This is a genomic window from Candidatus Eremiobacteraceae bacterium, assembly GCA_035710745.1.
Lineage (GTDB): Bacteria > Vulcanimicrobiota > Vulcanimicrobiia > Eremiobacterales > Eremiobacteraceae > JANWLL01.
This window is the reverse complement of the sequence record DASTCX010000013.1, coordinates 115344-173014: the sequence shown is the minus strand read 5'-3', so window position 1 is coordinate 173014 and position 57671 is coordinate 115344. Positions and strand designations below refer to the sequence as shown.

The following is a 57671-nucleotide window of genomic DNA, read 5'->3' as shown; positions in this document are numbered from 1 at the left end:
CGTGCTCCACGATTGCGACTACGGTTACGGCGAACACGAACACGCCGCGTGGGCGGCCCTCGCGCTATCGATGGACAGCGGTGCACGCTTCGGCGATCCGCCGCCGGAGAAGTTCGTCGACGGATTTTTGCAGTCGATCGTACTTCACGAATCGGGTCACGATCTCGGCCTGCGCCACAACTTCGCCGCCTCGACCGTCTACACGCATGGGCAGCTGCACTCGGCGAGCTTCACAGCGGCGCATGGGCTCACGGGGTCGGTCATGGATTACACGCCCGTGAACCTGTCGCCGCATGGGCAGCCGCAAGGTCTGTACTTCCAGACCGTCCTCGGACCGTGGGATTACTTCAACATCAAGTACGGCTACGGACAGTTGTCCGGCAAGTCGCCTGAGGACGACAAGGCGGCGCTTTCTTCGCTTGCATCGCAGGCGACGAGGTCGGACCTCGTATTCGGCACCGACGAGGATGACGAATGGTTCGACGGCTTCGCGTCAGACCCACGTGTCGAGCAATTCGATCTGTCGAGCGATCCGCTCGCCTACGTCTCGGACGAATTCATGATCGATCATCGGTTGCTCTCGATCATGCCGGCGCGGCTGCCGCTCAAAGGCCATAGTTATGCGGATGTGCGCCGCGGCTTCATCATCTCGCTCGCCAACACGTTTTCGGCGGCGTATCTGGCGACGCACTATATCGCCGGCGAATATTTCTCGCGCGCGCACCGCGGCGATCCAGGCAGCCCCGTGCCGTTCACGCCCGTATCGCGTCCGGTGGAACAGCACGCGTTCTCGCTGCTCGCCACGAACGTATTCGACGACGACGCGCTCCGCTTTTCGCCGGATCTTCTGAACCGGCTCGGCGACTCGCGCTTCAATCACTGGGAAAGCGATCCGAACGCAGGGCTGCGGCTCGACTTCCCCGTCGAGGAGTTCGTCGAGAACAACCAGATCTTCTTACTCGATCAGATGTGGCAGCCCACGGTCCTCGAACGCCTCGACTCGCTCGACGCGCGATCGCCGAGGCCGGGAGCGACGATGCGGCTCGCGGATCTCTTCGACTGGTGCGATTCGGCGATCTGGGGCGATCTGTCGGCTCGGGGCGTGACCACCGTGCCTGAGGTCCATCGGGTGCTGCAGCTGCGTTATGCCGATCTGCTCGCCCACGTCATGCTCAGGCCGGATCCGGGCACGCCGCTCGACGCGAGCGGCCTGGCGCGCCATCACCTCGCAGAGCTGGAGACGCGACTCGATGCCGCACTCGCCCGTGGCGGCTACGACGAGGCGACGACAGCGAACTTCGAGCAGGCGCGAGCGATCGTCAGCCGGGCGCTCTCGGCCTCGACAGTCTTGCCTGCGATGTAACCGCTGAATCCGTTAGATGTGGTATGCCGAGCGCAGCTCGGCGCGCGCCCACTCATCCGAGCTTCGCTCGGAATACCACATTCTAAGGCAAAGCAGGGATTTGGTTTAGGTCTCATATATTGAGGCTGAAAATGCGCAGCGCGGTCATCGGCGGCGGTCCGGCGGGGCTCTATTTCGCGCTCCTGATGAAGCGTGCGGATCCATCGCACGTCGTCGACGTCTTCGAGCGCAACCGGCCCGACGACACGTTCGGCTGGGGCGTCGTCTTCTCGGATCAAACGCTTGGCAATCTCGCCGTCGCCGATCCGAAGACCCATCAGCGCATCGTCGACGACTTCATCCATTGGGATGACATCGACATACACTTCCGCGGGCAGGTGCTGCGCTCCGGTGGCCACGGGTTCAGCGGCATCGCGCGCAAGAAGCTCCTCAACATCCTCCAAGAACGCGCTCGAGAGGTCGGCGTCGGGCTCCATTTCCAATCCGAGATCGACGGCGACGAGAGCCTCGCGGGGTCGTACGACGTCGTCATCATCGCCGACGGCGCGAACAGCGTCATCCGGCGGCAGCATGCCGCCGACTTCCAGACGCAGCTCGACGAGCGGCGCTGCCGGTACGTCTGGCTCGGCACCCGCCACCTGTTCGACGCCTTCACATTCGTCTTCGAAGAGACGCCGGCCGGTTGGTTCCAAGTGCACGCATACCGCTTTGACAAAGACACGAGCACGGTCATCGTCGAGTGCCGCGAGGAGACGTGGAAGAAAGCAGGCCTCGAAGGCAGGACCGCCGCCGAAACGGTCGCGTTTTGCGAAGAACTGTTCGGGCGCTACATCGGCGGCGCCAAGCTTCTTAGCAACGCCTCGCACCTGTCATCACCGTGGATCAAGTTCATCCGCGTCAGCAACGGGACTTGGCGGCGCGGCAATACTGTGCTCCTTGGCGACTCCGCCCATACCGCGCATTTCTCCATCGGTTCGGGCACGAAGCTCGCGATGGAAGACGCGATCGTCCTTGCCCGTGCGCTCAACGAGGCGCCCTCGGTCGAGCGAGCTTTCGAGATCTACGAGGACGAGCGCCGCACCGAAGTCCTCAAGCTTCAGAGCGCGGCGCGCAACAGCATGGAATGGTTCGAGCACGTCTCCCGATACACGACGCTCGATCCGACGCAGTTCGCATACAGTCTGCTCACGCGCAGCCAGCGCTTCGGCCACGAGAATCTCCGCCTGCGCGACGCCGATTTCGTGCGCGGCGTCGAAGCGCGGATCGCGAACGTCTCCTCGAACGGCGTGCCAAAGCGCGAGACGAAGAGCAAGCCCGCGCCGCCGATGTTCACCCCGTTCAAGCTGCGCGAGCTCGAGCTCCGCAACCGCGTCGTCGTCTCGCCGATGGCCATGTATAGCGCGATCGACGGTACTCCCGGCGATTTCTACCTCGTCCATCTCGGCGCGCGCGCGCAAGGCGGCGCGGGGCTCGTCTTCACCGAGATGACGAACGTCGCCGACGACGCGCGCATATCGCCCGGCTGTGCCGGCATGTATAAGGAAGAGCACGTCGACGCGTGGACGCGCATCGTCGAATTCGTCCACGGCTACACGCCCGCGAAGATCGCGCTGCAGCTCGGTCACGCAGGACCGAAAGGATCGACTCAACTCGGCTGGGAGGAGGGCGACGAGCCTCTCGAGTCTGGCAACTGGCCGCTCATCGCGCCCTCGGCGATGCGCTCCGGGCCGAACAATCAGTTGCCGAAAGAGATGACGCGCGCCGACATGGATGCCGTGTGCGGCCAGTTCGTCCGTGCGACCGAGATGGGCGAGGCGTGCGGCTTCGACATGCTCGAGCTGCATTGCGCGCACGGCTATCTTTTCTCAAGCTTCATCACGCCGCTCTCGAATCACCGCACCGACGAATACGGCGGATCGCTCGAAAACCGCATGCGCTATCCGCTCGAGGTCTTCCGCGCCATGCGCGCGGCGTGGCCGAAGCATAAGCCGATGTCCGTCCGCATCTCGGCGACCGATTGGGTGCCCGGCGGCATCGCACCGGAAGATTCGGTCGAGGTCGCGCGCATGTTCAAAGCGGCCGGCGCTGACCTCGTCGACGTATCGGCCGGCCAGACGTCGCGGCTCGCGCAACCGGTCTACGGCCGCATGTTCCAGACGCCGTTCTCCGACCGCATCCGCAACGAGGTCGGCATCGCGACGATGGCGGTCGGGAACATCTTCGAGCCCGACCACGTCAACAGCATCATCGCCGCCGGACGCGCCGACTTGTGCGCGCTTGCGCGCCCGCATCTGGCCGATCCCTATTGGACGCTCCACGCGGCGGCGGCGCTCGGCTACGCCGACCAGCAGTGGCCCGTGCAGTATCTCCAAGGCAAATCGCAGCTCGAGCGCAACCTTTCGCGAGCCGCCGCGCCGGTCGGGCCGATCTGATGCAGCGCATGGAGTCGCTCGATCACGAATCGCGAGCTCGGCGCGACGACCATCAGGCGCTGCGCCTCTGGTTGCGCATCCTGTCGTGCTCGAATCTCATCGAGCAGCAGGTCCGGCGAGGTTTGCGCAGGGAGTTCCACACGACGCTGCCCCGATTCGATTTCATGGCGCAGCTCGAACGCAATCCGGCGGGGCTGAAGATGGGCGAGATCTCCGAACGCATGATGGTGACCGGCGGCAACGTCACGGGGATCGCGGACGAGCTCGAGGCCGCGGGCCTCGTCGCGCGGCATGCGGTTCGGGGCGATCGCCGGGCATTCACGGTGAGGCTGACCAGCGCCGGCAAACGCGCCTTCGCCGAGATGGCGCGCGCGCACGAGCGTTGGATCATCTCGCTTTTTTCCGGCTTGTCGAAACGCGAGCAGTCGCAACTGTTCGAACCGCTCGCGAAGCTGAAGCGCCACGCTGCGTCGCGCAACGGGGAGCGCACCGGATGAGCCTGCATCAGGAACACGCCGGGCAATTCACTTGGTCGATCGACGGTGCGGTCGAGACGATCACGCTCGACCGGCCCGAGCGGAAGAACGCGCTCACGTTCGAGGGCTACCACGCGCTAATCCAAGCGTTCCGTTCGCTCGCAAATCTGAAAGACAAGATCAAAGCCGTTGTGCTCACCGGCGCCAGCGGCAATTTTTGCTCGGGCGGCGACGTCCACGAGATCATCGGTCCGCTGACGAAGTCGACGCCGGACGAACTGCTCCGTTTCACGCAGATGACGGGCGAACTCGTCAAGGCGATGCGCGCGTGCCCGCAGCCGATCGTCGCGGCGATCGACGGCGCGTGTGCGGGCGCCGGCGCTATCCTGGCGATGGCGTCGGACCTGCGGTTTGGCACAGCGCGAAGCAAGGTGGCGTTCCTCTTCGTCCGAGTCGGCCTTGCTGGTGCCGACATGGGCGCGTGCAGCATCCTTCCGCGCATCATCGGCGCCGGCCGGGCGGCGGAGCTGCTGTTCACAGGCCGCTCGATGCCCGGCGACGAGGCGCTCGCGTGGGGATTCTACAATCGCGTCAGCGAGCCCGAGGCCGTGCTCGCCGAAGCGACCCAGTGCGCGCGCGATCTTGCCGCGGGGCCGACCCTCGCGCACGCTGTCACGAAGAAGATGATCCACCGCGAATGGTCGATGGGTATCGACGACGCGATCGATGAGGAGGCGCGCGAACAGGCGCTGCTCATGGAGACGAACGATTTCCGTCGAGCCTTCGAAGCGTTCTCCGCCAAGCGCGCCGTGCGCTTCGAGGGCGACTGATGGCGGCTGCCGATCGCTTCGAGTGGCCGTGGCTCGACCAGCCGCACCGCGAGCTGGCGAACGGCGTCGAGTCATGGGCGGCGAAAACCCTCGTCGACGGCACAGAGCCGGACGACATCGACGCTGCCGTCCGGCGGCTCGTACAAGCTCTCGCCTCAGGCGGGTGGCTTCGCTACTGCGTCCCCGCGTCGCACGGCGGCGTCTCGCCGGCGGTGGATTGCCGATCGCTTTGCATCATCCGCGAGACGCTTGCCTACCGCGACGCACTCGCGGACTTCGCGTTCGCGCTCGAGGGCCTCGGGAGCTGCTCGATCGCGCTGCGCGGCACGGCGGAGCAAAAGGATCGATATCTGCCGCGCGTCGTCGACGGCAGCGCGGTCGCGGCCTTCGCGCTCTCCGAGCCGGATGCCGGATCCGACGTGGCCGCCTTGACGACCACCGCTCGTCGCGACGGCGACGACTACGTCCTCGACGGCGTCAAGACGTGGACGTCGAACGGCGGCGCGGCCGATTTTTACGTCCTCTTCGCGCGCGTCGGCGAGCAGTCCGGAAGCAAGGGCATTACGGCGTTCATCGTCGACCGCGGCACGGCGGGCCTTGAAACCGAAGCTCGGATCCAGGTCATGGCGCCTCATCCGCTCGCGACGATGCGACTGCGCGGTTGCCGGATCTCCGCAAAGGCCAGGATCGCCGCCGAAGGGGACGGTTTCAAAGTGGCGATGGAGACGCTCGATCTTTTCCGACCGTCCGTCGCTGCGGCGGCGCTCGGTTTCGCGCGTCGCGCACACGATGAAGCGGTGATGCGCGCACGCAGCCGTCGCATGTTCGGACAGACCCTCGCCGACTTCCAGCTGACGCAGGCGGCGATCGGCGACATGGCCGCGCTCGTCGATGCAAGCGCGCTGCTCGTCTACCGGGCGGCGTGGCTTCGCGATACGACGCAGCGCCGCGTGACAAAAGAGGCTGCCATCGCGAAGATGTTCGCCACCGAGGCGGCACAGAAGGTCATCGACCGCGCGGTGCAGATCCACGGCGGGCTCGGCGTCGTGCGGGGCAACGTCGTGGAACGTCTCTATCGCGACATCCGCGCGCTTCGCATCTACGAAGGCGCCACCGAAGTGCAGCAGCTGATCGTCGGCCGCCACGAGTTGTCGGACGACGGCCAGGCGGCCGGTCGATGACGCAGTCGGCGCACATCGACACGTTCGCGCGCGACAATTTGCCGCCGCGTTCGCAATGGCCGGAGATGCGCTTCGATTTGCCGGAACTGCAATACCCCGAACGGCTCAACTGCGGTGTGGAACTGCTCGACGTCAACGTGCGCGCCAAGCACGGCGGCCGACCCGCGATCGTCACGCCGAAGGAAAGTCTGACCTACGCCGAGCTGCTCGAGCGAACCGATCGCATCGCACACGTCATCGTCGACGAGCTCGGCTGCGTGCCCGGCTCGCGCGTGCTGTTGCGCGGTCCCAACGATGCGACGATGGTCGCCGCGTGGCTCGCCGTCATGAAAGCGGGCTGCATCGCCGTGACGACGATGCCCCTGCTGCGCGTCAAAGAGCTCACCGACGTCGTCGGCAAGGCGCGCGTCCGCGCAGCGATCTGCCAAGCGGGCCTTGCAGCCGACCTCGAAACGACGAAGGAGCGCTGCTCGGATCTCGAGCGGATCGTCTACTACGGTGACAGCGGGCCAACGGGGAACTCCCTCGAAGCGGCGATGCTTGCGAAACCGGCATCCTTCCTGGCCGTCGACACGGCAGCCGACGACGTCTGCATGATCGCGTTCACGTCGGGTACGACGGGCGTGCCGAAGGGCACGATGCATTTCCATCGCGATGTCCTCGCCGTGTGCGACACATTTTCGCAGCACGTCTTGCGCCCGGATGCAAGCGACGTATTCTGCGGCACGCCGCCGCTCGCGTTCACGTACGGGCTCGGGGGCGCGCTCCTTTTCCCGCTGCGCGCGGGCGCCGCAGCGCTGCAGCTGGAGAAGACGTCGCCCGAGCTGCTGCTCGACGCGATCGCGCGCTACAAGGCGACGGTGTGCTTCACCGCGCCGACGATGTATCGGGCGTTGACGCCGCTCGTCGGCAACGCCGACATCGCGAGCCTCAAGAAATGTGTCTCCGCGGGCGAGGCGCTGCCGAGCGCGACCCGCGCGGCCTGGAAAGATGCGACGGGCATCGATATCATCGACGGCATCGGCTCGACGGAGATGCTCCACATCTTCATCGGCGCTTCGGGCGACGAGATCCGCGCGGGATCGACCGGCAAAGCCGTGCCCGGATACACCGCGTGCGTGCTCGACGACGACGGCAAGCGCGCGAAACCCGGCGTCGTCGGCCGGCTCGCCGTCAAAGGTCCGACCGGGTGCCGCTACCTCGCGGACGAACGGCAAAAGACGTACGTCGTCGGCGGCTGGAATCTCACCGGTGACGCGTATTCGATGGACGAGGACGGTTATTTCTGGTATCAGGCGCGCACCGACGACATGATCGTCTCGGCGGGCAACAACATCGCCGGTCCGGAAGTCGAGTTCGCTCTGCTCGCGCATGCCGCCGTCCTCGAGTGCGCGGTCGTCGGCATCCCCGACGATCAGCGGGGAATGATCGTCAAGGCGTACGTCGTGCTGCGCGAGAGTTCGCAGGCAAGCCCCTCGATGGTGAAAGAACTGCAAGATCACGTCAAGGCGACGATCGCGCCGTACAAGTATCCGCGCGCGATGGAATTCGTCAGCGCGCTGCCGCGGACAGCGACCGGGAAGCTGCAGCGTTTCAAGCTGCGCGAGGAGACAGCCAGTAGATGAAGGTCGTCGAACCCGCCGGCTGGCCTCGAGGAGCCGGTTACTCACATGGCGTGACCGCGTCGGGTACGCTCCTCTTCGTCAGCGGTCAGATAGGCTGGGATGATAAGCTGCGCCTCGCCGGCGACGACCTGCCGCGCCAGACGAAGGCGGCGCTGTCAAACGTCGTCTCGATCGTCGCCGCGGCGGGCGGTAAACCCGATGACATCGTGCGCTTGACGTGGTACGTCGTCGACAAGCGCGAGTACATCGCAAAGCGCGGAGCGATCGGGGAGGCGTATCGCGCCGTCATGGGTCGGCACTTCCCGTCGATGTCGGTCGTCGAGGTGTCGGGTCTCGTCGAAGACGGCGCGCTCGTCGAGATCGAGGCGACAGCGGTGCTGCCGGCATGAGCGTCTTCAGATGGGATGACCCGCTCTTCCTCGATTCGCAGCTAAGCGACGCGGAGAAGATGGTCCGCGATGCGGCGCGCGACTATTGCCAGGAGAAGCTCATGCCGCGCGTGCTCGAAGCGAACCGCCGCGAGCGCTTCGACCGCGAGATCCTCGACGAGATGGGCGCGCTTGGTTTTCTCGGCTCGACGATCGACGGGTATGGCTGCGCGGGCGTCAACAACGTCAGTTATGGTCTGATCGCGCGCGAGGTCGAACGCGTCGACAGCGGCTATCGTTCGGCGATGAGCGTGCAGTCGAGTCTCGTCATGCACCCGATCCACGCGTACGGCACCGAGGAGCAGCGCGAGCGCTACCTGCCGAGGCTCGGCAAGGGCGAGATCGTCGGCTGCTTCGGCCTTACCGAACCCGATCACGGATCGGATCCCGGAAGCATGGTCACACGCGCGCGCCGCTCGAACGGCGACTTCCGCCTGAGCGGCGCGAAGACGTGGATCACGAATTCGCCGATCGCCGATCTCTTCGTCGTGTGGGCGAAGGATGAGGACGACGTCATCCGTGGCTTTCTCATCGAGCGCGGCGCCAAAGGCTTGTCGGCGCCGCCCATCGAGGGGAAATTCGCGCTTCGGGCGTCGAGCACCGGCGAGATCATCATGGACGACGTGCGCGTGCCGCGCGAGAACCTGCTGCCCGGCGTCGAAGGGCTCGCGGGTCCTTTCGGCTGCCTCAACAAAGCGCGCTATGGGATCGCGTGGGGCGCGCTCGGCTCGGCGGAGTTCTGCTGGCTGGCTGCGCGCCGCTACACGCTTGAGCGCTCACAGTTCGGCCGACCGCTCGCTGCGAACCAGCTCATACAATTGAAGCTTGCGAACATGCAGACCGAGATCGCGCTCGGCCTACAAGGCGCGCTCCGGGTCGGACGGCTCATGGACGAGCACGCCGCGACGCCGGAGATGGTGTCGCTCGTGAAGCGCAACTCGTGCGGCAAAGCGCTCGATGTCGCGCGTATGTCACGCGACATGCACGGCGGCAACGGCATCAGCGATGAATTCCACGTGATCCGCCACGTCATGAACCTCGAAGCGGTCAACACGTACGAGGGCACGCACGACATCCACGCGCTCATCCTCGGTCGCGCGCAGACAGGTATCCAAGCGTTTTCGTGAACGGCGTAAAATAGGACCACTCGCCCGCGGGATGTCTTCTTTTCGTTTGCGAAATCTGGATCCGTGCTCGATCGCATACGACTAGCCATGCTCGTGGCGGCTATGATGGTGGCGGCGATCGCGCCCGCACAGGCGGGCGCGTCGAACCTGACGACTCCCGGTCGCGGCGTCGACGTCGGGCTCTCGCATATCAAACACGTCGTCATCATCATGATGGAGAACCGCTCGTTCGACACGTTCTTCGGCACGTATCCGGGCGCCCATGGCATTCCGTTCAAGAACGGCAAGCCGTCGATCTGCGTGCCCGATCCGAAGACGGGCATGTGCATCTATCCGTATCACGACACGTTGCTCAAAAATTACGGCGCCGGTCACGGCGAGGCGGATTTCCTCGTCGATCGCGACAACGGCAAGATGGACGGATTCATCAAGGACGCCGAGATGGACCGTCGCAACCCGAACCCCGACGAAGTGATGGGTTACCACACGGCCGCTGAGCTGCCGATCTACTGGGGCTTCGCCCAGAACTACGTGCTCCAAGACCAGATGTATTCGGCGACGAGCTCGTGGAGCGCCATCGCTCACCTCTATATGGTGTCGGGTTGGTCCGCGCGCTGCACGGTGCCGAACGACCCGATGACGTGCTCGACGATCCTCAACGTCAGCTATAACCAGACGCCGGAGTTCCCGTGGACGGACATCACGTGGCTGCTCCACGCCGCGAACGTCTCCTGGGGCTACTACGTCTACCCCGATAAGGGCACCGAGCAGATGGCCTTCGAGGATCCGTCGGAAGGCTCGGTCCCGTTCCAGACGTACAGCATCGGCAGCGATTGGAATCCGCTGCCCGACTTCGACGACGTCAAGGAAGACAACCAGCTGTCGAACATCCAGCCGGGCGTCAATTTCGAGAGCGCCGCGCAACGCGGCGCGTTGCCGGCCGTCTCGTGGGTCGTTCCGAATTTCAGGAACAGCGACCATCCGTCGACGCCGGTCAACTTCGGTCAGCAATTCGTCCAGAAGCTCGTCGATGACGTCCAGAACGGTCCCGATTGGAGCACGACCGCGATCTTCGTGAGTTGGGACGACTGGGGCGGGTTCTTCGATCAGGTGAATCCGCCGAACGTCGACGCGGGCGGTTATGGATTTCGCGTGCCGGGTCTGCTCATCAGCCCGTGGTCGAAGCACGGATATATCGACCATCAAGAGCTGAGCTTCGACGCGTATCTGAAGTTCATCGAGGACGTCTTCTTGAGTTCGTCGCGGATCGATCCGAACACGGACGGTCGGCCGGATTCGCGGCCTGATGTCCGCGAAGACTACCCGGGTCTCGGCGATCTGACGAGCGAGTTCGATTTCACGCAGCCGCCGCCGATTCGGCGACCCTTCCAATACCAACATTGAGCGATCGGCCTTCGCGTGGCTGATCTACGCGAGGGCATCGCGATCGGTATCGACGCCGGCGGCACGAAGACGCTCGGCGTCCTTGTGGACGCGGGTGGTCGGGAGCTTGCGCGGGCTCGTGCGCCGGGCGCCAACCCGTGGAGCGCCGGCCGAGACGCAGCGCGTCAAGCGGTAGCCTCCGTCGTCGAGCCTTTGCTCGAAGGAAGCTCCGTTCGCGCAGTTTGCCTTGGCAGTGCGGGGATCGGGAACCCCGATTCGCGCGCCGCGGCAGAAGAGGACCTACGTGCGATGCTTCCAGCCGGCGTCGCCGTCGCCGTATGCATCGATGCGGTCGCAGCGCTGGGTGTGGTTGCTGACGTGCGTCCGGCGATGGTGGTGATAGCCGGCACGGGGAGCATGGTGTACGGCGAACGCGGTGACGGATCTCCCGTGCGCCTCGGCGGGCACGGCGCGCTCATCGGTGATCCGGGCAGCGGCACCGTGCTCGGCTTGGCTGCGCTAAGACACACGGCGCGAGCGCTCGATAGAGATGCGCCGCGCGGCGCGCTGTCCGATGCGATCGCCGTGCGCTTAGGCGTACGTCGATCGAACGAGATTCTCGAAAAGATCGGCTGGCCGGCGTTCGACGTCGCGCTTGTCGCATCGCTCGCACCACTCTTGGCGCAGGCGGCCCAGCTCGGCGACGAAGCAGCCGGTCGCATCATCGCCTCGGAGGCAGAAGCTCTGGCAGCGGACGCGCGCTACGTCGCGACACTCGTCCGGACCGACGCGCCACTTGTGACATTGCTCGTCGGTTCCATCCTCGGCGCGTTTTCGCCGATACGCGACGGCGTCGAACGGGCGGTGCGCGAAACCGGTCCGATCGCGCTGCACGAAAACGTCGAACCGGCTTTGGGTGCAGCCCGACTCGCTCTCGCCATGCTCTAGCACGCAACCGATCCATTACGACAAACGCGACCGATTCATCACGAAAAAAGGGGAGCGGTCGAGATTTATCTCGACCGCCGCGGCCGATCCATCGCGAAAAAGAAAAAGGGAGCGGTCGAGATTTATCTCGACCGCCGCGGCCTTGCAACTGCGAGGTCGTCTCCGGTCGAGCTAAAGCTCGACCGCTACAGATTGTGGTTGGCTAGCAGCCGTAGCCTTTACAGCCGCCGCCGCCGCTCGATTGCGGAGCCGGTGTCGCCTCGGGACCCGGAGTAGCGCCGACTTGGACGACGATGCCGTCTTGCATGCCATCCGCGAAGTGGATACCGCAGATGATGAACAGATTGCCCGTTGTGTTCGTCACCATGAAGGGTCCGATCGTTCCACCGGCAGCGATCGGTCCGCTCAGAAAGCCGGGGCCGAAGGTACCGCCGTTATCGTCCGTCGCCGTGCTTTGCGGACCCGGAGTCGGATACGCGCTAAACACGTTCACCGTGTGCGCGGTCGTGTCGTTGTTCGTGATCGTGATCATCTCGCCGGGGGAGAAGCCCATGACCTGTGCGTGCGCCTGCTGTGTGAAGCCGGTGACGACATTGAACGGAGCACCCATGTTGATCGAGCCGTTGCCGCCGCCGAAGAAATTGACGTGGATGACCGGCCCAGGCGAAGGCGATGGATTGGGCGGCGGCGGGGGAGGCGGATTGTACGCCGATCCACCGCCGTAACCGCCACCGCCACAACCTTGTATGACGACCGCGGCCAGCGCTGCGAGCGTAAATCCCGTGGCGAGCTGGCGTGTAAGAGCCGTGATTTTCATATAGCCTCCCTCCGACGTCGGAACTCGAACGCCGAGCGCCGACTATGAAAGGATACCTATACCGACTGAAATCCGGCTGAAGCCTTGATCAGTCGCTTTTATGAAAATCCGGCCCGTTCTCGCCCGAGCTGATTCCCGCTCAGATACGGCTCGCTGGATCGACGGCGACACCGTAGGGCACGTTTCCGTTGAGGCCCGCGTCGTATTTCTTCTCGAGCGTCGCCCCGGAGCAAGGCCCGTACGCGTCTTCTTCGATGAAGCTGCCCGTGTTCGTCTTGTAGATGTCGCCTCCGGAGCGGTCGAAGGCTAGGTACATCTCCTCGCCATTCACCGGATCTGTGCCGCACGGAGAGAAGCTCGGCGTGAAGTACTGCGTGCCGGCCAACACGCTTTGGACCGCGAGGTTTCCCGCGTTGTCAAACGCAACGCCTTCCATGCCGGCCGCTCCCGGGTTCGAGACGACTGTCGTACCGTGTCCTCGTGCGTGGACGAACTCATCGCAGAAACCGCCATTAGCGTTGTTGTAGCAAGCGATGAGTTCGCGGTGCTCGTCGATCGCGATGCCTGAGACGGTACCGAAATTCGGATCCGTGATGACGCGCGTGATCGTCGTGCTGCCGGGCGCATACACGGATATGCTGCCCGACGAGCTGTTGGTGTCTTGCAGGTTCGCGACATAGACGGTGCCGCTAGGGTCGACCTTGACGTCGACGGGCAGATGCCCGCTATCATCGAGCGTCCGGAGCACCATCGTCGAGCCTTTCGCGTAGACCGGCACGTTCTGCGCTCCGAAGTTCGCGACGTAGACGTTGCCGGCCGTGTCGACACCGACGCCGCTTGGAAACGACAAGCCGGTCAGCGTACCGGCGACTCGATTCATGCCGTGGACGTACCAGACGCATGCGTTTGCTGTGAACTCGCACGCGTAGATGAGCGTCTGCGCCGTGGCCGGCCGGATCGTCGTCGCATTTGGGGGCGGCTGGACGAGAGGCGTGCTTTGAACAGTCGAGTTCGCGGAACAACCGGCGAAAACCGAGATCGCGGTCGACGCGGCGGCCGCTGCGAGAATACGTTCGATGCGCATGACTACGACCTCCAACGGAGAGCGCCGCATCGCTAGGCAGCGCGGCGGTCGATGAATGGTGGATGACGCGCATTCAAAACGGCGAGCGAGCCGTCCTTGAGCCGCGGGGCTCAATTCTGCTCATTTCGACCGCTGGCCGGAGCGCTGCGCCGGTCATCAAGACGTCATCAGCCACTAACGCGCCTCTAATCATGTCGGTGCGCTCCGAGGGTATCATGCTGAAAACGGGGCGGAACTTACCGAACCGGCATGAGGGTAACGGGCATGCTTCGCAAGGTCGCCTCGTTCGCAGCGATATCCGCCTGCGTCGTGCTGAGTGCTTGCGGCGGCGGAGGCGGTTCGATGGCGCCGCTCCCAGTGTCGACGCCCGCCACGCAAACGCCGATCAAACACGTCATCATCATCGTCCAAGAGAACCGCACGGTCGACGATCTCTTCAACGGCTTTCCCGGTGCGGACACGGTGACGAGCGGTAAGACGTCGACCGGAAAAATCGTGCCGCTCCAGTCCATACCGCTCGAAGCGCCGTACGATCTCGATCATAGCCATGCCGGAATAGATGGCGTCCCTGGCGGTTTTGTCGTGGAATATGACGGTGGAAAGATGGACGGCTTTGACAAGGAGCCGGTCCATCCGGCAACCGGATCGACGGCACCGCCTTTCCCCGCATACGGATACGTGCCGCAGTCGGAGACGAAGCCGTACTTCCAACTCGCCGAGCAGTTCACGTTCGCAGACCACATGTTCCAGAGCAACGAAGGACCGAGCTTTCCGGCGCACCAGTACATCATCTCCGGCACGTCTGCGCCGTCGGTGGGCACGGATCTGCTTGCGGCCGAAAACGTCGCCTATCTGGACGGCGTCCGCAAAGAGAACTCAGGATGTGACTCACCGCCCGGAAGCACGGTCGCGCTGATCAACACGAAGGGCGACGAAAATCAGACCATATTCCCGTGTTTCGACCACCCGACGCTGCCGGATCTCCTCGATGGGAAGGGCGTTTCGTGGCGATACTTCACGCCGGAGCCGTTCTTCTTATGGACGGGTCCGGAGGCGATACGCCATATCCGATTCGGGTCCGATTGGTCGAAAGTGTCGGTGCCTGAGACGAACATCTTCAACGCGATCTCCCGCGGAACGCTTCCCGCCGTATCGTGGGTGGTGCCGACGGGCGCGAATTCCGATCACCCATTATCGCAGTCGAACACAGGACCGTCGTGGGTGGGCGATGTCGTCAACGCAGTCGGCTCGAGCCGATACTGGAACAGCACCGTGGTCTTCGTGACCTGGGATGACTGGGGCGGGTGGTACGACCATGTCGCGCCGACGATCTACAACAGTTACGAGTTAGGGTTTCGCGTGCCGCTCATCGTCATCTCGCCGTACGCGAAGGCGGGCTACGTCTCGAAGGTGCCGCACGAATTCGGCAGCCTCTTGCGCTTCATCGAAGGCAACTGGAGTCTCGGCTCGCTTGGCTATACCGACGCGCGCGCCGATGACCTATCCGACTGTTTTGATTTCAACCAAACGCCGCTCCCGTACAAACCGGTGACGACGCTCTACTCAAAAGCGCAGATCATGAATAGTTGGCGGGCGGAGCCCCCGGACAACGACTAAGCTTCTCGTCGAGCGCGTGCGTCAGATCTTATGAGCCACCGAACACGCCGATCGTGGCCTGTCGAAGATGACGGCGATCCCGCATGCCGATGTGAACATCTTCCGGTTGTCGTGACCGACGCCGGGGACGAACGCGTAATCCTGCGCCGTGCCGGCGGGATGGCGTCGCTTCAGATACGCGGCGTACGCCTTGCCGCGAGCGAAACGATGCGGTCCTTGGGATTCGCCGGCGCACGACGTGTCGAGATCCCACTCGCGCGGATTTGTATCGGCGGTCCCGAGCAGGTAGGTGATGTCGCGCGCGATATAACGCTGTTCGTACGCAGCTGAGGAGGCATCGACGTAGGGCGGAGCGTCGATGAAGCCGTAGCGCCAATGATCGAAATCGGCGCAGCCCTTGTGCGCGTACGGGCGCTGCCCGCCGAAGTAGAGGTATGAGGACGGGTTTGAGACGATGAGATGGACGCGCACGCCGCTGTTCGCGATGAGGCTCGGACCATTACCGACAACAGCGTAGCGCTGAACGATCTGGCCTCCGGCGGAATGACCGACGACGACGATCGACGTGAGCTTGGGGAATCGCGTCCGATCGGCGAGCCGCTCGAGCATCGCGTCGAAGACCGAGTAGGTGCTGATCGGCCCAATCGTCGCTCCAGCGAAGTGTCGTCGCCGGGACGTCGTGACCTTTGAGGTCGACCGCTTCGACGAATTGCGGCGCGATGAGGAGCGTGTCGTCCGCATGCGCCGCGCGCAGCGTGAGCTCACCGGTTGCGAAGTACGTATCCGCGTTGCGCAGGACGCCGTGGACGATGATCATTGCGCGAGTCGCGGTCCGCGAGCCGTCGAGCGATCCGTTGCCGAAATAGCGCGCGATTCCAGCGCCCTCGGACGTCGACACGAGAAATGAACGATTCGCAAGCACTCCGGACGTGAGCCCGGGCGGCTCCGTCTCTTTCGGAGCCGGCGCGGGTGCCGCCGCAGACGCGATCGACCTGGAGACTATTATGAGCGGACAAAGGAAGAGCATTTTGATCATCGTCCGTGCTTTGCCGTATCGCTCTGCTGCTCCCCGGGGGAGGCTCGTCCGCGCCGCGAAGGTCGGGCATCGTGAGGTGACATTCAACTATGGCGGAAAGGGCTTCGAAAACCGTTGACGACTACATCGCGGGTTTTCCGGCGGACGTGCGGCGCAGGCTGAAGCAGATGCGCGCGACGATCCGCAAAGCCGCGCCTAGCGCGACCGAGACCATTAGCTATAGCATCCCGGCGTTCAAGATGAACCGCATGCTCGTCTGGTACGCCGCGTTCTCGAACCACATCGGGTTCTATCCTGGCGCCGGCGGCGTCGCGCACTTCAAGGACGAGCTATCGAGCTACAGATTTGCAAAGGGCTCGATCCAGTTCCCATTCGACAAACCGTTGCCGCTCGCGCTCGTGACGAGGATCGTCAAGTTCCGCGTGCGCGCTTGTCGATGAGGATGCCGACACCCATGAGGATCAGCGCGTTGAGCGCCAGCGGAACGCAGTAGACGATCCAAACGTTCGCGGCATGGATCCAGTCGATCCACGGAAGCAGCAGCATCCCTGGGGCGAGCAGCCCGTTAAAAGTGTTGAGGCAGTCTGGGTCCTGACACGGTTCTGAAAGCGCGTTCAGCGCGTAAAGCGACGTCGCAGCGAACAATACGAGATAAATAGCTGGGAGGCGCAACGCCCAGCCGACGCGCCGGCGTCCACGACGCTTCATGGTCCCATTGTTCGATTGCTCTAGAGTATTGGGCCTTTCAGCGCGTTCGTCACGCACACGACAGGAGCGGTACGTCGCCGTCCGAACACGAGCGCACTTATCAATGCGATTTCGCCTGACACGGAGGGGGAACGATGCGTAGGCTAACCTCTTTGGCACTGCTCTTGACGGCGGCGTCGGCCGCTGTGATCGCGATGACGGCCGCTGCATCCGCTGCGCCGTACGCAGCGATCGTCGCACCGCCGCGTAGCGCCGGCCTCACCGATCTCGGGAGAGTCGGGGCGGCGCAACCGATCACGCTCTCGGTCGTCATGCGCTTCAGGAATGACGCCCAGCTCGATCAATTCGTCGACGCGGTCAGCGACCCGTCATCGCCGTTCTTCCGCCATTTCTTGACGAGCGCGCAGTTCCGCGCCGCGTTCGCGCCAAGCGCTCAGGCCGAGCGACAGGTCACCGGTCTGCTCACGCGCGCTGGATTTTCCGTGAGCGCGTCGCCCGACGGCACCATCCTCCACGCGCGTGCATCCGCGGCGGTCGTCGAGCGGTATTTCAACACGCGAATCGACGCCGTTCGACAAGCCGGTGCAAGCGGCATCCGTTACGCGAACGTCACGCCGGCGTATGTGCCGGGGGCGCTGGGCGGAGCCGTCCGCGACGTCATCGGTTTCGATGACTTGCACGGTCCGACGACCGATCACATACTCGCCAAGAGCGACGGCTTGCCCGACAAGCTCGGGCCCCCGCTTAAAGGCCCGCGTGGCGGCTACGGTCCATTCGCGATCGCGCAAGCGTACAATTATCCCGTTCAGCATGGCTTCGGCGGTCACGGCCAAGCGGTCGCGATCGCGATCGACTACGATAGTTCGGACAACGATCTCAACGCGTTCACCGCGTATTTCAACATCCAGCGCAAGGGCAAGGTCGTGCACGTCCCAGTCGATGGCGGCCAGCCGTACGACCCGAACAACAGCGTCGAATCCACGCTCGACACCGAGACCGTCGGCGCCATGGATCCTGGGGCCGACATGTACGTGTACAACTTCGGCGCGGCGTTCACGTGGACAGAGATCACGGACGCGTACGCGAAGGCCGTGTCCGACGATCTCGCAGAGGTCGTGAGCTCGAGCTTCGGTCTTTGCGAGGACGACGTCGCACAAAGCGTCATCGACACGATCACGACGATCACGAAAGAAGGCGCTGCCGAAGGTATCAGCTTCGTCGCCAGCACCGGCGACTTCGGCCGCGGCGGTAAGTGCGCGGATGGAACCGGCCAGGATGTCCCTGCCGTCACGCGTTACTTCACGTCGGTCGGCGGCGTCGATCCTTCGATCGATGCGAATGGCAATCTCATCAGCCAGCATGAGGATTCGGGCTCTGGCGGCGGCCCATCAGACATCTTCCCGATCCCGCACTATCAAGTCGGCCTGGCCGGCGTATTCTCGACGACGACGCGGAACATCCCCGACGTGTCCGGTCCATATTTCCCGGACGCGTTCTACCTCAATGGGAATTGGGGAGTCATCGGAGGGACGTCATGGGCAGCGCCGGCGACGGCGGCGTTTCTCGGGCAGGTAGACCAAGTCGAAGGCAGTCGCGTCGGCTTCGCCAACCCGTCGCTCTACAGAACCTTCAAGCTGCACGGCTACCTGATATACACGGACGTCGTGAGCGGCAACAACGGCATACCTTGTCTGACGGGCTATGACGATTGTTCTGGGATCGGGTCGATCTTAGGTCTGCAACTCGCGCGGAGGATCTGATCCGTCCTGAGTAGGACACGGTCACGATAAAGGAGGGCGAGCAGTGCTCGCCCTCCGGGGTTTATCGGCCTAGCCCTCGTGCTCGGCCTTGACGCCCTTCGGCGGTATCCGATGCCAGTGGAATAAGAACCGGTAGTCGGGATGAGCCACATCGAACATCGACGTGAATTGTGGCCCGAATCGCGGCGACGCGAGTCCGCCCACTGGTGTGTACATCGCCTGGTTGAAAAGCCCGCCGACCGGCCGTTTGGCGATCGCGACGACGCTATACGGCGTCGAGTTGACGAACGCCGTCGTGATGTAGTCACCGACCATGTACCCGATGTCGCTGTTCGCGAGCCACGAAAGTTGCATCGGACCGGCGAGCGTCGTCGGACTGCTCCACGACATACCGCCATTCGTGGATGACACGAAACCGACGCCGAGCTGGCAGGTCGAAAACGAACAATTGGCGTTCGGGAAGAAGTAGAAGGTGACCGCGATGTTCGCCGACGATCCGAACGTCGTCGGCTGCACGCCGAAACCGGGGTCGAGGTGATCGACGCTGCTCGACGTCGGATCGATCGCGACGCGCGACACCGCCGACCAGTTCACGCCGTCGGCCGAACTCGCATAGACGATGTCGTTCGAGGAGCAGTTCGTCCTGAAGCGGCAATCCGACCAGGCGACGTAGATCTTCCCCGATGCATCCATCGAGGTCGACGGCAGCGGGTTCGAGCGGATGCCGCCCGGGTCGCCGTTCCAGAATATCTCCGCGACGTTGACGGCGCCGGTCCAGCTCATACCGCCGTTCGTCGACTCGAAGGCGATGATGCCGGGCCCGCCCCAAGCCGGAACGATCACAGTTCCGTTCGGCTGCACGAGCGGTTCGCCGCCGAGTCCCCCGTCGCCGTTCGCCGTGGTTTTCGCAGGGCTCCACGTCGCGCCACCATCGGTCGACGTGCTCATCATGATCAAGTCGCCGCCGGCGGGCTCATCCCACTCGACGTAGCAGTGGCCGAAGAACGGGCTCGTCGAGGTATTATCGCACGTGATCCAGTCCTTGTCCGCCGACTGCGTGCGCGGTGCGATGCCGACTGGACGGCGCCAGTGCAAGGCATCCGTCGATCGGCTGATGAGGACCGCCGGCGAGGACTGCAGCGTGTTGCTTAGCGGCAGCGATGCGATCATCCAAACGCCGTGCGCGGCATCGTAGACGACCGACGGATCGCTGACGCCGTCGTACTTGTTGTTCGGATTCTGCCCTTTCGTGATTCCCGGCAGTACGCCGTGTTGCCACGTCGACCCGGCGTTGAGCGACGTCGCCCAACCGATATCTTCGCTGCCGACCCCTTGCGTACCGACGCGGCCGACTTGGAAAGCGCTTATGATCGTGTTGCCGTACGCGTAGGTCTGCGGCTCGACCTCGGTCTTATGCTGAAATCCTGATGTCGTGAAATGGTCAGTGCTCACCCTGACGAGCGCAGGCTGGGCGGAAGCGACGGCCCCCGCTGCACACCACGTCGCGAGAGCGAGCAAGGTGACGACGATATGACGATGCACGAATGCGATCTCCTCAAGGGCGGCCCTGTTGATTTGCGGCTACGGACGAGCGACCGGCAATCCCTTTACCGCCGTCATATACGGAGATCGAGCGTAACGCTCGCGTTCGGTTTTACGTTTACAAGCTAGGACGAATTCAGGATTCATGTAGGGAGATGATTCAAACGACAATGAGACGCACTATCGCGATCCTGGCGTGCGCAGCGGCTCTCTCGGGCACCGCTCTCGCCATCGCCCCCTCGGCATCTTTCGCGTCAGCTACGACGCAGACGCACAGCTACAACACCGTGATGACGCAGACGCTACCGCTGCCTTCTGCCGGTGCCATCGTCGGCAAGATGACGTTGAGCGTGTCCGACGACGGCACGATCAGCGGCTCGTACATACCTGCCGACGCTGGACCGCCGGTCGAAGTGACGGGTGGAACCCGCGGAAGTGAGCTGTGGCTCGATATCGGGTCTACCGGCTCGCTGCGGGTCTACGGTACGATGAATGACGACGGCACGATCGCCGGAACCGCAACGCAATACCCGCGCATCGGCGGCGACTACTCAGGGATGCCACCCGCGTTCAGCTTCGTCGCAAAACCGTCAAGCTGATTCGCATACCCACACAGAAAGAAGGCGGCGAAGCAGATCGGCTTTCGCCGCCCTTCTATTATCACGGATTGTAGATGATCTCCCAGAGATGACCGTCCAAGTCGCGAAAATAGCCTGAGTAAATACCCCAGGGGCGTTCGTGAGCAGGGTCGACGATGGTCGCGCCGGCGTTCTTCGCCTGTTCGAGAACAGCGTCGACTGATTTTCGGCTATCCACGAGTTGACCGATGCTGAATTCGCCCGTTTTCGCGGGCCCCCGAGGAATATTGGCATCTTTCGCCAGCTCCGCGCGAGGATAGAGGGCGAGAGTGAGGCTAGCCATTTTGAACATGACGACGGCGCCCGCCGCTTGCTTAGCGTCACCGATGAATTCCTCACCGACAATGCCGGGCGACTTGAAACCTAGGTCGCGGTAGAAGCGCAATGCGCGTTCGAGATCGGAAACCGCTAACGTTATGATGTTGATACGGGGCTTCATGCAATAGTCTTACCCAAGCTGCCTTGCTTTCGCACTCGCACCACGACCATGACGTTCGCCATCAATGGGGAGACCGGAAGGTTTGTGCAAGCGACGCGAAGCGGAACTGTCGTCATCACGTGCGGGCCGGGAACACGGGCACCTATACCGTTCAATGGTCAGGCACCATCACGTTCTGAGCGCCCGCACGTTGGCGACCAGCTCAAGCTATACGCGTGGCGCGCTCGCCGCGCCCGGAAGCGGCACCGGATCGGATTATTCGATCCACGAGCTTAGGTTGTGATGGAGCAGTTGGGTTCAGGTGAATGACCGCCGCGAGCTCCAACCCTGCAAATATATCGGTGTCAAAACCATTCCCAAAGCACGCCGTTGAGGCGTGATTCGGCGTAACAAACGTCTTTCACAGGTCGGAAAGTACACGCCCGGGCGCTTCCGCACGAACGAACCGCTGATGTCTGCCGGATGAAATTAACCCCTACCGCCCGAGCGAATCCCCATACTTGCCGTTATAAATAGCCGATACCCATAGGAGGGAGAACGTTCAGCCGGCAGCTTCGGAAGGAGTCATCGGGCATTTCGCATGTCGCTCAAACTTGGCCATAAGGTATTCCTCCTCACGGCGATTCCGCTCGTATTTCTCCTTGGCGCGATCGGGCTCATTGCCTTCGCTCAGCGCAACACCGCCTCCGCCGTCGCTTTGGCAGACCACTCGCGTCTTGTACTCGCGCAAACCTCCGCATTGATGCAGACGATGCTGGACGCAGAAGACAATAAGCGCGGCTACGTCATCACCGGTTCGAGCCAATATTCCTCGCGTTGCAAAGCGGATATGTCAGCCGTACCCCAAGAGTTCGGTTCGCTTGAGAAGATGGTCTCCGACAATCCGGGCCAAGAGCGAGCCGCTCACAGCCTCGACGCGGTCGCTACAACGCGTCTTGCCCTCATGCGAAGTACACTAGCTCTGGCCGAGTCCGGGCGGCTTGGCAGGTCCGCGGCGCTCGCGCGCTTCGAGACCGAGTCGGCGCCTATGAATGCGTTCCGTAGGCAGATGATCGCTTTCATCAACGAAGAGACGCGCCTGCAAGCAATCCGCAACGATGCACTGCACCACTCGTTTGATGTCCTCAACATCCTGCTCGTCACCAGCGCGGTTTCAGCGTTAGCATTAACGCTGTTGCTCATCGCCGTTTTCAGTCGAGGGACAGTCCGCCGTATTTCTGTGTTGGGCGACAAAGCGGAGCGATTTGCGCAAGGGAACGCGCTCGGCGATCCGGCGCCGCCGGGAATCGACGACGAGATCGCTCGCGCCGATCGCGCCTTCCACGCGATGGCGGATGTCGTGGCCCAGCGTCAGGGAATCTTGACACGCTACCAGCTGCTTGCCGAACACGCGCGTGACATCATCTTGTTTGTGCGCCGCCGTGACGCTCACATCATCGAAGCGAACGGCGCAGCGGTGCAAGCATATGGATATAGCCGTGCGGAGCTGCTGCAGATGACGGCCGCCGACTTGCGCGTGCCCGAAGAGCGGCAGACGCTAGCAAAACACCTTGAAAGCTCGGACCACGGCCCGATCTTCTTCGAAAGCACGCATCTCCGCAAGGATGGAAGCAGTTTTCCCGTCGAGGTCACGGGCCAGGGTGGGCATATCGACGGTGAGCGAGTCTTGCTAAGCATCGTCCGCGACGTCAGCGATCGAAAAAAAGTCGAGGCCGAGCGGGATCGCGTTTTCAACATGTCGATCGACATGATGTGCGTCGCTAATTTCGACGGATATTTCGTGCGGTTGAATCCAGCCTGGGAGAGAACCCTGGGGTTCACGCGCGACGAGCTGATGTCGGTTCCCTCGTTCGAGTACATGCACCCCGGCGACCGCGATGCCTCGGCCGCCGCACTCCATGTGCTGACCGAGGGGCTCGCCGTCGAGGGCTTTGAGAACCGTTACCGCCGTAAGGACGGCGAATATCGGTGGTTTGCGTGGAGTGCCATTCCGGCGCTGGACGACGGGCTGATCTACGCCGTTGCGCGCGACGTCACCGAGCGCCGGGAAAAAGACGCGGAACTCGAGCGTTCGCGCGATCGGGCGAACGAAGCGTCGCGCATTAAGTCCGAGTTTTTGGCGAACATGAGCCATGAGATCCGCACTCCGATGAACGGTATCATCGCCACGATCGGCCTATTGAGCTCGATGGCGCTTACGCAAGAACAAAGCGAATACGTCGACATCATCAAGGAATCCGGCGAAGCGCTGTTGGCGATAATCAATCAGATATTGGATCTGTCGAAACTCGAGGCTGGAAAAGTCTTGCTGGACGAGGTCGAGTTCTCGCCGCTAAAGATGGTTGAGAGCGTGTCGATGCTTTTCGCGTCGGCCGCCCGGCAAAAGGGCCTTTCGATTCAAGGTTACGTGGATCCGGACGTGCCTTCGGCGCTGCGCGGAGACGCTGGGCAACTGCGTCAAGTGCTCATCAACCTGACGGGAAACGCGGTCAAGTTCACCGACAGCGGCGGAATCGTGCTGAGGGTGGATCAGCAATCATCGAGCGTCGCCGGCGTGGTACTCCGCATCGCCGTCAGCGATACGGGGATTGGTCTCACGGGCGAAGCTCTCGAGCGCCTCTTCGAGCCCTTCACTCAAGCGGATAGCTCGACGACGAGGCGCTACGGCGGTTCGGGGTTAGGTCTGTCGATCTCGAAGCGCATCGTGGAACTGTTTGGAGGTGAGATCGGCGTCGAGCGCAACCAGGACCGCGGCACGACTTTCTGGTTTACTATCCCTTTGCGGCGGTGCTCGGCGGAACGCTCAAAGCTCGCCGCTCCGTTTTTCGCCGGAGTTCGCGTGCTCGTTGTGGACCCGGACACGGTCTCGCGCGACGTCCTCCATCAATACCTCTTCAACTGGGGCATGCGCAACGGAGTGACGGCGTCGACGATTCGAGAAGCGCTCACGTTGTTGCGCAGCGCGGCCGCTGCAGGCGATCCGTACGATCTCGCGTTTATCGATGGCGGCCTCGTACGGGGCGACGAGCTCATCCAAGGGATTGCCGACGACAGGCGCCTCGCGGCGACGAAACTGATATTACTCAACCCCATCGCGGTGACGTCCTCGCAGGAATCGCCGAGGCCCGCCGGGTTTTCATATTTTCTGTCGCGGCCGATTCGCCAGTCGTACCTCTTTGACTGCATCGCCGCGGCCCTCCATCGTTCTGCGGACGGGCCGGAACCCGTTTCCGAGAAACCACCGCCTGCGGCAGCGGTCGGCGACTCTCCGGCGGCCAACGGGCGCGTGCGCAAAATTCTTGTCGCGGAAGACAATGAAATCAATCGACGAGTTGCGTCCGCGCAGTTCAAACGACTAGGCGTTGACGCGGACTTCGTACGCAACGGGCGGGAGGCTGTGGATGCCGTCGCCGCCGGTGGGTACGATGTTATTTTTATGGACTGCCAGATGCCCGAGATGGACGGCTTCGAGGCGACGCGCGAGATCAGGAAAGCGGAGCTACAAAGCGGCGCTCATATCCCGATCATAGCTATGACGGCAAACGCGATGGAGGGCGATCGCGAGACCTGCGTCGCCCGGGGAATGGATGACTACCTTTCCAAGCCGGTCGACTTCGACGGTCTTCGGGCCACGCTCGACCGTTGGGTAACAGGCGACGCTCATCCGTCAGCAGGCGGCGGTGATGTGCTCAAGCAGTCGGGCGCCGGCAGGATGTCGCCTCCGATGGACCTCTCGCGGCTGCGTCAGTTCTTCGGCGACGACGACGCGGCGCTGGACGAGCTGTTGCGCGTAACCGTCGAAAATACCGGCAGCATCTTAGCTCGGCTGCAGCGCGCTCTCGACGCGCATGATGCGGAGAGTGCGAGGCACGCTGCCCACGAGCTCAAAGGCTTTGCCGCCAACGTCGGTGCCGAGACGGTGGCGACGCTCGCGGCACAGGTCGAAAGCCGCATTACGACGATGAGTTGGGACAAAGCGCAAGTCGAGTCTACCGAGTTGAGCGTCGCGATCGATCATATGGTGGACTTCGCCATCAAGAACATCAACGCTGCTGCTAATCGAGGTGAGCGACCATAAACGTCCTTATCGTCGACGATAGTCAGCCGAACCTGATAATCTACAAGGGCATCGTCCGCAACCTTGGCGGATCGACGGCGGTATGTTTTTCGGTGTCCGCGGAAGCGCTCACCTGGTGCAAGACCAACGACCCGGACGTCGTGGTCGTCGACTACAACATGCCTTCACCCGACGGCCTCGAGTTCATCCGAACATTCCGCCTGTTGCCAAGGAAGAGCGAAACGCCTATTTTGATGATCACAGCGGAGACGGATAAGCATCTGCGTTACAAAGCGTTGGAAACCGGTGCCAGCGATTTTTTGACCAAGCCGGTCGACGTCATCGAATTCACAGCACGTGCTCGCAATATGCTCGAGCTGCGGCGCAGCCGCAAAGAGCTCGAGGATCGAGCTAGTTGGCTCGCAGTCGAGGTCGAGAAAGCGACGGCGCAGATCGTCGCCCGTGAGCGAGAAACGATATGGCGGCTCGCGCGCGTCGCGGAATTTCGCGACACGGGAACCGGAATGCACGTCGTCCGGATGGCGCAATACTGCAAGGCCATCGGCCGCGCCTTAGGTATGACCGAAGACGAGCGCGAAATCTTGTTGATGGCCGCGCCGATGCACGACATCGGCAAGATCGCGATTCCAGATTCTATCTTGCTAAAGCCGGGCAAACTCACGGACGTCGAGTTCGCGACAATGAAGCAACATACGGTGATCGGGTTCGAGATCCTCAAAAATAGCTCGTCGCATCTGCTTCGGACCGCGGCAGAGATCGCGATCAGTCACCACGAGCGTTTTGACGGCAGCGGGTATCCGCACGGCAAGAAAGGAGACGCGATTCCGCTCGAAGGGCGGATCTGCGCGCTCAGCGACGTGTTCGACGCATTGACGTCCGTTCGGCCGTATAAGCAGGCATGGGCCGTTGATGCGGCAGTGGCGGAGGTCGAGAGGGGCATCGGCTCCCAGTTCGACCCGAAGGTCGTCGCGGCGTTTGTCTCGGTTCTGCCCGAGGTCGACCAGCTCAGGCGCGAGTATTCGGACGAAGCGCAGCGTGCACGCACGGCCGGCATCGGTACGCTGGTCCAGGGTCGCCATACTGGCTAGAGAACGCGACCCGCGCATTAGAGGCCGCTCGAGCTCTCCCCCCGCTTGATGCGTTGCTCACGGCGCCGGCGCTCGCTTTCGCCACCACGTATCATCGCATAGACGAGCAGCGCGACAATCGCAAGAAATAGCGCCCCCGCGAGGACCTTCTCCGCCGAGTCGAATCTGCGAGAAGCAAGAATCAGGCTCATCGCGTAGGACTCGAGAATAACGACGAACGCAAGGACGACCGAAAAGAAGATGCGCATTACGACCTCACCTTGCCCGCGTCCCAGAAACGCTTGCGGTCACTTCTCCATCGTCACTGGTCAAACCCACTCTGGAGGAGCTTGTCGAAAAAAGAGCTGCCTAGCGCCGGCACGATCAGGCGCCGAGAGCTGCAAGACAGACGCCTAGCAGCGCGAAAGAGGCGCCTCCTCTGCTTGCGCCGGTGCACGGGCACGCCGGCGACAAAGCGCTCGAGGTCATTCGGAATCTAGTATTCGCGATGCCTGACCATTTGTCGTCCAAGAGACTGAATAGATCTGATCGAAGTCGATGAAGCGCGGCCATTGGCAGCGCCCACGTGATCTCGTGGACGGCCGTCGTAAAATGGGGACACAGTCGATGATTCGGTTTAGATGCTCGACCTCGATGCCGAGTCGGTTATCCGAATAGCTCATCAGTCCAAAAGGGTACACCTTGGGTACACAGCGCACCCTTGGACCGTCGTGGGATTGATCGCGAGAAATGGGGAAGCCGTTACGGAATCAGGGTTGCGATGTGGAGGATATCGGTCTCGAACCGATGACCTCTTGCATGCCATGCAAGCGCTCTACCAGCTGAGCTAATCCCCCACCGCCGTCGTTGTTCAATACGTGTCAGCGCCTCTCTTGCGGGTGATCCGTAGCGGAAGAGCTCGTTCGCGCTGAGATCAAGACCTCTGGCGAGTAAACATGAGATCTGCGTCGGGCGCGAGCGGCATTTTCGACGCGACTGGATGCTGTACTAGAGGTCCAAAAGAGCCTGCCGCTCGCTTATTCTTAGGACCAGGACGAAAGTCTTCGAGCACGCGGCGGGCTCTTTTGATATAATGAGCCGCGAGTGAACCCTATCCGGCCCTATGAGCCGGTGGGCGTTCTACATACCACTTTGCCAGGGGTCGGATAAATGCTGTTCACCGTCGCGCTTTTCTTGTCGGCCGTTCTCCATAACCCGTTCCCGGCGCATGCGGCGCCGATGCCCGTTCGGCTCGGGCGCCTCGATCAGATGTCGAGGCAGCTCGTCGTTCGAGGCCTGCGGCCAGGTCAGCGCTACGAGATATTAGCGAACGGCCAGCTATTCGGTGCCGGCACCGCCCGGTCGGCCGTCGAGGCTATCAGGCTTCGCTCTCCCTTCAAGCCCGGTACGCTCATCACTGTGGTAAGTGCCGGTCCCCGTGGCAGCGTCATCCGCACAACGGGGACTGTGCAGAACGACTATCTCCAGTACCACTACGACCTCGCGCACACGGGGTGGAACCAAAACGAGGTCACACTCAATCAGTCGAACGTCAACGCGACGACGTTCGGCCATATCTTCAGTCTGCCGGTCGACGGCTTCGTGCTCGCGCAACCGCTCTACATGTCGCAAGCGACGGTGGCCGGCTCGACCCACAACGTCGTCATCGTCGCGACCGAAAACGACTCGATGTACGCCTTCGACACGGACACTGGTCAGCAACTCTGGCAGCAGAACTACGCGAATCCCTCGGCGGGAGCCAACCCGATCCCGTATCAAGCAGTCAGGGCGGTGGACATCGCACCCACCGTCGGCATCACGTCGACGCCAGCGATCGATCCGAACACGAACATCATCTATTTCGTCGCAGCGATCCAGCAAGACATGGGCGGCGGCGTGTTCGCGTACCACCAATTCCTCCATGCCGTCAACCTCAACGATGGCACCGACGTGCCCGGCAGCCCGGTCGACATCACGGCGACCCCACTTCTGAACAACGGCAAGCCGGCGCCGTTCGACCCGCTGCGCCAACTCAACCGTGCGTCGATGCTCCTCGCGAACGGTCTCGTGTACGCCAGCTTCGGCTCGCACAACGACGTGCCCGGCGGCAAACCGCACGGTTGGATCTTCGCGTACGACGCGACCTCGTTGAGTCTGGTCGCCTACTTGAACACGACGCTCGACGTGACGAACCGTTACTACGCGTGCATCTGGGCTGCGGGGTGGGGCCCGGAGGTGGATGAATTCGGCAACGTCTACGTGGCGACGGGTGACGGCGCATTCGACGCGGATACAGGCGGCCAGAACTGGGGCGATACGGTCCTCAAGATGACGAACACGCTCTCGATCACCGATTCGTTCACGCCACAGGATCAGGCGATACTCACGCAACAGGACCACGATCTTGGCGGCGGCGGCGTTCTGGTGCTACCCGATCAGCCCGGTACGTTTCCACACCTCGCTGTTATCGCCGGGCTCGAGGGCACTATCTACTTGCTCAATCGCGATGGGCTCGGCGGGTACACGCCCGGCGGTCCGGACAACGTCGTGCAAGAGATGTCGACGGAGCTTGGAACGGTCCGCGGCGGCCCTGGATACTACGCTGGTCCGACCGGCACGTACTTGTACTTCTGCGGCAATGGCAATTCACTGCGCGCATATCAACTGCAGACGTCGCCGTCGACCCAACTCGTGTTCTCGTCGCAGGCGGTCCACAAATGTGGCACCGGTGGAGCGATTCCGATGGTGACGTCCAACGGTGCGACTGCGAACACCGGCATCGTCTGGATGACGAATCGGCCGGGCGACAAGTCGAGCTCGCAGGTCCAGCTCTTCGCCTACGACGCGACGAACCTTCAGCACAAGCTGTATCAAGCGAGCGTCGCCTATTGGACGAACCTCCACTCGCAGCCGTTCTTGACGCCGACCGCGATCGACGGACGCGTCTTCGTCGGCACGCCGCACAGCGTCGAAGAGTTCGGCCTGATCGGCACGCGCTCTGGCGTGCGCCGACCGTCCACGAGATAGCCTGCAGACGATAGGAGACCCATGCCACGATTCGGATCGCTCTTCGCCGCCGGCGTGTGCGCCGCGATCGTCATCGGCTGCGCGTCACACGCGGTGTCACCGACGCAGACGTCGGTCTCGCGGGGCGCCATGCCCGCCCCCGTCGAGACGGGCTCACCGGGACCGCACCAGCTTTTCGTCGCTGACGCGACGTCCGATGCGGTCATCGCGTTCGACTGGTTTGCGAATGGCGACGTGACGCCCGAGCAAAACATACAAGGACCGAGCACCGGTTTGACCGCGCCGCAAACGGTCGAGGTCGATAAACGCGGCTTCGTCTACGTCGGCGATGCCGGCCCGTCGGGTCCGAACATCAAAGTTTACAACCCGGACGCGACGGGTGACGCCACCCCGGCGCGCACGATCACGTCGAGCGCGATGACCGATGCCCCACTCGGCATTGCGATGGACCTCGCTCGCGATGTCTACGTCGCATCCCAGACGGATGGCGTGCTCGTGTTCGGGCCCGGCGTCAACGGCGTCGTCTCGCCGAGCCGCACAATCGCTGGTCCCCACACGGGGCTGTCGGACGTCGTGGCGGTCGCGCTCGACGCGGCGAACAACGTCTTCGCGCTCGACGCCGCCAACCAGGCGATCTCGGAGTTCGCCGCAGGTGCGAACGGCGACGTCACGCCGATCCGCACGATCGCCGGGCCGAACACCGGATTGGCTGGCGCAGTCGATTTGCGGGTCAACCGGACGGACGTCATCTACGTATCCGACGGACACCAGGTGCTCGTTTTTCCCGCATCGCGGTCGGGGAACGCCAAGCCGGCGCGCACCGTGCAGGCGATCGGCTGGGGCACCATCTTAGGGATCCAGATCCATGACAGCAATCTTGAGATGTCCGCGCTTGCGGACGCCGATGGCACCCCGGGAATGCTCGACATGTCGCAGAGCGCGAAGGGCCCAGTCGTGCCGTCGCGGATCATAACCGGGCCCTCGACCGGTCTTGGCGGCCTTGATCGGATAAAGATCCACGACCTCGGCGGCTAGGCGCCGAAGACTATTTGAGGGTCGTCGTCCCCTGGCCGATCACGTTGTCGTTGACGACCATAAAGAGAATCACCGGCCCCGTATAGGGATGCGGCAGGTCGAAGAACATCGTCGCCTTGCCGTCGGCATGCGGGTCGACCGATCCCGGATCGCATGTGTCGTCCGCGCTCGCGTCCGCGGTGAGGACCGACCCATCGCTGAGCTGGATGTTGAACTCTGACGGGTCGCACAGCAGAGGGTCGTCGGAAGCGTTCGTGATCGCGAAACCGAGCCGCAACGTATTCGAGCCGCCCGTCGCGACCGCCACGTCGTTGAATTGGAAGGTCACCAGCGTCTTCGAGGTCGCCGGCAGCGCGGTATGATCCGGCGGTGACGGTGAAGCCGATGACGAGCCGGATCCGCTCCCGCTGCAACCGGCGATCGCGATGACCACCGAGCATGCCGACACGACGATCGAACGATACATCACAGATCTTCCTCCGCGCGCCTTGGTTACGAAAAGCGTTTTCTCGCACCTCCCGCGAGCCGCCACGCGCCTTTGCTACATGGAAACGCGAGCAGCGGCTCGAACGCCACGGGCCAATGGCAACCGCATCGGGCGTCATCGCGACGGGCGAAGCCGAACTTCGTCGCTCGGTGACCATTTGGGGTTCATACGCCTGGGGTTATGCGGACGTCGGCGCGGACATCTACGTCGCGCTCGGCCTCGTCATGGGCATCGCGATGGGCTACGCGAATATCGCGTTCGCGTTCGCCGGCATCGTCTACGTCTGCATCGGACTCGCGTACACCGAGCTCGCCGCCGCCTATCCGGTCGCCGGCGGCGGTCAGTTCTTCGTCAACCGTGCGCTCGGCGACTTCATGGGCTTCGTCGCGGGCTGGGCCGTGCTGCTCGACTTCACGATCGACATCGCGTTGTTCGCGTGGTTCACGATCGGCTACATCAGCTTCCTGATCCCCTGGCTCGGCGATCACCACGTCGTCTACTTCATCCTCGTCCTCGGCGTGACGGGATTCCTCACCGCGCTCAACGCGGTCGGTGTCAAACAATCGTCGCGCTTGAACGAAGTCGTAGGCCTCATCGACGTGTGCACCGAGACGTTCATCCTCGTATGCGGCTTCACGCTCGTTTGGCATCCCGAAGTGCTGATCCATACGATGCAAAACCACGCGCCGACCACCGATGACCTCCTCAAGGGCATCTCGCTCGCGATCATCTCGTTCGTCGGGCTCGAAAGTATCTCGCACGCCGCCGAGGAGACGCAGCGGCCCGCGAGCGTCATGCCCCGCTCGTCGGTCGCGCTCATCCTCACGATCCTCATCTTCGCTCTCGCATACTCGAATCTGGCGCTTGGGATGACGGCGGTCGATCCGGCGACGCATCAAGTCGTGCCGATGTACCAATACGTCGGCAGCCCGGATCACAACGACAAAGCCGTCGCCGTCCTCGCCAGCCAGATCCCGGTCGTCGGCGTGTTTTTCGCCCTTTACATCCCGATCATCGGCGCGCTGCTCGTCCTCATCTCGAGCAATTCGGGAGTCTTCGGCGCGTCGCGCATCGCGTACTCGATGGGCAAGTTCCGTCTGTTGCCGTCGTTCTTCCAGCAGACGAACCCGAAGACGCAGACGCCGCTCAACTCGATTCTCGTCTTCTCCGGTTTTGCGGTCATCTTGCTTTTCGCGGCCTTCGTACAAGGCACAGGCGCGCTCAACTTCCTAGCCGATCTGTACGCCTTCGGCGCGGCATTGTCGTACACGCTCGTCTTCGTCGCGCTCATCGTGTTGCGGTTCACCGATAGTGCCGCGCCGCGCCGCTTTCGCATGCCCTGGAACATCCCGATGACGATCGCCGGCAAGCGCGGCGACGTCTCGCTGCTGTCGCTCATCGGTCTGCTCGGCATATTCGCGATCCTCATCTTCACGCTCATGACGCACGTCTACGGTCGCATCGCGGGTCCCACGTGGGTGATCCTCGGCGTCATCGGCTATATGTTCTATCGCAAGCGCAACCACGCGCCGATGTTCGGCAGCGTCAAACGCGATTGGGTGAAGCTCCACGAGAAGACGCTGACGAGCGCCGGAGAACTCGATATGCTCGACGAGTATCGAGAGTCGGTCGCGCGCGACGCCGGCGACGCCATGGAGAAGGCGTAATGGCGATCGCAAGCGTCAACCCGGCCACGCTGGAGACGCTCAAGACCTTTCACGCGCTCGATACCGCAGCCATAGAGAAGAAGCTAGCGGCGGCCGCAGCCGCGTTCGAAAGCGGCCGGACAAAGCCCATGCGCGTTCGTGGCGATTGGCTCACGGCCGCCGCTGACGTGCTCGACGCCGACAAGCGACGCTTCGCGGAGCTCGCCGTGCTCGAGATGGGCAAGCCGATCCGTCAAGCGGTCGCCGAAGTCGAGAAGTGCGCATGGGTGTGCCGCTACTACGCGGAGCACGCAGCGTCGATGCTCGCGGAGGAGCGGATCGCCACGGACGCCGTGGACAGTTACGTCCGTTTCGACCCGCTCGGCGTCGTGCTCGCCGTCATGCCATGGAACTTCCCGTATTGGCAGGTCTTCCGCTTCGCAGCGCCCGCGCTCATGGCCGGCAACGCCGGCCTGTTGAAGCACGCGTCGAACGTGCCGCAATGCGCGCTCGCGATCGAAGAAGTGTTTTCGCGAGCCGGCGTGCCGCGCGGTGGCTTCCAGACGCTGCTCATCGGCGCGGCCGCCGCGGAAACGCTCATCGACGACGAGCGCATCGCGGCAGTCACGCTCACCGGCAGCGAACCCGCGGGCAGCAGCGTCGCATCGCGGGCAGCGAAGCGCATCAAGAAGGCGGTCCTCGAGCTCGGCGGGAGCGATCCATTCATCGTCACGGGGACGGCCGATGTCGCGGCGGCAACGGCGACTGCGGTCGCCGCGCGGACGATCAACAACGGTCAATCCTGCATCGCCGCGAAGCGATTCATCCTCGACGCATCGATCGCGGATGCATTCGAACGAGGTATGGTCGCGAAGTTCGAACAGCTCGTCGTCGGCGATCCGATGGACGAGAAGACCGACATCGGGCCGCTCGTCAACGAGGACGCCGTCAAGGGGATCGACGATCAAGTGCATCGACTCGTCGCGGCCGGCGGGAAAGTGCTCACCGGAGGTGCACCGCTCAAACGCAAGGGTTGCTACTACGCGCCGACGATCGTCTCGGACGTCGATCCGTCCTGGCCGATCGCTCAGGAAGAGTTCTTCGGGCCCGTGGCGTTATTGTTCAAAGTCGGGTCGGTGTCGGACGCCATACGCGTCGCGAACTCGACGACATTCGGGCTCGGTGCGAGCGCCTGGACGCGTGACGATGCGGAGCGCGACGCGCTCGTCGGCGGCATCGACGCCGGCGCGGTCTTCATCAACGGCATGGTGAAGTCCGATCCGCGGCTGCCGTTCGGCGGCATCAAACATTCGGGGTATGGACGAGAGCTCGGCGCGCTGGGCATTCGAGAGTTCGTCAACGCGAAAACGGTATGGATAGGCCCTGCGAAGGGGTAGATGTAGTAGGCCGAGCGTAGCTTGGCAACATTCGACAACCAAATCAAAGACGACCGCTCAACGCGAGCGGTCGTCTTTTCGTAGAAGTCGCCGCGTTCTAGTGAAGCGGTGCGAGCTTGACGTCCGTGGCGCCGAGCGCCTGCGCGAGATCGTAGAACGCCTGATTGCTGATCGTGTGATACATGAGGTCCGCGTGCTTGCCGAGCGACGGGTCCTTGTCGATGTCGTCCATGACGGCGTTGTGGATGCTGTGCGAAACGGCCTTATCGAGGAGGAACTCGATCTGGAACGTGCCGTCGGCGGCGGTGCCTGCCTTGACGAGCGTCGTCGCAAGCGCTTTGCCGGTGAGCATCGCGTCGGGAGCGGGAAGCATGACGCCGGCGGCAGTCGCATGCTTGAGCGAGTCATTGACGGCGAAATCGAATGTCGTGAGCCACTGCGTGACCGCGTCCTTGCCGTATTGCTTCTGGAGTTTGCCGACCTCGGCGTTGACGGTATCTTTGCCGACCATCGAGACAAGCGCGGTGGCGGTCGAGTAGTGCGCGGCGCCGCCGCCGACAGCGACGAGTGATGCCGTTACCATGAGCGCGGGCGCGCCCGTGTAGACGGGACCGCCGAAACGACCTTGCATCGCGGAGCCGCTCATCATGCTGTCGGCGTATGCCACAGTGCCGACCGAGCTAGCAGCCGCCACGGCGATCGCAGCGAGCGTGCGGATAGAAACCATGTAGTTCTCCTTCGAGTTGTGGAGTGAATTGGTACTCGTCTTTTCTACGAGTGAACGGCGCCTTTGGATCACCTCCGCTGCATAAAGGGACCCTTAGGACCTTAAACGGACGCCAACGCGTCCTTAAACAAGCGAGCGCATCATCGTGACTGGCTAAGGTCCCATGCTTTCGAAAGGAGCATTGCCTTGAGGAGCTTGTTCCGTGTTGTCTTGACGACGCTCGCGGCCGTCATCGCGTGCGTCGCCGTCATCGCGCCTGCGTCGGCGCACCCCATCGATCGCGTCTTCGTGATCATGATGGAGAACCAGAGCTTCGATAACGTCATCGGCCGTCACGACAGCGTCAAGGTGACGTTGCAGGACACCCCGTTTATCACATCCATCGCCGAAGCGAACGGCCTTTCGACGGTGTACTTCGGCACGACCCACCCGAGCCTTCCGAATTATCTTGCGCTCATCAGCGGCCAGTTCGGCGATGTCCATAACGACAATCCGAGCTGTTACGCACAACCGCCGCCCGGCCCGCCGTGCGTCTCGATGCGCAGCATCCCGACGCTCGTCGATTCGCTCGAATCGAAGGGGATGACGTGGGCCGCGTACTTCCAGTCGATGCCGACCGCCGGTTTCCTCGGCGTGCAATTCCCGAGCAACGTCGCCCTGTACGCGCAAAAGCACAATCCGTTCGTCTACTTCAACACGATCGCCAAGAACCCGGCGCGCCTTGCGCTCCTCAAGCCGCTCGACAAGCTCAATGCAGACCTCGCACTCGGCTCCGGCGCGCCGCAGTTCGAGCTCATCGTCCCCGATCAGTGCCACGACATGCACGGTCAGCAGCCGTGCGGCGCGTTCGACGCGCTGCTCCGTGAAGGCGACAAGACGGTCAAGGATCTCGTCACCAAGATCGAAGCGTCGCCCGCGTTCACGGCGAACTCGCTCATCTTCGTGACGTTCGACGAAGACGACTACTCGTCGACGCTCGGCTGCTGCGACTCGCCGCATTTCCAAAGCGGTCTCGATTTCGGCGGCGGCCACACGGTGACGATCGTGATCTCGGGTACGCCCGGCGGACCGCTCGTTTCCGCCGTGCCGTACAACGAATACTCGATACTCTCGACGATCGAGAACGTCTGGGGTCTGCCGCTGCTCGGCAACACCGCAGACACGACGAACGTGCATCCGATGCTGGATCTGATCCGGTAGCATCCAGCGGGCCCGCGCTTGCCCCTCGCGATCTTCGCGCGGGGGCGGCGCCATTACTCGATGCCGTCTTCCATGTATGCGCCCAGCCAACGAAGGGCGCTCTCTTCGTCATCGAATAGGCCGATGCGGACGCCGTACCTACCGCCGGCGCGTTGGAAGGCTTTGCCGTAAAGCGGGTCGCCCGCCGGTTCGATGAACGCGCACGTGCCCCCGAATTTGTCGCCGAGTCCTTCGACCAGGGCTCGTACGCGTACATCGATCGTCGCGTCGCGGAACGTCACGCTCGAATCGCGCGCGTCGACGACGAGGACAAAATGATCGGGAACTTCGGGGTCGGCGCGCACTGCGTCGTAGACGGATCGGCGCTCGGCCAGCGTGACGTCGCCCGAGACGATGAGCCGAAGTATCTTACCGTCTATAGTGTATGAAAGCACCGGATCCCGACGATCTTCAAGAGATCAGGTCGTCCGGGGCGCGTAGCGCAGTTGCACGACGCCATTTGCGAACGTGTGGCTGCCCAGCAACCTCAGGTCGAGCTGGCCTGGGAGGTCGAGCAAGAACGGTTTGCCGGCACCGACCGCTACCGGATGGATGTATGGGCGAATCTCGTCGACGAGCCCGGCTGCGATAAGCGTTGAGGCAAGCCCCGGACCTCCTACGAGCATGTCGCTGCCCGCTCCAGACTTCAATTGTCTCACGATTTCCACCGCATTGTCGCGCACTAGGCGAGCGCCATGCTCGACCGACTGCAAGGAGCGGGAGAAGACGATGTGTTCGCACGCGTTCCAGTAGCGCGCGAATTCTTTCATGACGGGAGTGCACGCCGGATCGGCTTCAGCGGTCGGCCAATAGCCGCCCATCGTCTCCCACATGCGGCGCCCATGTAAGTGCGTCGTCGCGACCGCGATCAAATCGTTGAAATGTTTGTGCAACTCGTCGTCGGGAGTCGTCCAGGCAAAGTTGCCGTCAGTTCCTTCGACGTACAAATCGAGCGACGTGTTCATCGGATAGATCAGCTTGCGCATCTGGCTCTCCCGGCCGGTGGGTCCGATCAATGAGAAAGGAAATCCCGCAAATTAGTGCGGGATGAGGGCTTACGACGTGGAGGATAGCGGGCTCGAACCGCTGACCTCATGCTTGCAAAGCACGCGCTCTACCAACTGAGCTAATCCCCCGCACGACAAGGTGGATTATATCGGAAGCAGGCCAGCACATGCAACCGCATACGTGGCAAGGCCGCGGTAATCACCTACGCTCCGATTTGGAGCGATCGCGGACGCCGAATAGTCGAGCCGGACTACTCGATGCTACTTCGCCTGAATACCCGCGTTTTGGTTGTAGATGATCGAGCCGGTACCTGGGCCGCCCGGCAGGCTGCCGGTGGTCGTCGTGTCATGTCCGCCCGTGTCGGTGATCTGGTACGAGCCGTACGAACCGGTCGTCGTCGTGACGCTGTAGTTCGACTTGTTGACCGGATCCGACGGGGTGACACCGAGGTAAAGCGTGCCGAGCAGCGTGCTCGTTATCGTTCCGCCCGCGCCGTACGTGCCATTGTGATCGACGGCGTACTCTTCCATGGCGGTCGCGATCTGCTTCTCGTTGCCTTCGCAGCCTGACGTCTGCGCTTCAGCTCTCGCATGTAAGAAGTTGGGGATGAGGATGGCGGCCAAAATGGCGATGATCGCGATGACGACCATCAGCTCGATGAGCGTGAAACCTTTTTGCGACTTGGTCACTTCGGAGATGCCCCTTTCTGGGGAAGTTTCAGGCTCCGGGCGCCAACCTGCGGCGCTTGCTATACGTCAATGTCGGCAGCATGCATCTTACGGTGAGCCTGGCGACGTCGCACGTCGAGCGACGAGTGCATCCAATATTCTCAATGCCGGGTTCCTCTGCATAGACCTTTGCGCTGCTGGGACGCTCGCCACATGAATGCGTCCAAACGAGGCGTATCCAGGAGATTGGCAAAAGCTTGCAAATCCACGCGCAGTAAGGGTTACACGAAAGTGCGGGCGATTAGCTCAGGTGGTTAGAGCGCATCCCTGATAAGGATGAGGTCCGAGGTTCGAGTCCTCGATCGCCCACCACGCCGATAACGGCAGATCCCGATGGTCACGTATCGAGCTGAAGGCGCCATCTTGCGGTTGATCATCTCGGGCGACGTCACCGCCCGAGAGCGCCAAGCGCTGTTCGACGCAATCCGCTCAGACCCGAAGGTACCTCCGGGAGCAGCATTGCTCGTCGACGCTCGAGAGTCGGGTATCACGTTCAAGAACGCGACGATTGAAACGCGCCTCGGGGCGCTGCTCGATGGCCTCGGTCCCAAGTTCTCCAAGGTCTGCGCGTTCATCGAGCCGATCCACGATCCGCTTTACGGCAAAGCGTTCCAACGAGCCGGCCGGAAGAACGGCGTCCACATCGGGCTATTCAAAGACGATGCCGACGCCCTTCGTTGGCTCGCGCCCTACGTCAAAGACAGCCCGAAGAGTTCCGAGCTTCGCTAGGGCCGTAGAGGAGTCGATGGCTGAACCCGTAGATCCGATGGCATCGGATGTGATCAAAAGGTATTTCGCAGCGCAGTCGGCGCGTGACTTCGACACGATGGTTGACTTGTTCACAGAAGATGGCGTCGTGAACGACGAAGGAAAGACGTGGCGCGGGCGCAGCGGCATTCGGGAATGGCGCGACAAGGCCGCGTCCGTCTATCAGTACACGACCCAAGTGCTCGAAGTGCATGGTGTCGAGGAGAATGAGTACACGGCGCTCGTCCGACTCGAGGGGAACTTCCCCGGTGGGATCGTCGAGTTGGAGTACCACTTCGAGCTCGCGGGCGACAAGATCAAAAGTCTTGAGATCGACTAGCTGGCGAAGCGCTTAGGTGCGAAGGGCCGCGGCGGTCGAGATGAATCTCGACCGCTCCCTACCCATGGCGCTATAGGCTATTGGCCGCGGATCAGACCGAGCCAATCCTTCGTGAGTTTATCGTCGATCTTGCGATCGGTCATGTTGAGATCGTCGAGCAATGATCGCTCGCGCATGCGCTCCGAGCGTTCCTGAACCGCCTCGTTGAACTGCTCACTGCGCTGATCCATGACTTCTTGGTGCGCCATCTCCTGCGCTTGAAGCATGAGCTGATGCGTCTCGTCGGCGCCGATCATCGCTTGTTGCGCGGCGTCGGTCGCGTGTTGGCCGAGCATCTCGACGGCAGCAGAGGCGATAGGAAGCCAAGCCATGTTCCGGTCCTCCTGAGTTGACCTGTCGCCTCGCTAATCCCGCGTTGAAAACGGCGTGTCTAGCAAGGCCCGAACCCGCGCACCGTGAACTGCATGGCATGCAACGCAGCATCGCAATTGCCGTCATCACGGCGGTCCTACTCGCCGTCCAGGCCTCGCCAAGCTTCGCGAGCAACCATCTCATGACGCTCGCCGACCTTCGGCACGAGGTCGGCATCTCCGAACCGCGCTTCACGTCCGATGGACGCGGCATCGTCTTCGTCAACACCACGTATGATTTCGATTCGAACGATGTGAACACCGATCTCGACGAGATCGACATAAACACGCGCGTGGTCCACACGATGACGAGCGCGATGACCGGCCTGAGCTCTCCGCGCTTCTCGTCCGACGGCGCGCACATCGCGTTCCTCGCCGACGGGATATCAGGAGTGGGCAGCGATGCGTCGCAGATCTTCGTCATGGCCGCAAGCGGCGGCACGCCGAAACAGATCACGCACGCCTCGGAAGGTGTCGACTCCTATGCCTGGCGGCCTGACGGTGGTGCGTTCGCCTACGTCACAGCCGACAAACCCAAAAACCCGATCGCTTTTGTCGTCGGCGACAACGACTATCTCGCGACGTCTGCACCCGAGCCGTGGCATCTCTGGACGATAGGTGCGGCAGGCGGCACGCCGCACCGTCTGACGAGCGGATCAAAAGGACTGCCGCCCGGCGAGGTGATCTTGCCGCAAGCCGTTCCCGAGGCGTGGTTCTCATGGTCGGGGGACGGCAAGACGATCGCGTACACGCAGATGCCGAACGCGTACAAGACCGACGGTGTCGCAACGAAGATCATGCTCATGGACGTCGCGACCGGCCGTCAGCATCCGTTGACCGCGCACGCCGGCGAGGAGGCCGGCGGCGAGTATTCACCAGATGGGTCGCGCATCTTGTATTGGTACCCGCGCGACGGCGACGCGGTCGCGTTCAACGATCTCTTCATCACATCGGCAAGCGGAGGCATCGGCAAGGATGCGATGTACGCGCTCGATCGCAATGCTATCGACGCACGTTGGATGCCCGATTCGCGCTCGCTCATCGTCCTCGCACACGACGGCACGTGGGCGCGCCTATGGCGCGTCGACGAGGACGGAGCGAGCCGGATGATCGACACGGGCCAAGTGAATCCCGGTGCGGTGCCGTCGGGCGGTGCGACCGTGGACGTCCGCGCCAACGGCGCTATGACGTTCCCGGGTTCGGAGCCGGAACGTCCGACCGAGCTCTACTACATGTCGTCGGTCGACTCGGCGCCGCGACGGCTTACTGATTTCAACGGCACGTTCGCGACGATGGAACTCGGGCGCGTGACGCACGTCGACTGGGTCGGACCAGACGGCTACCATGAGGACGGCGTCCTCACGTATCCGGCCGGCTACATCGCAGGCAAGAAGTACCCGCTCGTGTTGCAGATCCACGGCGGTCCGAACTGGGCGAGCGTCGAGGCCTTCGATACCGACTACGAGGGACTCTCGCAACTCTTCGCCGCGCACGGTGACGCCGTGTTCGAGCCGAATTATCGCGGCAGCGACGAACTCGACAACGCGTATCAAGTAGCGATCTTCAATGACGCGGGTGACGGTCCGGGCAGGGACGTCATGGCCGGCATCGATGTGGTGAAGAAGCTCGGCTTTGTCGACACATCGCGGATCGGAGTGAGCGGGTGGTCGTACGGCGGCTACATGACGACCTGGCTCATCGGGCACTATCATATATGGAAGGCCGCCGTCGCGGGCGCCGCACCGACCGACGATTTCGTCGACTATGGGATCTCTGACTACAACGTCATCGGCAAGTACTATTTCGAGGGTTCGCCCTGGACGTCGAAGGCGATCCGCGATGCATACATCGAGCAGTCGCCGATCACGTACGCCGATCAGGTGACGACGCCGACGCTCATCCTACACGACACGGGCGACGTACGCGTTCCGATCGTCGAAGACTACGAGTTCTTCCACGCGCTTCGCGACCGGCACGTGCCGGTCGAGTTCGTCGCGTACCCGGTCGAAGGTCACTATCCGAGCGACCCGATACGAAGCGAGGATATCTACCGGCGCTGGGTGGGTTGGTTCGACAAGTACCTCAAATAGCGAACTCGGCCGCTACAAAACTGACGCTCCGCTTTGACCACACGCGCTCCATGTGGTAAAATGGCGGTCGGCGCACGTGGCGGATTGCGGGACAACCCTGTCGCCGAAGCATCCGCCGGGCAGCGTCGATTCGAAAGGTACCCCTCGTGAAAGAGAAGATCCACCCCAAGTGGTTTGAAGCCACCGTCGTCTGCGCTTGCGGCAACACGTTCAAGACCGGATCGACCGTTGAAAAACTGCACGTCGAGATCTGCTCGGCGTGCCACCCGTTCTTCACCGGCAAGCAGAAGTTCGTCGACACGGAAGGCCGCGTCGAGAAATTCATGACGAAATACGGTACGGTCGAGAGCAAGAAATCGAAGAAGGCGAAGGCGGGCGAGCAAAAGGCCGCCGCACCTAAGACGAACGGCGCCGCTTCGAAGACCGAGACCGCACCTGTCAAGACGAACGGCGCAGCGGCCAAGACGAAAGCGCCCGCCCCGAAGGCGCAGCCGGCGGCTCCGAAGACGCAGACGCCTCCGCCGGAACCGGTTGCGACCAAACCGATCGAAGCGGAACCAACAGCAGCGGAACCGACCGCAGCCGAGTCTACTGCAGCGACGCCGGCCGCATCGGCACCCGAGCCCGTCGTCGCCGAACCGATACAGTCTCTAGCTGAACCGGTGGCCGCAGCCAGCGCACCCACAGCGGCAGTAACCACACCTGCGCCCGAAGCAGCTGCGCCGACGGCTGAGGCCGAAGCGCCGACGGCTGACGCCGCAGCGAAACCCGCGAAGCCGAAACGTGCGCCGAGAGCCGCAAAGCCGAAGGCTGCCAAAGCCAAACCGGCCGACGCGAAAGAAAAAAAGGCGGACTAGCCGCGCAGGGCCGGGCTAGCGCGGTCGACGATCACAACTGTTATGGATAACGGCGGAACGCTCGAGGCCCGGCTTCGCGTCGTCGAGGCGCGTTTCGACGAAATCGAGCGCCGCCTCGCCGACATGGGCGCCGGCACCTTCGATCCCGATGAGAACAAAAGGCTGGCACGAGAGCGCGCGTCGCTCGAGCCGGTCGTTTCGGCGTGGCGCGACCACCGCGTTCTCGAAAAGCAACTCAGCGAAGCGGAGCCGATGGCGCGCGATTCCGACCCGGGCATCGCCGAGATGGCACGCGCCGAGATCCAGCGCCTGCGTTCCGAACTCGCGAAAAGCGAAGAGCGTCTGAAAGAACTCCTGATCCCGAAAGATCCGAACGACGATAAAGATATATTCATCGAGCTTCGACCAGGAACGGGCGGCGATGAAGCCGGGATTTTCGCGGGCGATCTCATGCGCATGTACCTACGATTCGCAGAAGCGCACCATCTGAAGACCGAGCTCGTCAGCACGCAAGAGACGGGCGCGGGCGGCTACAAGGAAGCCGTCATCGCGGTCAAAGGCAAGGGCTCGTACAGGCTGTTCAAGCACGAAAGCGGCGTCCATCGCGTCCAGCGGGTGCCGGCGACGGAAGCGAACGGCCGCATCCACACGTCGACGGCGACCGTCGCCGTCATGCCGGAAGTCGACGCGGTCGAGATCGAGATCAATCCGGCCGACCTGCAAGTCGACACGTACCGCGCGCAAGGCGCCGGCGGCCAACATGTCAACAAGACGGAGTCGGCCATTCGCATCACGCACAAGCCGACCGGCATCGTCGTCGCGTGTCAAGAAGAGCGCTCGCAGCTCCAGAACCGCGAGCGTGCCATGCAGTTGCTGCGCGCGCGTCTCTATGAAGAAAAGCTTCGCGAGCAGGAGGAGAAAGCCGCACGCGAGCGTCGCGAGCAAGTCGGCAAAGGCGATCGCAGCGAGAAGATCCGCACGTACAATTTTCCGCAAGATCGCCTCACCGACCACCGCATCGGACTCTCGACGGGTAACCTCAAAGGCATCCTCGACGGCGGACTCGACTCGGTCATCGACGCGCTGCTCGCGGACGAGCAGCGCCGTCGCCTCGAAGGCGATGTCAGCCTCTGATCTCAGCATCGCCGCGGCCATCGAAGCCGGTCGCGTCGAACTCACCGGACGCTCGCCCACGCCGGCGCTCGATGCCCGCGTTTTAGCCTCTAGCGCTCTCGAACTCGATGCGTCCGCTCTCATAGCTTACGGCGAGAACATCGTCGACAGGGCGCGCCTTCGCCGTCTCGCGTCGATGGTCGCACGCCGAAAAGCCGGCGAACCCGTCGCGTATATCGTCGGCGCCAAGGAGTTTCGCGGTCTGCGGCTGACGGTCGATCGCCGCGTCCTTATCCCACGGCCGGAAACCGAGCTACTCGTCGCGCGCGTCGTCCAAGATCATCGCGGTCGCGCAGCGAGCATCATCGATCTCGGCACGGGATCAGGCGCGATCGCCTGCGCGCTCGCCGACGCGTTGCCGGACGCGCAGATCGTCGCGACGGACGCCGATCGCGATGCGCTCGACGTCGCCACCGAGAACGTCGATTCGCTCGGTTTCGCAGTGCAAGTGACACTGCGCCACGGAGATCTTTTCGACGCCGTCGACGCGAAGCTGCGGTTCGATGCGATCGTCGCGAACTTGCCGTACGTCGGTGAGTCGGATGGCGACCTGCTCGAGCCCGGCGTGCGCGATTTCGAGCCGCCCCTGGCGCTCTTCGGCGGCGCGGACGGGCTTGACGTCTACCGCCGTATGCTCCCGTCCGCTCCGCGATTTCTCGCAGACGGCGGCAAGCTATACATGGAATGCGGGCCGCGAAACGCGCTCGAGCTTGCGAGGCTGGCCAAAGACGCGTTTCCCGAAAGGGACGTCGAGGTCGCCAGCGACCTTGCCGGCATTGAGCGGATGGTCGTCGTCGCATGACCTCACCCGCGCAACCGCTGCGGCATCGAGTCGAGGCGTGGGTCGAACAGGTCCACGACGAGCTCGTCGATGCGCTCGAGAGTCTTGACGGAAGAGGCAGGTTCAAGCGCGATCGCTGGCAGCGGCCCGGCGGCGGCGGCGGAGTCACGGCGATCCTGAGCGACGGTGCCTTGTTCGAGCAGGCCGGGGTCAACCGATCGGCCGTGTGGGGCGAGTTCGGGGATGCGGCGCTCGCACGTCTGGGTGGCTCGGACCGCGAATTCTACGCGACGGGCATTTCGCTCGTGCTCCATCCGCGCAGTCCGATGGTGCCGACCGTCCACGCGAATTTCCGTTATTTCGAGCGCGGTTCGGACGCATGGTTCGGCGGCGGCAGCGATCTCACGCCCTACTATCCGCATGAAGAGGATGCGCGCCATTTCCACTCGACGTGGAAACGCACGTGCGATGCGCACGACGCTTCGTACTACCCGCGCTTCAAGAAGTGGTGCGACGAATATTTCTACTTGCCGCACCGCGGCGAGATGCGCGGCGTCGGCGGGATATTCTTCGACGAGCTGCGCGGCGATCTCGAAACGACGTTCGCGTTCCTGCGCGACTGCGGCGCCGCATTCATGCCGTCGTACGAACCGATAGCGCGCCGCCGGCGAGACGAACGCCACGGCGAGCGAGAAAGAGCGTTCCAGCTCTACCGTCGAGGCCGCTACGTCGAATTCAACCTGCTCTACGATCGCGGCACTTCGTTCGGCCTCGCGACGAACGGCCGGACGGAATCGATCCTCATGTCCCTCCCGCCGCTCGCGCGCTGGCAGTACGGCTGGGCGGCCGAGGCGGGCAGCCGAGAAGAAGACGCGATGCGCTTCTTCCAACCGCGGGACTGGGCGAGGTAGGCAGGATTCAGCTTCCGGTAGCCGGAATCGCAAAGTACATGAATTGCGTCCGTTATGGGTGCAGGCGCTTCAGGATTGCGCGGCAGCAGAAGCCGCGAAATCCAGGCACCGGCCGCTCTGACGGGCGCGCTCTTTTGTATGCCGGCGACAGCGACGGAGCGCATCGACGATGACGAAGTACATCTTTTTCACTGGCGGCGTCGTCTCGTCGCTCGGTAAAGGCATCGCGGCATCTTCGCTGGGTAGACTGCTCAAGAGCCGCGGCATTTCGGTCAGCATCCAAAAACTCGATCCGTACATCAACATGGACGCCGGTACGATGAATCCGTACCAGCACGGCGAGGTCTTCGTGACCGAGGACGGCGCGGAGACGGACCTCGATCTCGGCCACTACGAGCGCTTTATCGACGAGAACCTCACCAGGCTGCACAACGTCACGACCGGTCAGGTCTACGGCGCGGTGATCGACAAAGAGCGGCGCGGCGATTACCTCGGCGGAACGGTCCAGGTGATCCCGCACATCACGAACGAGATAAAAGCGCGGATCAAGCAAGTCGCCGTCGCCAGCGGCGCCGAGGTGTGCATCGTCGAAGTCGGCGGCACCGTCGGCGACATCGAATCCCTGCCGTTCCTCGAAGCGATCCGCCAGTTCCGCCACGACGTCGGGGACGACCACGTCATGTACGTCCACTTGACGCTCGTGCCGCATCTCGGCGCGGCCGACGAGCTGAAGACGAAGCCGACGCAGCACTCCGTTCGCGAGCTGCGCGCGATCGGGATCACGCCGGACGCCATCGTCTGCCGCACGGAATATCCGCTGACGCCCGAGATCAAAGAGAAGATCGCGCTCTTCTGCGACGTGAAGCCGTCGGCGGTCGTGCAGTCGCGCGACGCGCAGAGCATCTATCAGGTGCCGCTCAACTTGGAAGCCGAGGGCCTAGCCGACGCCGTCACTCAGAAACTCGGGTTCGCCGACCGCGCGCTCGACCTCGAAGACTGGCGCGCGATGGTGCGCCGCATCCAACGGCCGAAGGGTACCGTTCGCGTCGCGCTCGTCGGCAAGTACGTCGAGCTCAAAGACGCATACATCTCGATCAACGAAGCGCTCTACCACGCCGGCGTCGCGCATAATACGGAGGTCGAGGTGCTGCGCGTCGATTCGGAGACGCTCGAAGACCGCGGTGTCGAAGCGCTCGACGGCGCTGCCGGCATTCTCGTCGCCCCCGGTTTTGGCGCACGCGGCATTAAGGGCAAGCTGCTCGCGATCCGTCACGCACGCGAAAGCGGCGTGCCGTTCCTCGGCATCTGCTACGGCATGCAGCTCGCCTGCGTCGAGTTCGCGCGCAACGTCTGCGGGCTCGAGGGCGCGCACACGCGCGAAGTCGAGCCGGACACGCCGCATCCAGTCATCGATCTCATGGAGAACCAGCGCAACCTTCAAGCGCTCGGCGGTACGATGCGCCTCGGCACCTACCCGTGCCGTCTTACGCCCGAAACGGTCGCGGCGCGCGCCTACGGCGAGCTCGAGATAACCGAACGGCATCGCCACCGCTTCGAATTCAACAACCGCTATCGCGAGGTATTCGAACGGCGCGGCATGGTCTTCTCAGGGTTGTATGTCGACGCCGATCTCGTCGAGGTCATCGAACTGCCTGCGCATCCGTGGTTCTTGGGCACGCAAGCGCATCCGGAATACAAGTCGCGTCCGACGCGGCCCGCCCCGCTCTACACCGGCTTCATCGAAGCGTGCATCGCCTGCGCGCGGAGCAGCAGCGAATCGGCGGGCGCCGTCCAAAGGATAGGCGCATAGGTCGAGCTCGCCGAAGCGTCCACGTCCGGCGTTTTGCCGGAATTTCGTGACGCTTCAGGAGTGGATTCGGCCATGGCAACGACGACCTCGCACAAAGTGCGCGCAGTGGATGCCTCGTACTACACCGTTAAAGATCTCGCCCGCCAAGTAGAGTTCTACACCGGCGTCCTCGGCTCAGCTCCGGGAGTCGTCATGGCGGACTTCTTCGCAGAGTGGACGTTCCCGGGCGGCGGTTCGTTCGGACTATACAAATCGGACTCGGGTCAAAGCGCAGGGTCCGGCGTGATGTTCGCCGTCGACGACGTCAAAGCCGTGGTCGAGGATCTCAAGGCGCGCGGCGTCACCTTCGCCGATACGATCGAGGACATCCCGTCGTGCCACATGGCGTTCGGCACAGACCCCGAGGGCCTCGGGTTTATCCTGCATCACCGCAAGGACGGCACAGCCGGTTAGGCCGCGCCGGTCCGGTCGAGCTAAAGCTCGACCGCTACTGGCTCGACCGCTACGATCGATATATGGATGCCGCTAGCATCACGTTCGTCGTTCTCACTCGAGACGAGGAACGCAACATCGCGGAGTGCCTGAAGTCGCTCCCTTTGGGATCGCAGGTGCTCGTCCTCGACTCTGAATCGACCGATCGCACGAGAAGCATCGCAGCCGACATGGGCGCCCGCGTCGCGGTCGCGCCGTGGCGCGGCGTCGGGCCTGCGCGAGCGGCCGCCGAGCAGCTCGTTCAGACCGAGTGGGTGTTCACGCTCGACGCGGATGAGCGAGTGACATCGCCGCTCGCGGCTGAGATCGCGGCGTTGGACCCGCCGGCGACAATCGATGCGTACTCGATCCCCCGCGCGAACTATTTCGGCGATCAGTGGATCCGCGGTGCGTCATGGTGGCCCGACCGCCAAGTCCGGATCTATCGCAAAGGCCGTGCATCGCAGAAGTCGGACAACGCGCGGCGAAACGCCGCAGGCCACGTCTATTACGAGGCGCCTGGGCGGACCGCGGAGCTGCGCGGTCACGTCATCCATCACTCATACGCGTCCGTCGACGACTACCGGCGCAAGTTCAAACGCTACACGGATGCCGAAGCCGGTGCGCATCGGGCGACCTTCGGCGAGTTCGCAGCTGCGTGGCTCGTCATGCCCATACGCGCCGCATGGCTGTTGACGTGGCGTCGAGGCGTGCTCGACGGTCCAGCCGGCATCTACGTGAGCGTCGCGAGCGCCTTGTATCCGGCGGTCGTCGCGACGAAGGCGCTTCGCACGCCGAAGTGAGCTCGCCGCTTGTCGCGATCGACGCCCGGATGACGCGGCAGATGTCCGTCGGGATGAAGACGTACGTGCGAGAGCTCGTCAAACGCTTGCCGAAGGTCGCGCCGGATATGCGCTTCGTCGCGCTGACCGACGAAGACGTCGAACTCCATACCGACATGGGCGCGCTGCGCATCGACAAGCGCGCCGCGGGCAACGGTTCGTTCGGCGAGTTGTTCGGTCTCGCGAAGCGAATCAACGCCGTCCGCCCGCTTTTGGGTCACTACCCGACGCCGTACGCGCCCCGCTGGTCTCCGTTTCCATACGTCTATACGATCCACGACCTAATCCATCGCCGCTTCCCGGCGTACCACTCGTGGAAGATCCCGCCTTACTACGCGCTGCTCGTCGGGCCGGTCGCTCGGAGCGCAGCGGCGGTCATCGTGCCGACGAAGGCGACCGTGGCGGACGCGCACGAGTTCCTCGGCGTCGCGCCGGAGCGCGTGCGACCCGTCGCGATGGGCGTCTCGGAGTCGTTCGTGGCCGGCGCGGTCGCCGATCGTTCGGAGCGTCGCACCATCGCGGAACGCTTCGGCCTCGCGCGTACGTACTTCTTATATGCGGGTAACCACCGCAAACACAAGAACATCGAGACGCTCGTCGCCGCGTGGGCGAAAGTCGACGACCCGAGCGATCTTGCCATCACGGAGGACGATCCGTTCGACTTCGCCATCGATAGGTACGAAAAGCGTGGCGGCAGAATCGTGCGGCTTGGTCATGTAGGCGAACGCGACCTCATCGCGTTATATGCGGCGAGCGCGGGCGTCGTCCAGCCGTCGCTCTACGAGGGATTCGGATTGACCGTCATCGAGGCGATGGCCGCCGGCGCACCGTGCGTCGTCGCGGACACGCCCGCCCTGGTCGAAACAGCGGGCGGGGCGGCGCTCACGTTCTCGCCGCTCGACGTCGATGCGCTCGTGCACGCGCTCACGACGCTGCTTCGGGATCCTGCCGAGTCCGCTAGGCTCCGCGCGGCGGGTCGCGGACGTGCGTCGACGTTCTCATGGGATACGACCGCGCGCAATACGGCGGCTGTGTATCGCGAGGCGATCGGCGGTGCGTAACCTCGCGATCGCAGTCATCCTCGCCGCGCTTTCGCTTGGCGCGGCGGTTCCGCCGACGCCCGTCGTCGTCGATGGGAAGGCGCTCGCGCCGAGCGCGCTTGCGACGATCAAGGGCAAGGAATACGTCTCTTTGCGTTCGCTCGGCGATGCGCTCGGCGCGCAAGTCGCGTACGATAAGATACATGAGCGAGCGACGTGCACGACGGAATTCCGCGAAGCGGTGCTCGTCATCGGCAAATCTGTGGCGCTCGTCAACGGAGAGCGTCGCGCGCTCGACGCGCCGCCGCTATTGATCGGCGGGCGTGTCATGATGCCGCTCCGCGCGACCGCGCTCGCGATGGGCGCGTCGATCGGCTACGACCAACCATCGCATTCGGTCGTCGTCTCGACACGCGGCGTGAACACCGCGCCCGGAGCTGGCTCCGCGAGAAGCGCGCTGCCGAGCGCGAATACGCTCGAAGGCACCGTCACAGACGTGCAGACGAGCATGGTGCCGCCCGCGGTCGCAGTCGACGTCGATCATCTCACCTACACGATCACCGTTCCCGAAGGGACGAAGATCCAGTTCCGCGACACGCACGGCGGGTCGACCGGATCCGGGCCGCTCTCGGCCGTGCGACCGGGCGATACGCTCATCGCGACCGTCGACTCCGGCGGACACCTCATCGCGATCGCCGACATCTACACCGGGTTCGGCGGCAAGATCGCGAGCGCGTCGGCTGAGAACATGGTGTTGACGAACGGGCGTGTCGTCGAAGCGGATCCGTCGCAGACGACGGTCATGCTCGACGGCAGGTCTGCGACCTTCGCCGATCTGCAAGCAGGAGATCTTGTCACGGTCCGAGCCGATCCGCGGACGGGCAAGGTCCGCGATGTCGTCGCGCTGACGCCCGGCGGCATGCGTGCGTCGGCGACGTCCTCACCATCTGCGGGAACGCCGTCCGGCACGAGCGGGTCGAGCGGCGGCATCGAGATCGCCGGCGTGACGGATGACGCCGACCACGCGTTTCGAGCCGGCCAGACGCTGCACGTGACGATGGACGGCACACCCGGCGGCTCCGCCTTCTTCGACCTCAGCAACGTCGTCGTCGCGAATCGCATGACCGAGACGCGTCCGGGTCACTACGAAGGGACGTACATCGTCGACGTCGGCACGAATCTCGTCGACGCGCCGATCATCGTCCGTCTTCAGAAGAACGGCGTCACCGCTCAAGCGGAAGGTCCGGATCCGCTCGCGATCATCACCTCGCCGCCGGCCGTGGAAGACGTCAAACCAGAAGCCGGATCGCAAGTGAACAACGCGAAGCCGAACATCTACGCGACGTTCTCGACCTTCGGCGACCGTGGCATGGACGCGCAGTCGCTGAAGATACTCGTCGACGGCAAGGATGTGAGCGCGCAGGCGACGCGGACGGCCGCTTTCATCTCGTACCTGCCGGCATCGGCGCTGAACGGGGGAACCATCGCCGTCGAGGTGACGGGCACCGATACCGCCGGCAACCCGCTCGATTTCAAGTGGTCGTTCAGCATCGGTCCGGTGATCGGCCGATGACGACCGCCGAAAGGTCAGGTTCTCGGATGCGGTCGCGCGCGCTCGTCATCGCCGTGCTTTGCGCATTGCTGAGCTCGTCTTGTTCGGGCGGCGGCAACGGCGCCGGCTCCGACACCCTCGTATATGGAAGGAATAAGGACGCCGTCAACCTCGATCCAGCTTTCGCTCCCGACGGGATGTCGCTCAGCGTCGTGCACAACGTGCTCGAAGGTCTCACCCGCTACAAGCCCGGATCGTTCGCGGTCGAGCCGGCGCTCGCGGTATCGTGGACGCATGACGGCAGCGGCACCGTGTGGACCTTCCATTTACGACAGGGCGTCAAATTCCAAGATGGCTCGCCGTTAGACGCGGCCGCGGTCAAGTTCAACTTCGATCGCTGGCGTCTCAAGAGCGACCCCTACCACAAAGGCGGCGACTTCACGTACTACGAGAGCCAGTTCGGCGGTTTCCCCGGCATCATCCGCGACGTCAAAGCGGTCTCACCGAGCGTCGTCGAGATCGATCTGACGAAGCCGTCCGCGCCGCTGCTCGCCAACCTCGCGATGCCGTCGTTCTCTATCTCGTCGCCGCGAGCGATCCAGAACGAGGGCGAGGACTACTCGCAGCATCCGGTCGGGACGGGGCCGTTCGAAGTCGCCGAGTGGGTGCACGACGATCACATAACCCTGCGCGCATACGGCGATTACTGGGGCGGCAAGCCGAAGGTCGCGACCGTCGTGCTCAAAGACATCCCGACGGCGGATTCGAGCTTGCTCTCGCTGCAAAAGGGCGAGATCGACGGCTGGGAATATCCGACGCCCGAAAGCCTGCCGCAGATCGAAAAGGATCCGGATTTGCGCGTCTATCGCGAGCCGGCGAACAACACGATGTTCCTCGCGATGAACGAGCTCAAGCAGCCGTTCGACGACGTGCTCGTGAGACGGGCGATCAGCGAGTCGATCGACGCCACCGCGATCGTCCAGCATTTCTACGATCCGGGCGCGTTCGCTGCGACGGAGTTCCTACCGCCGGTCGTATGGCCGAGCGGCGTCAAGACGTCGTATCCGTACGATCCCGCCGGCGCGCGCCGCCTGCTCGCGCAGGCCGGGTACCCGAACGGTTTTTCGACGACGCTTTGGTTCATGACAACGCCTCGGCCGTATCTGCCCGAGCCCGAACGAGTCGCCGAGGCCATCCAAGCGGATCTCAAGGCGATCGGCATCGATGCGAAACTCGAGGGATTCGAGTGGAGCAACTATCTGTACAAAGTCCAAGACGGCGAGCACAACCTCGCGCTCTACGGTTGGACCGGCGACAACGGCGATCCCGACAACTTCCTCGACACGCTGCTCGACGAGAACACGGCGGTGCCGCCGGGCGCCCAAAACGTCTGCTTTTGGAAGAATGCGCAGTTCCACGATCTCATGCTGAGAGCGCAGACGACGATCGATCAGGCTCGCCGAGCCGAGATATATAAGAAGGCGCTCGGGATATTGCGCGACCAGGCGCCGCTCGTCGCGATCGTGCACACGGCGCCGCCGACGGTCTTCAAGAAGTCGATCGAAGGCTTCACGCCGCGACCGGACGACTTTCAGGACTTCAACGCGGTCTCGGTCGGTGGTGGACGCTGACGTGGCCGAGCCGTGCATCTTCTGCGACATCATCGCGGGCAAGTTCGGGACCAAGTTCCTCTACGAAGATGACGTGTGCGTCGCGTTCGCCGACGTGAAGCCGATGGCGCCGACGCACATCCTCGTCGTGCCCCGCGAGCACCATCCGCGGCTTCGGGCGGCAGCGGAAGAAGAGAAGCTTCTCGGACGGCTGATGTCCGTCGCCGCAAAGGTCGTCAAGGATCGAGACTTCAGAGTCGTCGTGAACAACGGGGCGGAGGCAGGTCAAACCGTCTACCACCTCCACTTGCACGTGCTGTCGGGTCGCCACTTCGGTTGGCCGCCAGGGTGACGGGCGACACACTCCCGACGTAGCAAGCCGGCCGAGCATCGGCTGCCGCACACCCGCAACTGCCGATATGTGTAGTACGTAGTATCTACATGAGCGGGAGTAGCATGCGTATTTCGAAATCGGGGATCGGTCTTATCATCTGCGCTCTCACGGCGCTCGGGGCGACCGCGTGCGGAGGCGGAGGGGGCAGTGCTGCGCCCGCGATCGTGCAGCCGCATCCCAGCCCGACGGCCGTCACGTGTCAGGCGAAGGTCCAGAACGGCGTGCGGCCGTTCGGTACGGAAGTGGCCGAAGATTTCAGCCACGCCGTGACACCGAAAAGCGTCGGCCCCGGCACGGCGATCCGTTTGTGCCCGACTGCCGGACCCGGGATGATGCGTTGCTTCGCGTGGCTGCGGACCGACGTCAAGCATGACATCTTGCCGAGCGGCTACGGTCCGTCAGACCTGCAAAGCGCTTACGGCTTGACGGCCGCGTCGACCACCGGTGGCATCGGTCAGACGCTGGTTATAGTTGACGCCTACGATGATCCGAACGCCGAAGGCGACCTTGGCACGTACCGGGCGACCTTCGGACTGTCCACCTGCACGACCGCGAACGGTTGCTTCCTCAAGGTGAACCAGAACGGCAAGACCGCGCCGCTGCCGGGCACGGACCCGACCGGAGGCTGGGAGGCCGAAGAGTCTTTGGACCTCGACATGGCTTCGGCGATCTGCCCGAACTGCAAGATCACCGTCATGGAGACGACCAGTCCGAACTCGACGAACTTCTACGCCGCCGAGGACGTCGCGGCGACGACCTGTGCGGCGACGGTGATCTCGAACAGCTGGGGGACATCGGAGTACTCGCAAGAGACGACCGACGATTCGCATTTCACCCATCCCGGTATCATGATAACGGCGTCATCGGGCGACAACGGATACGCCGCCGGGGTGAGCTTTCCGGCCGCGTCCGCGCACGTGACGGCCGTCGGCGGCACGCACCTGACGCATCCGAGCGGCTGGCAAGAATCGGCCTGGTCCGGCGCCGGGAGCGGATGCAGCCAGTTCATAGCGCAGCCGTCGTGGCAAACGAACCTCGGGTCCGCGTACACGACCGTCTGCTCGAAGCGCATGGGTAACGACGTTTCGGCTGTGGCGGATCCCAACACTCCGGTCGCGATCTACGACACGTTCAGCAATACGTGCAAGCCGTCCGGTTGGTGCATCGCCGGCGGTACGAGCGCCTCCGCGCCGATAATCGCGGGCGTTTACGCCATCGCGGGCAACGCAGCGACGTTGACGTTCGCGTCGAATGCGTATGCGAATACAGCTTCCCTCACGGACGTGACGACCGGTAACAACGGTTCGTGCGGCGGCACGTTCTTGTGCACGGCGCAAGCGGGCTACGACGGTCCGACCGGCCTAGGATCACCGGTCGGTACGGGCGCGTTTTGACGCGCGAGCCGGACTAGCAGTATCAAACGGGCGTCGCGCTGAAACGCGACGCCCGTGCCGCATGCCGACGTCGTCCTGCTCTTCTTGGCCGCCGTCGTGGGCCAAGCGCTCAACGCGGTCGCGGGCGGCGGAAGCTTCATAACCTTTCCTATGCTTCTCGCCGCGGGCGTCGCTCCTATCGAGGCGAACGCGACGAGCACCATCGCCCTTTGGCCCGGCGCTCTCGCGTCGGCATGGGGTTATCGTCGCGACTTCGCAGCCGACCGTCGCACCGTTATCGTGCTCGCGTGCGTGAGCATAGCCGGCGGGCTCGTGGGCGCGCTCCTGCTTCTCGCGACGCCCGAGCAGCAGTTCAGACGCCTCATCCCTTACCTGCTCGGGTCTGCGACGCTGCTCTTCGCGGTCAGCGATCGCATCGGAGTAGTCATCCGCTCCCGCTCGGATCGCGCCGCCGGTGCGCTGACGCTGGTCGGGCTCATCCAGTTCGCGGTCGCCGTGTACGGCGGCTATTTCGGCGGCGGCATCGGCATCATGATGCTCGCGACTTTCTCACTCATGGATGTCGGCGATATCCACTCGATGAACGGGCTCAAGGCGGTCCTCGGCGCCGTCATCAACAGCGCAGCAGTCGTCACGTTCATCGTCGCGCACCTCGTCGTCTGGCAGTATGCGGTGCCGATGATCGTCGCCTCGATCCTCAGCGGCTACGCGAGCGCGAAGATAGCGCGTAAGATCGATCCGCAACGCGTCCGGCTCGCCGTCGTCATCGTCGGCATCGTTCTTACTTCATATTTCATCATCCACCACTAGCCTCAAGACCGTTGGCCTCCAAGGCTGGCAAAAGAGGACCTTGGACCAGGGGTTCGAGCAGCGGCCCAGCGCAAAAATTCCCGTGAACGCTGCGTGAACCCGGAGGTCTTCACCCATGTTAGCTGCCCTATTCGCCGTCGCGTCGCTGGCCGGTGGCTTGCTCCTGTCGCCGCTCGACCAGAACTCGACGTACGCCGTCGTCTCGAACGCTCGACCCGGTGCCCGCGTCGACATCTATGCGAACGGACGCGATGTGGGAAGCGCCATCGCGAGCCGCGGCCAGACGATCGTTCCGCTCAAGTCGACGATCGAACCGGACTCCGTGACGATGGCGGTCGAGCGGTCGCGGCTCGTGACCCGGCGCTCGGCGGCCGGTAAAGTATTCGCCGACGTATCGACATATCACGTCGACGATCTGCGCACGGGATGGAACCGGTACGAGTATGCGTTGACGCAGGCGAACGTCGGATCCTCACGGTTCACGCAGCTCATGAACCTGCCGGTCGACGGCGACGTCTACGCAGAGCCGTTGTTCTTACGCAACGAGATGATCAACGGCGTCGCACACGACGTGCTGCTCGTCGCGACCGAGAACGACTCGGTGTACGCTTTCGATGCGGAATCGGGCGCGCTGCTCTGGTTCAGGAACTTCGCGAATCCGTCGGCGGGTCTCACCGCGATGCCGTCATCGTTCGTCAGCTGCCACAACGTCTGGCCGACCGTCGGGATCACCGGAACGCCCGTCGTCGAGCGTTCGCTCGACGCGATCTTCCTCGTCGACAAGCTCATGCAGTCGTCGCCGAGCGGAGCGTTCGCGTATCAAGAGCTGCGCAAGATCTCGCTGTCGACCGGCATGGACCTTCCCGGCAGCCCGGCGACCATCCAGGGGGGCGTGACGATGAGCGACGGCACGCCGCTCACGTTCGATCCGCACTGGGCGTTGCAGCGGCCCGGGCTGCTCTCGAGCAACGGCAAGGTGTATATCGGATTCGGCACTCACTGCGATAACAATCACGCCGGTTCGCACGGCTGGGTGCTCGCATACAACGAAGCGACGATGCGTCAGCTCAACGCGTTCACGACGACCCGCGATCCGTCCGATTCATACATCGCAGGCATCTGGATGGCTGGTTTCGGCCTTTCCGGCGACAAGAACGGATCGGTCTATTTCTCGGTGGGCAATGGGCCGGTCGATGTCGATCAAGGCGGCAACAATTTCGGGGAGTGCGTCGTCAAGCTATCGCCGCTGCTCGCCGTTCAGGATTTCTTCTGTCCGCACGACGCCGCCATTCTTCAAGACAAGGAGATCGGCAGCGGCGGCGTCATGCTCTTGCCCGATCAGTCCGCGGGTGTGGCGCATCTCGCCGTACTGATCGGCAAGAATCGCACGATGTATCTGATGAACCGCGATGGCCTAGGCGGTTATCACCCCGGCGGCCTTGACGCCATCGTCCAAGAGATCCCACACGCGATCGGCGCGCCGTACATCGGCACCCACGGCGGCCCTGCGTTCTACGCCAACGCGAACGGTCCGTTCGTGTTCTACGCCGGACACCAGGACCACATGCGGGCATTCCGCCTGAACACGTCGCCGACGTCGCTCCAGCTCGTCGACATGTCGTCGGATATCTACACGGGCGAGGGCGGCTCCATCCCGTTCGTGTCATCGCACGGGAGTCGCGACGGAACGGGGATCGTCTGGGCGATCAAGCGACCCGACGACCCGCTGACTCAGCCGCTCCGGCTCGAAGCGTACAATGCGAATGATTTGAGCGATCAGTTGGTCGACGTCGCGGCCGGCCCGTGGTTCAACCCTCAGGGAAACCCCGACATAACGCCGACGATCATCAACGGAGAGGTCTTCGTGCCGACCGGAAACTCGGTGGCGGTCTTCGGCCTTAGCGGAGCTCTTCGGCCGCGATTCCAGCAGTAGTCGAAGAGGGCCCTACGACGGAGAGGCGCAACGTGAGCCGCATGAAGCGGCTCGCTTTGCTTCTCGTATTGCTTTGCGTCGGGTGCTCGAAAGTGTCCGAGCAGACGGCGTCGTCGTCCGGCCCGAATGCGTGGACGATCCCCGGTGTGCTGCGCATCGCAGCGCGACAAGAGCCGGACACGCTCATGCCGATCATCGGCACGCAAGTCGTCGACACCGATCTTTCGATGTTCTGGGACGGGCATCTGCTCAATTGGAGCGACGACAACGAGTTCGTCCCCGAGCTGGCGACTGCCGCGCCGACGCTCAGCAACGGCGGCATCAGCAAAGACGGCCTGACGATCACGTATCACCTGCGCCGCGGCGTCATGTGGCAAGACGGCGCCCCATTTACCGCTGCGGACGTCATTTTCTCGTGGCAGCAGGTGATGAATCCCAACAACGCCGTGCCGAGCCGCCTCGGTTACGACGATATCTCGCGCATCGATGCCCCGGACGATCACACCATCATCATCCACTTGAAAAAGCGCTTCGCACCTTTCGTCGCGACGTTCTTCACGATGTCGAACACGACGTACGGCATCATCCCGAAGCATCTCCTCGGCGGTCTCCACGACCTCAATCGCACGGATT

50 protein-coding genes, 3 tRNA genes and 1 pseudogene (2 of these 54 cut by a window edge) are annotated in these 57671 nt (G+C 63.2%); 40 read left to right on the top strand and 14 right to left on the bottom strand.

Features of this window, described 5'->3' with window-relative positions:
• The 10 genes from VFO25_04875 to VFO25_04830 form a co-directional block, all read left to right on the top strand.
• Positions 1–1363: the 3' portion of a zinc-dependent metalloprotease gene (locus VFO25_04875; protein ID HET9342224.1), read on the top strand. It extends 1346 nt beyond the left edge of the window; the window shows 1363 of its 2709 coding nt (coding positions 1347–2709); its start codon lies off the left edge, out of view; it ends in the stop codon at positions 1361–1363.
• A gap of 131 nt (positions 1364–1494) precedes the next feature.
• On the top strand, positions 1495–3795 hold the full coding sequence (locus VFO25_04870; GenBank protein HET9342223.1) for a bifunctional salicylyl-CoA 5-hydroxylase/oxidoreductase: 2301 nt from the start codon (positions 1495–1497) through the stop codon (positions 3793–3795).
• Between the two features lie 8 nt (positions 3796–3803).
• Positions 3804–4292, top strand: coding sequence for a MarR family transcriptional regulator (locus VFO25_04865; protein HET9342222.1), 489 nt, complete (start codon positions 3804–3806; stop codon positions 4290–4292).
• Positions 4289–5101, top strand: a complete 813-nt coding sequence (locus tag VFO25_04860) for an enoyl-CoA hydratase family protein (protein HET9342221.1) — start codon at positions 4289–4291, stop codon at positions 5099–5101. Before VFO25_04865 ends, VFO25_04860 begins: the two co-directional genes overlap by 4 nt.
• A complete protein-coding gene (locus VFO25_04855) occupies positions 5101–6282 on the top strand; it encodes an acyl-CoA dehydrogenase family protein (protein HET9342220.1) in 1182 nt (393 codons plus the stop codon). Before VFO25_04860 ends, VFO25_04855 begins: the two co-directional genes overlap by 1 nt.
• Entirely contained in the window at positions 6279–7907 is a 1629-nt protein-coding gene (locus VFO25_04850) for a benzoate-CoA ligase family protein (GenBank protein HET9342219.1), read from the top strand. Before VFO25_04855 ends, VFO25_04850 begins: the two co-directional genes overlap by 4 nt.
• Entirely contained in the window at positions 7904–8296 is a 393-nt protein-coding gene (locus tag VFO25_04845; protein HET9342218.1) for a RidA family protein, read from the top strand. Before VFO25_04850 ends, VFO25_04845 begins: the two co-directional genes overlap by 4 nt.
• Positions 8293–9462, top strand: coding sequence for an acyl-CoA dehydrogenase (locus VFO25_04840; protein HET9342217.1), 1170 nt, complete (start codon positions 8293–8295; stop codon positions 9460–9462). The genes VFO25_04845 and VFO25_04840 overlap by 4 nt, the downstream gene beginning before the upstream one ends.
• Before the next feature lie 63 nt (positions 9463–9525).
• A complete protein-coding gene (locus tag VFO25_04835) occupies positions 9526–10866 on the top strand; it encodes an alkaline phosphatase family protein (GenBank protein HET9342216.1) in 1341 nt (446 codons plus the stop codon).
• A 15-nt stretch (positions 10867–10881) separates the two neighbouring features.
• Positions 10882–11793: a BadF/BadG/BcrA/BcrD ATPase family protein gene (locus VFO25_04830; GenBank protein HET9342215.1), complete on the top strand. Its 912-nt coding sequence runs from the start codon at positions 10882–10884 to the stop codon at positions 11791–11793.
• Between the two features lie 202 nt (positions 11794–11995).
• Here the strand turns inward: VFO25_04830 and VFO25_04825 are convergent, their stop codons facing one another.
• Positions 11996–12610, bottom strand: a complete 615-nt coding sequence (locus tag VFO25_04825; protein ID HET9342214.1) for a hypothetical protein — start codon at positions 12608–12610, stop codon at positions 11996–11998.
• A gap of 139 nt (positions 12611–12749) precedes the next feature.
• On the bottom strand, positions 12750–13694 hold the full coding sequence (locus VFO25_04820; GenBank protein HET9342213.1) for a hypothetical protein: 945 nt from the start codon (positions 13692–13694) through the stop codon (positions 12750–12752).
• A gap of 264 nt (positions 13695–13958) precedes the next feature.
• Here VFO25_04820 and VFO25_04815 point away from each other — a divergent pair, with 264 nt between their 5' ends.
• Positions 13959–15311 (top strand): alkaline phosphatase family protein, encoded by a 1353-nt coding sequence (locus VFO25_04815; GenBank protein ID HET9342212.1) that lies wholly within the window; start codon positions 13959–13961, stop codon positions 15309–15311.
• Between the two features lie 21 nt (positions 15312–15332).
• Here the strand turns inward: VFO25_04815 and VFO25_04810 are convergent, their stop codons facing one another.
• Positions 15333–16052, bottom strand: a complete 720-nt coding sequence (locus tag VFO25_04810; protein HET9342211.1) for an alpha/beta fold hydrolase — start codon at positions 16050–16052, stop codon at positions 15333–15335.
• 384 nt (positions 16053–16436) lie between these two features.
• Between VFO25_04810 and VFO25_04805 the strand changes: the two genes are divergently transcribed.
• The gene (locus tag VFO25_04805) at positions 16437–16787 is read left to right on the top strand and encodes a DUF1801 domain-containing protein (protein ID HET9342210.1); all 351 of its coding nucleotides are present in this window, start codon (positions 16437–16439) and stop codon (positions 16785–16787) included.
• On the opposite strand, the gene VFO25_04800 is transcribed toward VFO25_04805, so the two are convergent.
• A complete protein-coding gene (locus VFO25_04800) occupies positions 16759–17055 on the bottom strand; it encodes a hypothetical protein (protein ID HET9342209.1) in 297 nt (98 codons plus the stop codon). The two genes, VFO25_04805 and VFO25_04800, sit on opposite strands and share 29 nt — an antisense overlap.
• A gap of 134 nt (positions 17056–17189) precedes the next feature.
• On the opposite strand from VFO25_04800, the gene VFO25_04795 reads away from it, so the two are divergent.
• Positions 17190–18815: a S53 family peptidase gene (locus tag VFO25_04795; GenBank protein ID HET9342208.1), complete on the top strand. Its 1626-nt coding sequence runs from the start codon at positions 17190–17192 to the stop codon at positions 18813–18815.
• 69 nt (positions 18816–18884) lie between these two features.
• Here VFO25_04795 and VFO25_04790 read toward each other — a convergent pair whose 3' ends face one another.
• Positions 18885–20357 carry a sialidase family protein gene (locus tag VFO25_04790; protein ID HET9342207.1) on the bottom strand — a complete coding sequence of 491 codons (1473 nt, stop codon included), beginning with the start codon at positions 20355–20357 and terminating at the stop codon, positions 18885–18887.
• A 170-nt stretch (positions 20358–20527) separates the two neighbouring features.
• On the opposite strand from VFO25_04790, the gene VFO25_04785 reads away from it, so the two are divergent.
• Entirely contained in the window at positions 20528–20956 is a 429-nt protein-coding gene (locus tag VFO25_04785) for a hypothetical protein (protein HET9342206.1), read from the top strand.
• Between the two features lie 61 nt (positions 20957–21017).
• Here VFO25_04785 and VFO25_04780 read toward each other — a convergent pair whose 3' ends face one another.
• Positions 21018–21434 (bottom strand): VOC family protein, encoded by a 417-nt coding sequence (locus VFO25_04780; GenBank protein ID HET9342205.1) that lies wholly within the window; start codon positions 21432–21434, stop codon positions 21018–21020.
• Between the two features lie 580 nt (positions 21435–22014).
• Here VFO25_04780 and VFO25_04775 point away from each other — a divergent pair.
• Positions 22015–25512, top strand: a complete 3498-nt coding sequence (locus VFO25_04775) for a PAS domain S-box protein (GenBank protein ID HET9342204.1) — start codon at positions 22015–22017, stop codon at positions 25510–25512.
• Positions 25509–26600 carry an HD domain-containing phosphohydrolase gene (locus tag VFO25_04770; GenBank protein HET9342203.1) on the top strand — a complete coding sequence of 364 codons (1092 nt, stop codon included), beginning with the start codon at positions 25509–25511 and terminating at the stop codon, positions 26598–26600. The genes VFO25_04775 and VFO25_04770 overlap by 4 nt, the downstream gene beginning before the upstream one ends.
• A 763-nt stretch (positions 26601–27363) precedes the next feature.
• On the opposite strand, the gene VFO25_04765 is transcribed toward VFO25_04770, so the two are convergent.
• Positions 27364–27436: transfer RNA gene (locus tag VFO25_04765), tRNA-Ala, on the bottom strand.
• Positions 27437–27749: 313 nt separating this feature from the next.
• Here VFO25_04765 and VFO25_04760 point away from each other — a divergent pair.
• The gene (locus tag VFO25_04760; protein HET9342202.1) at positions 27750–29606 is read left to right on the top strand and encodes a PQQ-binding-like beta-propeller repeat protein; all 1857 of its coding nucleotides are present in this window, start codon (positions 27750–27752) and stop codon (positions 29604–29606) included.
• A gap of 21 nt (positions 29607–29627) precedes the next feature.
• Positions 29628–30641, top strand: a complete 1014-nt coding sequence (locus tag VFO25_04755; GenBank protein HET9342201.1) for a hypothetical protein — start codon at positions 29628–29630, stop codon at positions 30639–30641.
• Between the two features lie 10 nt (positions 30642–30651).
• Here VFO25_04755 and VFO25_04750 read toward each other — a convergent pair whose 3' ends face one another.
• Positions 30652–31107, bottom strand: coding sequence for a hypothetical protein (locus VFO25_04750; GenBank protein ID HET9342200.1), 456 nt, complete (start codon positions 31105–31107; stop codon positions 30652–30654).
• 116 nt (positions 31108–31223) lie between these two features.
• Between VFO25_04750 and VFO25_04745 the strand changes: the two genes are divergently transcribed.
• Together VFO25_04745 and VFO25_04740 are read left to right on the top strand one after the other, a co-directional pair.
• Positions 31224–32795, top strand: a complete 1572-nt coding sequence (locus tag VFO25_04745; protein HET9342199.1) for an APC family permease — start codon at positions 31224–31226, stop codon at positions 32793–32795.
• On the top strand, positions 32795–34171 hold the full coding sequence (locus VFO25_04740; GenBank protein ID HET9342198.1) for an NAD-dependent succinate-semialdehyde dehydrogenase: 1377 nt from the start codon (positions 32795–32797) through the stop codon (positions 34169–34171). Before VFO25_04745 ends, VFO25_04740 begins: the two co-directional genes overlap by 1 nt.
• Positions 34172–34268: 97 nt before the next feature.
• Here the strand turns inward: VFO25_04740 and VFO25_04735 are convergent, their stop codons facing one another.
• Positions 34269–34898 carry a hypothetical protein gene (locus tag VFO25_04735; GenBank protein ID HET9342197.1) on the bottom strand — a complete coding sequence of 210 codons (630 nt, stop codon included), beginning with the start codon at positions 34896–34898 and terminating at the stop codon, positions 34269–34271.
• Positions 34899–35084: 186 nt separating this feature from the next.
• On the opposite strand from VFO25_04735, the gene VFO25_04730 reads away from it, so the two are divergent.
• Positions 35085–36098: an alkaline phosphatase family protein gene (locus VFO25_04730; GenBank protein ID HET9342196.1), complete on the top strand. Its 1014-nt coding sequence runs from the start codon at positions 35085–35087 to the stop codon at positions 36096–36098.
• A 53-nt stretch (positions 36099–36151) separates the two neighbouring features.
• Here VFO25_04730 and VFO25_04725 read toward each other — a convergent pair whose 3' ends face one another.
• The 4 genes from VFO25_04725 to VFO25_04710 form a co-directional block, all read right to left on the bottom strand.
• The gene (locus tag VFO25_04725) at positions 36152–36532 is read right to left on the bottom strand and encodes a hypothetical protein (GenBank protein ID HET9342195.1); all 381 of its coding nucleotides are present in this window, start codon (positions 36530–36532) and stop codon (positions 36152–36154) included.
• Positions 36533–36556: 24 nt separating this feature from the next.
• Positions 36557–37123, bottom strand: coding sequence for a dihydrofolate reductase family protein (locus tag VFO25_04720; GenBank protein ID HET9342194.1), 567 nt, complete (start codon positions 37121–37123; stop codon positions 36557–36559).
• Positions 37124–37200: 77 nt separating this feature from the next.
• Positions 37201–37273: transfer RNA gene (locus VFO25_04715), tRNA-Ala, on the bottom strand.
• Between the two features lie 132 nt (positions 37274–37405).
• Complete coding sequence (locus VFO25_04710) at positions 37406–37834, bottom strand: prepilin-type N-terminal cleavage/methylation domain-containing protein (GenBank protein ID HET9342193.1); 429 nt, start codon at positions 37832–37834, stop codon at positions 37406–37408.
• Between the two features lie 274 nt (positions 37835–38108).
• Between VFO25_04710 and VFO25_04705 the strand changes: the two genes are divergently transcribed.
• The 3 genes from VFO25_04705 (at position 38109) to VFO25_04695 (ending at position 38960) form a co-directional block, all read left to right on the top strand.
• Positions 38109–38185: transfer RNA gene (locus VFO25_04705), tRNA-Ile, on the top strand.
• Between the two features lie 21 nt (positions 38186–38206).
• A complete protein-coding gene (locus VFO25_04700) occupies positions 38207–38602 on the top strand; it encodes a hypothetical protein (protein HET9342192.1) in 396 nt (131 codons plus the stop codon).
• 16 nt (positions 38603–38618) lie between these two features.
• Positions 38619–38960 carry a nuclear transport factor 2 family protein gene (locus VFO25_04695; GenBank protein ID HET9342191.1) on the top strand — a complete coding sequence of 114 codons (342 nt, stop codon included), beginning with the start codon at positions 38619–38621 and terminating at the stop codon, positions 38958–38960.
• 77 nt (positions 38961–39037) lie between these two features.
• Here VFO25_04695 and VFO25_04690 read toward each other — a convergent pair whose 3' ends face one another.
• Entirely contained in the window at positions 39038–39331 is a 294-nt protein-coding gene (locus tag VFO25_04690; GenBank protein HET9342190.1) for a hypothetical protein, read from the bottom strand.
• A gap of 98 nt (positions 39332–39429) precedes the next feature.
• Between VFO25_04690 and VFO25_04685 the strand changes: the two genes are divergently transcribed.
• From VFO25_04685 to VFO25_04610, 16 genes and pseudogenes are all read left to right on the top strand, one after another.
• Entirely contained in the window at positions 39430–41460 is a 2031-nt protein-coding gene (locus VFO25_04685; protein HET9342189.1) for a S9 family peptidase, read from the top strand.
• A gap of 146 nt (positions 41461–41606) precedes the next feature.
• Positions 41607–41810: pseudogene (gene rpmE / locus VFO25_04680) on the top strand (50S ribosomal protein L31).
• A gap of 549 nt (positions 41811–42359) precedes the next feature.
• A complete protein-coding gene (gene prfA, locus VFO25_04675; GenBank protein ID HET9342188.1) occupies positions 42360–43451 on the top strand; it encodes a peptide chain release factor 1 in 1092 nt (363 codons plus the stop codon).
• Entirely contained in the window at positions 43438–44292 is an 855-nt protein-coding gene (gene prmC / locus VFO25_04670) for a peptide chain release factor N(5)-glutamine methyltransferase (protein ID HET9342187.1), read from the top strand. The genes prfA and prmC overlap by 14 nt, the downstream gene beginning before the upstream one ends.
• Positions 44289–45182: an oxygen-dependent coproporphyrinogen oxidase gene (gene hemF / locus VFO25_04665; protein HET9342186.1), complete on the top strand. Its 894-nt coding sequence runs from the start codon at positions 44289–44291 to the stop codon at positions 45180–45182. Before prmC ends, hemF begins: the two co-directional genes overlap by 4 nt.
• A 169-nt stretch (positions 45183–45351) precedes the next feature.
• Positions 45352–46992 (top strand): CTP synthase, encoded by a 1641-nt coding sequence (locus tag VFO25_04660; GenBank protein ID HET9342185.1) that lies wholly within the window; start codon positions 45352–45354, stop codon positions 46990–46992.
• Between the two features lie 72 nt (positions 46993–47064).
• Positions 47065–47445 carry a VOC family protein gene (locus VFO25_04655; protein ID HET9342184.1) on the top strand — a complete coding sequence of 127 codons (381 nt, stop codon included), beginning with the start codon at positions 47065–47067 and terminating at the stop codon, positions 47443–47445.
• A 62-nt stretch (positions 47446–47507) separates the two neighbouring features.
• Positions 47508–48266 carry a glycosyltransferase family 2 protein gene (locus tag VFO25_04650; protein HET9342183.1) on the top strand — a complete coding sequence of 253 codons (759 nt, stop codon included), beginning with the start codon at positions 47508–47510 and terminating at the stop codon, positions 48264–48266.
• On the top strand, positions 48263–49366 hold the full coding sequence (locus VFO25_04645; protein ID HET9342182.1) for a glycosyltransferase family 1 protein: 1104 nt from the start codon (positions 48263–48265) through the stop codon (positions 49364–49366). Before VFO25_04650 ends, VFO25_04645 begins: the two co-directional genes overlap by 4 nt.
• The gene (locus VFO25_04640) at positions 49359–50918 is read left to right on the top strand and encodes a copper amine oxidase N-terminal domain-containing protein (protein ID HET9342181.1); all 1560 of its coding nucleotides are present in this window, start codon (positions 49359–49361) and stop codon (positions 50916–50918) included. Before VFO25_04645 ends, VFO25_04640 begins: the two co-directional genes overlap by 8 nt.
• Before the next feature lie 26 nt (positions 50919–50944).
• Positions 50945–52528: an ABC transporter substrate-binding protein gene (locus VFO25_04635; protein HET9342180.1), complete on the top strand. Its 1584-nt coding sequence runs from the start codon at positions 50945–50947 to the stop codon at positions 52526–52528.
• Positions 52518–52859, top strand: coding sequence for an HIT domain-containing protein (locus VFO25_04630; GenBank protein ID HET9342179.1), 342 nt, complete (start codon positions 52518–52520; stop codon positions 52857–52859). Before VFO25_04635 ends, VFO25_04630 begins: the two co-directional genes overlap by 11 nt.
• 104 nt (positions 52860–52963) lie before the next feature.
• A complete protein-coding gene (locus tag VFO25_04625) occupies positions 52964–54295 on the top strand; it encodes a S53 family peptidase (protein ID HET9342178.1) in 1332 nt (443 codons plus the stop codon).
• A gap of 54 nt (positions 54296–54349) precedes the next feature.
• Complete coding sequence (locus VFO25_04620) at positions 54350–55105, top strand: sulfite exporter TauE/SafE family protein (protein ID HET9342177.1); 756 nt, start codon at positions 54350–54352, stop codon at positions 55103–55105.
• Positions 55106–55220: 115 nt separating this feature from the next.
• A complete protein-coding gene (locus VFO25_04615) occupies positions 55221–57038 on the top strand; it encodes a hypothetical protein (GenBank protein HET9342176.1) in 1818 nt (605 codons plus the stop codon).
• A gap of 41 nt (positions 57039–57079) precedes the next feature.
• A protein-coding gene (locus VFO25_04610) for a peptide ABC transporter substrate-binding protein (GenBank protein HET9342175.1) crosses the window boundary here: on the top strand, positions 57080–57671 show its 5' end (the start). The gene runs 1037 nt beyond the window's last position; 592 of the gene's 1629 nt are visible here — the first part of the coding sequence; its start codon is at positions 57080–57082; the stop codon falls past the right edge of the window.

What these genes read in the sequence shown, in the direction of transcription:
- VFO25_04870 (HET9342223.1), top strand. Translation starts at nt 1,495, where the DNA reads ATGCGCAGCGCGGTCATCGGCGGCGGTCCGGCGGGGCTCTATTTCGCG.
- VFO25_04865 (HET9342222.1), top strand. Translation starts at nt 3,804, where the DNA reads ATGGAGTCGCTCGATCACGAATCGCGAGCTCGGCGCGACGACCATCAG.
- VFO25_04860 (HET9342221.1), top strand. Translation starts at nt 4,289, where the DNA reads ATGAGCCTGCATCAGGAACACGCCGGGCAATTCACTTGGTCGATCGAC.
- VFO25_04855 (HET9342220.1), top strand. Translation starts at nt 5,101, where the DNA reads ATGGCGGCTGCCGATCGCTTCGAGTGGCCGTGGCTCGACCAGCCGCAC.
- VFO25_04850 (HET9342219.1), top strand. Translation starts at nt 6,279, where the DNA reads ATGACGCAGTCGGCGCACATCGACACGTTCGCGCGCGACAATTTGCCG.
- VFO25_04845 (HET9342218.1), top strand. Translation starts at nt 7,904, where the DNA reads ATGAAGGTCGTCGAACCCGCCGGCTGGCCTCGAGGAGCCGGTTACTCA.
- VFO25_04840 (HET9342217.1), top strand. Translation starts at nt 8,293, where the DNA reads ATGAGCGTCTTCAGATGGGATGACCCGCTCTTCCTCGATTCGCAGCTA.
- VFO25_04825 (HET9342214.1), bottom strand. Translation starts at nt 12,610, where the DNA reads ATGAAAATCACGGCTCTTACACGCCAGCTCGCCACGGGATTTACGCTC.
- VFO25_04820 (HET9342213.1), bottom strand. Translation starts at nt 13,694, where the DNA reads ATGCGCATCGAACGTATTCTCGCAGCGGCCGCCGCGTCGACCGCGATC.
- VFO25_04815 (HET9342212.1), top strand. Translation starts at nt 13,959, where the DNA reads ATGCTTCGCAAGGTCGCCTCGTTCGCAGCGATATCCGCCTGCGTCGTG.
- VFO25_04810 (HET9342211.1), bottom strand. Translation starts at nt 16,052, where the DNA reads ATGCGGACGACACGCTCCTCATCGCGCCGCAATTCGTCGAAGCGGTCG.
- VFO25_04805 (HET9342210.1), top strand. Translation starts at nt 16,437, where the DNA reads ATGGCGGAAAGGGCTTCGAAAACCGTTGACGACTACATCGCGGGTTTT.
- VFO25_04800 (HET9342209.1), bottom strand. Translation starts at nt 17,055, where the DNA reads ATGAAGCGTCGTGGACGCCGGCGCGTCGGCTGGGCGTTGCGCCTCCCA.
- VFO25_04795 (HET9342208.1), top strand. Translation starts at nt 17,190, where the DNA reads ATGCGTAGGCTAACCTCTTTGGCACTGCTCTTGACGGCGGCGTCGGCC.
- VFO25_04785 (HET9342206.1), top strand. Translation starts at nt 20,528, where the DNA reads ATGAGACGCACTATCGCGATCCTGGCGTGCGCAGCGGCTCTCTCGGGC.
- VFO25_04780 (HET9342205.1), bottom strand. Translation starts at nt 21,434, where the DNA reads ATGAAGCCCCGTATCAACATCATAACGTTAGCGGTTTCCGATCTCGAA.
- VFO25_04775 (HET9342204.1), top strand. Translation starts at nt 22,015, where the DNA reads ATGTCGCTCAAACTTGGCCATAAGGTATTCCTCCTCACGGCGATTCCG.
- VFO25_04760 (HET9342202.1), top strand. Translation starts at nt 27,750, where the DNA reads ATGCTGTTCACCGTCGCGCTTTTCTTGTCGGCCGTTCTCCATAACCCG.
- VFO25_04755 (HET9342201.1), top strand. Translation starts at nt 29,628, where the DNA reads ATGCCACGATTCGGATCGCTCTTCGCCGCCGGCGTGTGCGCCGCGATC.
- VFO25_04750 (HET9342200.1), bottom strand. Translation starts at nt 31,107, where the DNA reads ATGTATCGTTCGATCGTCGTGTCGGCATGCTCGGTGGTCATCGCGATC.
- VFO25_04745 (HET9342199.1), top strand. Translation starts at nt 31,224, where the DNA reads ATGGCAACCGCATCGGGCGTCATCGCGACGGGCGAAGCCGAACTTCGT.
- VFO25_04740 (HET9342198.1), top strand. Translation starts at nt 32,795, where the DNA reads ATGGCGATCGCAAGCGTCAACCCGGCCACGCTGGAGACGCTCAAGACC.
- VFO25_04735 (HET9342197.1), bottom strand. Translation starts at nt 34,898, where the DNA reads ATGGTTTCTATCCGCACGCTCGCTGCGATCGCCGTGGCGGCTGCTAGC.
- VFO25_04720 (HET9342194.1), bottom strand. Translation starts at nt 37,123, where the DNA reads ATGCGCAAGCTGATCTATCCGATGAACACGTCGCTCGATTTGTACGTC.
- VFO25_04700 (HET9342192.1), top strand. Translation starts at nt 38,207, where the DNA reads ATGGTCACGTATCGAGCTGAAGGCGCCATCTTGCGGTTGATCATCTCG.
- VFO25_04695 (HET9342191.1), top strand. Translation starts at nt 38,619, where the DNA reads ATGGCTGAACCCGTAGATCCGATGGCATCGGATGTGATCAAAAGGTAT.
- VFO25_04690 (HET9342190.1), bottom strand. Translation starts at nt 39,331, where the DNA reads ATGGCTTGGCTTCCTATCGCCTCTGCTGCCGTCGAGATGCTCGGCCAA.
- VFO25_04685 (HET9342189.1), top strand. Translation starts at nt 39,430, where the DNA reads ATGCAACGCAGCATCGCAATTGCCGTCATCACGGCGGTCCTACTCGCC.
- prfA (HET9342188.1), top strand. Translation starts at nt 42,360, where the DNA reads ATGGATAACGGCGGAACGCTCGAGGCCCGGCTTCGCGTCGTCGAGGCG.
- prmC (HET9342187.1), top strand. Translation starts at nt 43,438, where the DNA reads ATGTCAGCCTCTGATCTCAGCATCGCCGCGGCCATCGAAGCCGGTCGC.
- hemF (HET9342186.1), top strand. Translation starts at nt 44,289, where the DNA reads ATGACCTCACCCGCGCAACCGCTGCGGCATCGAGTCGAGGCGTGGGTC.
- VFO25_04660 (HET9342185.1), top strand. Translation starts at nt 45,352, where the DNA reads ATGACGAAGTACATCTTTTTCACTGGCGGCGTCGTCTCGTCGCTCGGT.
- VFO25_04655 (HET9342184.1), top strand. Translation starts at nt 47,065, where the DNA reads ATGGCAACGACGACCTCGCACAAAGTGCGCGCAGTGGATGCCTCGTAC.
- VFO25_04650 (HET9342183.1), top strand. Translation starts at nt 47,508, where the DNA reads ATGGATGCCGCTAGCATCACGTTCGTCGTTCTCACTCGAGACGAGGAA.
- VFO25_04635 (HET9342180.1), top strand. Translation starts at nt 50,945, where the DNA reads ATGCGGTCGCGCGCGCTCGTCATCGCCGTGCTTTGCGCATTGCTGAGC.
- VFO25_04625 (HET9342178.1), top strand. Translation starts at nt 52,964, where the DNA reads ATGCGTATTTCGAAATCGGGGATCGGTCTTATCATCTGCGCTCTCACG.
- VFO25_04615 (HET9342176.1), top strand. Translation starts at nt 55,221, where the DNA reads ATGTTAGCTGCCCTATTCGCCGTCGCGTCGCTGGCCGGTGGCTTGCTC.